The sequence below is a fragment of the Hoeflea sp. AS16 genome (assembly GCF_038900095.1).
GTDB lineage: Bacteria > Pseudomonadota > Alphaproteobacteria > Rhizobiales > Rhizobiaceae > Hoeflea.
On sequence record NZ_JBBMQQ010000002.1, the window covers coordinates 608,014 to 664,744 of the forward strand.

The window sequence follows — 56,731 nt, forward strand, 5'->3', positions numbered from 1 at the left end:
GATGATCCGGTTGGTGCTCATGCGTCTTCGGTGCCGGCGTTGGCGGCTGCGCGGTCAGCCAGCATCTGCCGGTGACGCATGCGGAAGCGTTCGCGGTCTTCCTCGCTGCGGCTGTGATAGCAGTGCGGACAGGAAGCGCCTTCCTCATAAAGCGGTGATGCCTGTTCTTCGGGCGTTACCGGATTGCGGCAGGCGCGGCAGAGAATTTCATCGCTTTCGCGAAGGCCGTGGGTGACCGCGACGCGTTCGTCAAACACGAAACAGGAGCCTTGCCACAGGCTTTCTTCCTCCGGCACATTCTCCAGGTACTTCAGAATTCCGCCCTTGAGATGGTAGACGTTTTCATAGCCTCTGGCGCGCATGAAGGCGGTCGCCTTTTCGCAGCGGATGCCTCCGGTGCAAAACATGGCGATGGGCTTGCTCTTGTCTTCGATTCCGGCATTTTCCACCCATTCGGGGAACTCCCGGAAAGTGCTGGTCTCGGGGTTGACCGCACCCTTGAAGGTTCCAATGCCGACCTCATAGTCATTGCGGGTGTCGATCACGATGGTATCGGGGTCCGAAATAAGCTTGTTCCAGTCTTCCGGATCGACATAGGCACCGACGCCTTCCAAGGGATCGATGTCGGGCACGCCCATCGTGACGATCTCCTTCTTCAGGCGGACCTTCATGCGCCTGAACGGCATCCTGTGGGCACTGCTTTCCTTGTGCTCCAGCGCCTCGAGACCTGGAATTGCCCGAAGATGCGCGAGCACCGCATCGATGGCGGAGCGGGAACCGGCAATGGTGCCGTTGACGCCTTCGCGGGCCAGCAGCAAAGTGCCCCTGACGCCCTGTTGCACACACAGATCGGCCAAGGGCGGCTGCAGCGCCTCATGGTCGGCGAGGCGTGCGAAATGGTAGAGCGCGGCGACAACAACCGGCTGGTTCGGAACAGGTGTTTTTGCAGGTGTCTTCATGTCAGCGGGAATAGCGCGTTCGTGCAATTCAGGCAATCGGTCTGTGGCGTCCACATGACCTTGCAGCATGGACAAGCTTTGGCCGAAAGGCTATTCCGGGGCTCCAGTTGATGACGCGAAAGGACAAGCGCCATGGGTGACAAAACCCAAGCCCTCATTTCCATTCTGAAATTGCAGCCTGTCGTGCCCGTGCTCGTCATCAAGGATCTCGCCCATGCGGTGCCGCTGGCGCGTGCCCTGGTCGCGGGTGGCCTGAAAGCCATCGAGATCACCATGAGAACGCCGGTGGCGCTGCAGGCCATTCGTGCCGTGGCTGACGAGGTTGAAGGCGCTGTTCCGGGCGCAGGTACGGTGCTCAATGCGAAGCAGTACCACCAGGCGGTCGAGGCCGGGTCGCAGTTCATCGTTTCGCCCGGCACGACGCTTGAACTGCTGGATGTCGCCCGCAAGTCGCCGGTGCCATTGTTGCCGGGTGCAGCAACCCCCAGCGAGGTGATGGCGCTGAAGGAAGAGGGCTACCAGGTTCTCAAGTTCTTCCCGGCAGAACAGGCCGGCGGGGCGGCCTACCTCAAGTCGCTTTCATCGCCGCTGGCCGGAATGCTGTTCTGCCCGACCGGCGGGATCACGCCGGACAATGCGCGCGATTATCTCTCGCTGCCCAACGTGGTTTGCGTCGGTGGTTCCTGGGTTGCGCCTACGGCGCTGGTTGAAGCCGGTGACTGGGACGGCATCACCCGGCTGGCGATGGAAGCATCGCGGCTTGCGGCCTAGGGCTGGATCTCCCAAACTTGCGATCGAGCTACGGGATCACCGGTCATGACTTATGGCCGGTGTGAAACGGCGTTTGCCGTGAGAACGGTTTGAAACCGGGAACCTGAATTCCTATCTGAATCTGGAAGTGACCGGACGGCACTGCCACACTGAGGAAGACAAGGACCCACTACCATGTTCGATCCCAAAGCCCTGCTTGACCAGTTTCTCGGTTCCACCATTCCCGGAACCCAGGGCACAGTGCGTGACAAGGCCGGCCAGGCGACGAAGCTTGCCAAGGACAATCCGCTTGCGGCAGGCGCAATCGTTGCCGTTCTTCTGGGGACCGGAGCAGGCCGGGCCATCGGCGGATCGGCCCTGAAACTTGGCGGCATGGCGGCCATAGCCAGCCTTGGCTATCAGGCATGGAAAAACTATCAGGCAGGCAAGGCTCCGGGTGCAGGCGAAACAGGCGGGCAGCCCGAAGTGCTGGCGCCGCCATCGGACTCGGATTTTTCGGCCGAGCCGGCGCGCGTTGACAGTGATTTTGCGCTTTCGCTGATCAGGGTGATGATCGCCGCTGCCCGTGCGGATGGTCATGTGGATGATGCCGAGCGTGCCCGCATTCACGACAAGCTGGCGCTGTCGGGACTGGGTGAGGACGCCATCGCCTTCCTTGATGAGGAATTGTCCAAGCCTGTCGATATGGACGGGATCGTCGCGGCTGCCGTTAGCGAAGCGCAGAAAATCGAGATGTTTACCGCTGCGCGGCTCGCCATCGAGCCGGACAATCGCGCGGAACGCGGCTTCCTTGATCTGCTGGCCGGTCGTCTCGGGCTTGCAGATCCTCTGGTTGACCACATCGAGGCAACAGTTGCGGCTGCAAAGGTCTGAACCTAAAGTCCGGCGATGCAATCACGCGTCGCCATCGAGAAACAATTCCGCCTGACCAGAATCGGTCTTTTTGTCGTCTGGGCGATCCTGTCGGCGACGGGTGTGGCGTGGCTGGTCAGCTCGGCCAAGGAACGGGCGCTTTCCGACGTCATGCAGAAGGCTGGCGAAACGCTGTCGGTGCAAACCGAGATTCTCTCAGGCGTGCTCGACAAGTACCGCTTGCTGCCACCGCTGCTGTCACGCCAATCGTCGATCCGCGCACTATTCGTGCGGGACGTCGAGGGCAACGCCCAGTCGGTTGACGCGCGCCGGGTGGCGGAGGCGACAAGCAGCATGTCGGCGGCCATGGATGTGGCGTTTTTCTTCCCCGACGGCGAAATGCTGGCCAATGCACGGGGCACGTTTGCCCAGCGCGCCGAAGGCCTGCCGCAATTGATCGCGGTTGCCTTGCAAGGGCGGCTGGGCCGGGCAGCACTGTCAAACAGCCAGGGCGAGCGGACTTACGCATTTTCTTCCGGCGTGCGCCGCGATGGAAAATTCGTCGGCGTTGTCATCGTCTATGTCGATTTCTACCGGGTCGAAGCGGCCTGGGCGCTGTCGGCGCGCCGGATATTCGTGACCGACAAATCCGGCACGGTGTTTCTTGCCAATGATCCCGGCTGGCGGCTCAAATCCCTGTCGGACCTGCGCCAGACCGGAGAGGTTGACCGCTACCTGATCAATGGCCGGCTTGAAGAGCGGCTCGATCTGGTGCGCCGCTTGCCATTGCTCGAGTGGGATCTGCATGTGCTCGCCGATCCTGCCCCGGTTGCCGCGGCACGGCTCAGTGCGGCAACAATTGCAACATTGCTCAGTCTGCTGGTTGGCATGATCGCCCTTGCCGCACTTCGGCGCAACGAGGGTTTGACCATCAAGGCCCGCAGGGACCGGGCGATTGCGCTCAGGCTCGAACGGGTGGTGCGGGACCGGACGCGGGCGCTGTCGATCACCAACGCCTCGCTCAGCAAGGAAGTCGAGGTTCGCCGCGAGGCAGAAGAGCGTTTGCGCAAGACGCAGGACGAACTGGTTCAAACCGCCAAGCTTGCCGCCCTCGGCCAGATGTCGACCGCGCTGAGCCATGAGTACAATCAGCCGCTTGCCGCCATACGGTCGTATGCCGACAACGCATTGCGGTTTCTCGACAGAGGTGCGCTGTCGGAGGTGTCGGGCAACCTGTCGCGCATCAACGGCCTGGTCGAACGAATGGCAGAACTGTCGAGAACGCTGCTGTCATTCTCGCGCAAACCCGGAGCCACCATCGGGCCGGTGCCGCTCGGCACGGTTGTCGACGAAGCGTTGTTGCTGGCACGGCCTCGTGCCCGTGCGGCGGGGGTTGCCTCCATTCGCGTCGGCGACGGGGTGGCGGGAGTTCATGTGCTGGGTGGCCGGATCAGGCTCGGGCAGGTGTTCGTCAACCTTGTCAACAACGCGGTCGATGCCTTGTCGGGACAGGCTGATGCATGGGTGGAAATCGATGCGCGGCGGGAAGGGGACCGCGTTGTGGTCACGGTCATCGACAATGGTCCGGGCGTCGAGCCGGAGCAGTTGCCGAAAGTGTTCGAACCGTTCTTCACCACCAAGGGGGTCGGAGAAGGGATCGGTATCGGGCTCTCCATCGTGGACAACATCATCCGGGATTTCGGTGGTACGATCATGGTGGTCAACAGGCCCGAGGGCGGGGCGTGCTTCACGATCAACCTGCAGGCGGCCGAGTCCGATGCCGGGATTTCCGGTGTTCAGGCGCCGGCAACCGCCGGTGCCGATGCATGATGAAACTGGACAAGAGGGCGGCTTCATGATTTCAGGCGTTGCAAACATGAAGCCGGGAGGGGCCCGATTTTGGAAGACAGTTCCGCGCTGAGGCCGCAGGACAGGGTCGTGCATCTGGTCGATGACGATGCCGATCTGAGGCATGCGCTCAAGCAATCGCTGGAACTTGAGGGCTTGAGTGTGTGCTGTCACACCGGCGCCGAGGCTGTTGCCGATCTGCCGCTGCGCAGCCTGTATGGCGTTGTCGTGTCCGATATCCGGATGCCGGGCATGGATGGATTGACGCTGATGCGCCGCATATTGGGGGTCGATCCGACCCTGCCGGTGGTGCTGATCACCGGGCATGGCGATGTGCAGATGGCGGTGGAGGCAATGCGCGCTGGCGCCTACGATTTCATAGAAAAGCCGTTTGCCGCCAACCGCCTGTTCTCGGTGGTGGAGCGGGCGCTCGAAAAACGCCGGCTTGTGCTGGAAAACCGGTCGCTGCGCAATGCGCTTGACGGCAGTGACGACCTCTCGTCCAGGCTGGTTGGGCGCAATCCTGCAATCCAGCGTTTGCGGGCGCAGATCTCCGCGGTTGCCGACACCGATGCCGATGTGCTGATCACCGGTGAAACCGGAACCGGCAAGGAAGTTGTCGCACGGGCACTTCATGATTTCGGGCCGCGCAGCAAGGGCAATTTCGTTGCTATCAATTGCGCTGCCCTGCCGGCTGAAATTTTCGAGTCCGAATTGTTTGGCCATGAAGCCGGTGCGTTTACCGGGGCGCAGAAACTCAGGATCGGGAAACTAGAGCACGCCAATGGCGGTACGGTGTTCCTGGACGAGATTGAATCGATGCCTATCGACCTGCAGGCCAAGCTGCTGCGCGCGATCGAGGGGCGGTCGATCGAGCGGCTCGGCTCGAACCGGCAAGTGGCGCTCGATGTGCGCTTTGTCGCGGCGACGAAGGCCGATCTGAACAACAACCCGGCCGTCCGGACGGACCTGTATTACCGGCTCAATGTGATCACCCTGGAAATTCCGCCCCTGAGGACACGCAGGGACGACATTCCACTGCTGTTCTTTCATCTGGCGCGCGAAGCCCGGGCCCGCTACCGTCGCGAAATTCCGGAGATCACGCCGCAGATCGAATCCGGACTGCTTGCGCATGACTGGCCGGGCAATGTGCGTGAATTGCGAAACGTCGCCGACCGGTTCGTGCTGGGCATGTGGGCGGGCTTCGGATCGGAGCCAAATGAAGCCCCGGCAATTGGAACCGGCAGTCTTTCGGAACGGATGGATGCCTTTGAAAGCGCGGTCATCAGGGCGGAGATCAGCCGCAATGGCGGCGCGCTGAAGCCGACCTATGAAAATCTCGGTGTTTCCCGCAAGGGACTGTACGAGAAAATGCGGCGGTTGGGCATTTCCTCGGGCAACGGTTCTGATGGGTCGTAAATTACCCATCTGAGACCCTGTGAGGGTTGTCCGGTGCCCCACGGGATGCGCGATCCGGGCGCGTTTTCTACATTCCACATGATTTGTTGGCGGTTTTCCGTCGTTTCCGCGTCTCCGGCCCTTGCGGGCAAAGTTGGCACGGGGTTTGCTCCGGGATACAGTTGAATGCGATGGACGGGAGGACATCGTAAGGAGCATGCCGGGTCAACGGTCGCTCTTTCTGGTATTCTCCGGTCTCCGCTTCGCCAGACAAGTTCCGGGCATAATGCCCCAGTGGAGGATATCTCATGAAAAAGCTTCTTCTCGGCGCCGTTTCCGCCGCCGCTCTCCTTTTCACCGCCAATGCCGCTTCGGCCAATTGCGATGATGGCGAAATGGTCATCAAGTTCAGCCATGTCGTGGCTGCAACCGGTCACCCCAAGGGCGATGCCGCAACCCTGCTGGCCGAACGGGTCAACAAGGAGATGAACGGCAAGGCCTGCATGGAAGTGTTCGCCAACTCGACCCTGTTCGATGACGACAAGGTTCTCGAAGCCCTGCTTCTCGGCGATGTCCAGCTTGCAGCGCCTTCGCTTTCGAAGTTCGAAGCCTACACGCTCAAGTATCGCCTGTTCGACCTGCCGTTCCTGTTCTCGAGCCTCAAGGCTGTTGACACGTTCACCCAGTCGGATGCCGGCAAGGGCCTGCTGACGGTGATGGAAGACGTCGGTTACACCGGCCTGGGGTACTGGTCGTCGGGCCTCAAGCAGTTCTCGGCCAACAAGCCGCTGCTGACACCGTCGGATGCCAACGGCCTGAAATTCCGCGTTCAGACCTCTGATGTCGCGGTGGCGATGATCGAAGCGATGGGCGGCTCGGCCCAGAAGCTGGCGTTCAAGGAAGTCTATGGCGCGCTTCAGACCGGTGTTGTCGACGGGCAGGAAAACTCCTGGTCGAACATCTACACCCAGAAGTTCTTCGAAGTGCAGGATGGCGTGACCGAAACCAACCACCAGCTTCTGGCCTACCTGCTGGTGACATCGACCGAATGGCTCAACAGCCTTGACGCCGATGTGCGCGACCAGTTCGTCAAGATCGCCAACGAAGTGACAATCGAAGCAAATGCGTCGGTTGCCGCAAAGGAAGCTGCCAACCGCCAGAACATTCTGGATGCCGGCGGTACCATCCGCGAGCTGAGCGCCGAGCAGCGCAAGGCGTGGGTTGATACCATGAAGCCGGTCTGGACCAAGTTCGAAGGCGACATCGGCGCCGATCTGATCGAAGCCGCAGTGGCCTCAAACGACGCCAACTGACCAAGCAGGGAGGATCCGGAGGGGAACCTCCGGATCCGCCCGACTGCCAGGTGACGGCATCCGGCGAACCGGGGGGACGCAATGAACACTTACTTGCCTTATCTCATCATGGGTGCGGTGATCGCGCTGTTCTGGATCGCGGAACGGCGTAATCCGGACTCCGTCACCCGGTTTGAAGAAAATGTACTGGCGGTGCTCCTGGCGCTGATCACGATCGTCTCCTTTACTCAGGTGGTTGCCCGATATGGCTTCAACAGCGGCTGGACCGGCGCGCTTGAGCTGACCCGGATCCTGTTTGCCTGGATGATCCTTTTCGGCATGAGCTACGGCCTGAAGCAGGGGATGCATCTCGGGGTTGATGCGCTGCTGCGGCTGTTTCCAAAGCCGCTGTTCAGGTTCTTTGCGATCTTCGGCGCGGCTTGCGCCTTTCTCTATGCGGCCATCCTGATCAACTCGGCCTGGCTCGGGATCTTCGGCGCGGACACCAATGGCGGCGCAATGGTCTACTGGTCGAAAATGTACCAGATCGGCATTGGCCTCGATGATCTGCGGTATCCGGAATGGATGCAGGATGCATTCGGGGTGAAAGAACGCGTGCAGCGCTGGATTGCCTATCTCATTCTCCCCATCGGTCTTGGCCTGTTCGGCTTCCGGGCGCTGCAGGCGATGGTGGCGATATGGCGTGGTGACCGGGAACTGGTCATTGCCGGTCATGAGGCGGAAGACCTCGTTGCCGAAAACCGCAACGTTTTGAAGGACTGACCCGTCATGGAAACCGCAATCCTGTTTGTGCTCGTTCTCGGGCTCCTGTTCGTCGGTGTTCCCGTGGCGGTGTCGCTGGGGCTTTCGTCGATCATCCTGATCGCTTTCTTCTCCACCGATTCAATGTCCTCGGTGGCCATCCAGCTGTTCACGGCTTCGCAAAACTACACATTGCTTGCCATTCCGTTCTTCGTGCTGGCCTCGGCCTTCATGTCGACGGGCGGTGTGGCCAAGCGCATCATCCGCTTTGCCATTGCGACGGTCGGGCATTTCCGCGGCGGGCTGGCCATGGCCAGCGTGCTTGCCTGCATGTTGTTTGCCGCGCTTTCCGGTTCCTCGCCGGCAACCGTGGTCGCGATCGGCACCATTGCCATCGCCGGCATGCGGCAGGTGGGATATTCCAAGGAATTCGCCGCAGGCATCATCGCCAATGCCGGCACGCTCGGCATCCTCATTCCGCCCTCGATCGTGATGGTGGTTTATGCGGCGGCGACGGACGTGTCGGTCGGGCGGATGTTCCTCGCCGGTGTGATCCCGGGGATTGTTGCCGGTCTCATGCTGATGATCGCGATTTACGTGGTGGCGCGGGTCAAGGGACTGCCGGCAGAACCCTGGCGCGGGTTTGGCGAGATCGTCGCCGGCGGCAAGGAAGCCGGCTGGGGCCTGTTCCTGATCATCATCATCATCGGCGGTATCTATGGCGGGGTGTTCACGCCGACAGAAGCTGCTGCCGTGGCCGCGGTCTATTCGTTCTTTATCGCCATCTTCATCTATCGCGACATGGGACCGATGGCTGGAATTACATGGGTCAACGACACGGATTCGCGCCGGGCGCGCGCCGGGTTTTCCGGCGTGGTCTACGCGGTTGCGTTCTATTTCGTCTGGATGATCCTGTCGTTCTTTGCGACCAATGATTCCGACAGCATCACCTTTGTCGGCCGCTCCAATCTCGGGCTTGCCATCTCGTTTGTCATTCTCGTGGCCTACACGGCCTGGCGTGGCGAAAAGGGGATCGCGGGCGTGCCTTCGGCGATCATTGCGGGTTTGCCTGTCTGGGGCCGCAACCTGTCGCTGATGGGGCGCAATTTCGGCAAGGCCTTCTTCAACGAAGACACCCGCAAAGTGATGGTGGACGCATCGAAGACCACCATCATGCTGATGTTCATCATCGTCAACGCGCTGCTGTTTGCGCATGTGCTGACATCGGAACGGATCCCCGATGCGATTACCGAACTGATGCTGGGTTACGGCTTCACTTGGTTCACCTTCCTGATCGCGGTCAACATCCTGCTTTTGATCGGCGGACAGTTCATGGAGCCCTCGGGCCTGCTGCTGATCGTGGCGCCGGTGGTGTTTCCGATCGCGATGGAACTGGGTGTTGATCCTGTGCACCTGGGCATCATCATGGTGGTCAACATGGAAATCGGCATGATCACACCGCCGATCGGGCTGAACCTGTTCGTGACTTCCGGCATCACCGGAATGAGCCTGGTGCAGGTGGTGCGCGCGGCGATGCCGTTCGTGGCGGTGCTGTTCCTGTTCCTGATCCTGGTTACCTATGTTCCGGCACTTTCGACCTGGTTGCCCTACAGCCTGATGGGACCGGAGATCGTCACCAGATAGGCAGTTGGGTGCCTCAACGAGACAAAACCCAAATCCAGACTAACCGGGGCGCGCAAGCGCCCCGCTTTTTTGCCCGGTTTGCAAATTTGGGCGTACTGCGACATCAGTTGGTTCAATCATTGCCTCTGATGACTGGTTTCAGAAAAAGTCATTGATCGTCGCGTTGTCCTTGGCATCGTCCGATGCCATGCTGGCCGCACGATGAGCGATATCAATTTTCCCCTGATCATGACCGCGGCGCTTCTGGCGACTGCCAGTCCCGGACCTTCTAACCTGGCGATTGCCGGCACAGCGATGGGACAGGGGCGAGCGCAGGCGCTTGCGCTGGTGGCGGGTATTATCACCGGTTCCTGGAGCTGGTCGGTGGCTGCCGCACTCGGGCTTGGCGCGGTCATGCAAGCCAATGCGTGGGTGTTTGATTTGTTGCGCTATTGCGGCGCCGGGTACCTGTTGTTTCTGGGTTACAAAAGCGCCCGCAGCGCGATGAATTCCGGGCAGACGAAATTGCGCCCGGTTTCAGCGGGAAGTTTCAGGTCTGCCTATGGCAAGGGACTGGCCATGCATCTGACCAATCCCAAGGCGATCCTGTTTTTCGGAGCACTGTTTTCGGTCGGTGTCCCGGTTTCGGCTTCGCCGCTGGAGATTGCTTCGGTGGTTGTTGCCGTCGGATTGCAGAGCCTGACGGTCTTTGTCGCCTACGCACTGCTGTTTTCGAGCGGGCGGACCGTGGCGGTCTATATGCGCCTCAGGCGCTGGTTCGAGGGCGTGTTCGCAGTTGCCTTCGGCCTCGCCGGAATAACGCTTCTGATCAGAAGGCTGTGATTGCCCCAGCCCGTGGAATGTCTCGTCATCTGGCTCAGGCATCTGGTTGAAGCGTGGAAATTGTGTAACGGCGGGTCAAATCAAGCTATATCGCGTTTACATGTCGTTAACTTATAAAGCGCACCTTGATTATCAGACATGCCACTTCACTCCTCCCAAGAACGGCATGACGGATGAGGGCGGCGAAAGCCGCCCTTTATCTGTTCAGGGCCTGGTTGTTCTCAGGAATTCTCCGACTCGCAAGATTGCACTCTCGATGTTCTTGTCGGAATTGGCACAAGACACGCGGATATAGCCCTCGCCAAGAATACCAAAGTCCGGTCCGCCGATCAGTGCTACTCCCGCTTCTTCAAGAAGTGCGCTTGCAAGCTTCTTTGCTTTCCAGCCGGTCGCGGAGATGTTCGGGAAGGCATAGAACGCTCCCTTGGGCAGGATGCAGGAAACACCGGGCAACTCATTGAGCAGATCGGTGACCAGCTTGCGGCGGCGGTCGAAAGCGGTGAGCATGTCGGCTACCGCATCCTGCGGGCCGTCGATGGCGGCAATGCCGGCAAATTGCGACGGTGCGTTGACGCAGGACCAGCAGTTCACTGCAAGCTTGCGGACATAGCCGATCAGGCTTTCGGGCCAGATCGACCAGCCCATGCGCCAGCCGGTCATGGCCCAGGTCTTGGACCAGCCGTTGAGAACGATCAGCCGGTCGCGGATCTCGGGATAGGTCAGCAGCGAGGTATGTTGTTCGCCGTCATAGGTCATCACATCGTAGATTTCATCGGACAGGATGACGACCTGGGGGTGTGCAGCGAGACCAGCCACAAGCTTGTCGATCTCCGCCTTTGGCGTGACGCCGCCGGTCGGGTTGGCGGGGGAGTTGAGAATCAGCAACCGTGTCTGGGGCGTGATCAGGGCCAGGGTTTCCTCGGCGGAAAAGGCAAATCCGTTTTCCTCGCGCATCGGCACCGGGACCGGGGTCGCTCCGACATGCTCGATCATCGAGCGATAGATCGGGAAACCGGGATCGGGATAGAGGATATCGACACCGGGTTCTCCCAGCATGCGGATGGCTGCGTACATGGTGGGTTTGCCGCCGGGCATGATCATCACGGCGTCCGGAGAGATTACCACGCCGGTCATTGCAAGGGTCCGGCGGCACACAGCCTCGCGGGTCTGCAGCAGGCCGTTGGCAGGTGTGTAACCGTGGTGCCCGTCGCGCAGAGCCTTGATCGCCGCCTCGACGATATGACCTGGCGTTTTGAAATCCGGCTGACCGATGCCGAGATTGAGGATGTCACGACCCTGATTGGCGAGTTCGGTGGCGCGGGCGAGCACGGCGAAGGCGTTTTCCTCGCCAATGCGGTCGAAAGCGGCAACTGGCTTTATCATGGTCATTTTTTCCTGTCCGGGTGGTTGTCTTGTGCTGATAACTCATGTCCTATCCCGGCGCGAAATTCAATTCAGGCGAATTCAATGCACGACTTGAGCAACTGGAAACCCCGTCCCGCACCCGAAGGATTTTCGGTCACCGGAAGGCATGTGATGATCGAACCGTTCCGGCGTGATGTTCACGAGGCGGCGCTGTGGCAGGCGCTCGGAGGAGCGGGCATCAATGATCTCATCCGCTATTTTCCCAACGGACCTTACGAAACGGCCCCCGAACTGGGCGATTCACTGTCGGCCAATGTCAAGGCAGGGGTGGTTGTCTGCGTTTTCCGCAGCCGGAAAACCGGTGACATCGTTGGCATGGCATCGCTGATGCGTGCCGATCCGGCCAACGGGGCCGTCGAGGTCGGTGCGGTTGCACATGGGGCAGCCATGGCGCGTACGCCGATGTCGACGGAGGCGCATTACCTGATGGCGCGGCATGTGTTCGAGGATCTCGACTACCGCCGCTACGAATGGAAATGCCACAATGAAAACGAGCCATCGAAAATCACCGCGAAGCGGCTCGGGTTTCAGTTCGAAGGCGTGTTTCGCCAGCACCTCGTGTCCAAGGGCGGAAACCGCGATACGGCCTGGTTCTCGATAATCGACGGCGAATGGCCGGGCCTCAGACAGGCTTTCGAGGCGTGGCTCGATCCGTCAAATTTCGAACCGGATGGCCGGCAGAAACGACGGCTGGAGGACATACGGGCAGCGCAGGCATGAGGGGCCTGCACCGCGCGTCAGCCAATGACCGGTCACGGATCGAGGATTTCCAGCGTGCGGCCTATGCGCGGACCGAAAGCATCGTCGGTGCGCGTGCCATCCCGCTTGAATGGGACTATGGCCGGATTCTGCAGGAATGCGAAGTCTGGCTCGATGAGCGCGATGGTCTGCTTATGGGCGTGCTCATCCTTCGTATGCTCGAGGGGGCGCTGTTTCTGGAATCGATCGCAACCGCGCCGGAAGTCGCCGGGTCCGGGCTCGGGCGCGCGCTTCTTGAAGCAACGTTCGAACGGGCGCGTGAACTGGGGGTGCACAGGGTTGAACTGATCACCAACAGCCTCAATCCCGCCCTTTCGTGGTACAAGCGAAAGGGCTTCACGGTCGACCTTGAAGAGGTGCAGCCAGGGCGCACGGTCATTCATATGTCGATGCCGGTCCAGGATGGCTTGAACCGGCTGCGGCAGAAAAACGCTGGAAGCCAGTTGTCATAGCTTGACCGCGGGTGTTGCAGTGGTGGTGAAAAGGTCTATCTGGTGCATGATGACCGATTGCAAAGGAACAGCCTCATGAGCGAACCGAAGACATCAAACCGCTCTTCCGCGATTGCCGCAGCGGTGATTCTGCTCGGCACGGGGCTGGTGTTCTATTTCATGCCGGCGATGATGATGTCGCTGTCGGAGATATCGCCCTGGCTGTCCTATGCCCTGGCCGTGGGTTTTGTGCTGGCGTTTTTCGCCGTTTTCTGGTTGCGCGGCAAGCGCCAGCAGAAAAACGAGGATACGCGCAAGCAGGACTAATCAGGCCTGCAAAGACGCGGCAAGCAACAGCAATCCAAGCGCGAACACGGTTGCCGCGCCGAGAATTTCGATTGCTGTCCCGACCATGCCTCCCATGGAAGCACCCGCCAGACGCACTGCTGCGCCCTTGGCCATGACCGCTATGGTCGCAAGGGCCGAGACCGTGATCGCAGTGCCGAGTGCCATGGCGAAGGCGGAGGCAATTCCTGCCAGCCAAAGCCCGTTCAACATGGAGAAGGTGAGCACGATGAGCGCCCCCGAGCAGGGTCGCAGCCCGACCGCCACGACGGCACTCCAGGCTTCACGCACACTGAAATCACGACCCGAAATCAGCTTGGGATCGGGCAAATGTGCATGGCCGCAGGTCGCACAGACCTCTCCCTCGGCGTGGTCATGGTGCTCATGGCCGTGCCCGTGATGATGGTCATGATGATGATCGTGACCGGTACCGTGGTGCAGATGCGTGTGCTGTCCGGCAGCGGCGGCCGGTACCTGGCTGGCACGCAAGGCAAGCAGTTTCCGCGTTAGCAGCCAGAGACCGAAAGCGGTAATCAGGGCGTAGCTGGCTATCTCCATGAAATGTGTGGCCTGGGTCATGGAGACTGAAAGGCCACGCAGCGCATAGTAGGCGACGCCAACCACGGTTACCGCGGTAATCGCCTGCAGCATCGAAGAGAGCAGGGCCAGAACCACGCCGCGCCTCAGCGCGACTTCGTTGGCGATCATGTAGGAAGAAATCACGGCCTTGCCGTGGCCGGGGCCGGCGGCATGAAACACGCCGTAGAGGAACGACAGGCTGACCAGCCCCCACATCTGCCAGGGATCTGACCGCATGGCCTTCAAGGCGCCGGTGAGGGACCGGTAAAACGCCTGCTGCTGCTGATTGACCCAGTTCAGCATGGAGCCGCCAAAACCTGTCGGTGTGATCGCCGGCTCGGCCGAACCGATGCCCAGCGAGGATTGGGCGTGGGCGGCTCCTGCCAACAGGGCAAGCGCAATGGATGCCGCCAGAAAAATACGCGCGGAACTCGATTTCATGAACAGTCAAGCTCCAACCGGGTGGCAAGCAGTTTTGACAGATCGCTGCTTTGAGTGGTCTCGAAAAAGGCTTCCGTCAGCGATGCCTGGTTCTGGGCGATAATCTCGTCGGGATCCGGCCGCACCACCGTGCGTGTGCAGTGTTCAGCGGCACCGCCGGTCACCATCATGTCTTCATCGTTGATGAAATCGAGCGCCGCATACATTGTCGGGTCAAACACGCCGACGGCGATTTTGCCGTTCAGCAGAATCTGCTTTTCCGGAATGACCGCGAAGAACATCAGCAACTGTCCGTCCTGGAAATCGACCTTGATGGCTTCGGGGAGAGAAATGCCCGCATCCTTACCGTCGACGGAGACGTTGATGTAGTAATCAAACTCGGCCAGCGACTGGGTGACCATGTCGCTTATCTTGGCGAGTTCGCCGGCGTCGAGCTGGAGATCGGAGTTTTCGTCAAAATCGAGCACGACGCTCGAGGAAAAGACCTCGTCGAACCGCCAGACGTTGCGCAGTTCGGTCACGCGCCCGTCAGCCGAAGTCTCGATCTCGAGCCGAGCTTCGGCAAATACGTGGGGATGGGCCGATGCCGCGGTTGGCAGCATGAGGCTCGCGAACATCGCCATGGCCGATAATCGCCACATCATAGGATTGCTCATTGTTTTCCGACTGGTCCGAGGAGTTCGTTCAAGTCCCGTCGCATCAAATATGGACGAAATTTCGACGCAGGCCAGATTGCACGACAATTTGCATCATTGCGCGGTCTTGAACCACTGGGTGAGGTAATCGACGAAGGCGCGAACCTTGGCCGGCAGATAGCGGCGATGCGGATAGATCGCGTAAATTCCGCGGTCGTTTGACGAAAAATCCTCAAGGATGGGCACGAGCGTGCCGCTTGGCTGGCGTTCCCTGAAAATGAAGTCGGGCAGGACCGCGACGCCGAGGCCGGCTTCGGCTGCGCGCATTGCGGTGAGCGGGCTGTTGACCTCCAGCCGGCCGTGGACGGTAACGCCGATGGCTGCGCCATCCTTGCTCTCGAAGCGCCAGTTGTTGAGAAACCGGCCATTGGTGTCGACGATGCAGGGGATATCGGAGAGCTGTGAAGGGTGGGTGATCGGACCGTATTTCTCGATAAATTCCGGCGAGGCGCACGGGATCAATGAAAACGCGGAAAGCTTGCGGGCAATGAGGCCCGAATCCTCGAGCTTGGTGATGCGGATCGCCACATCATAGCCTTCCTCGACCAGATCGACGAAGCGGTCGTCTGAAATGACCTCAAGGATGATGTCGGGGTGGGCGGCGGCAAAGTCGATCAGCGACTGGCCAACCGCCGCATCGGCGAATGTGCGCGGGGCAGAGACGCGGATCCGGCCCTTGAGATCGGTCGAGCCTTCGCGCACCAGGTCTGCAAGATTGTCGATTTCCTTGAGGATGTCGGAGGCGGTTCGATAGTAGGTATGCCCGGCCTCGGTAAGCGAGAACTGCCGTGTGGTGCGATTGAGCAGCAAGGCACCGAGATCATCTTCCAGTTCGCGGACATATTTCGACAGCAGCGCCTTGGATCGGCCGACCTTTCGTGCGGCGGCGGAAAACCCTTCGGCCTCGACGACGTCTATGAAAGCGCGAATCCGGGTCAATGTGTCCATATGCTGCTGGTCCTTGCGGTTCGCCGGTCCGGTCAAAGGAACCGTCATCATTGTTTGAACGATTACGGCATATTCGTTCAGGAAACATGTTTTTCAAGTGCGGCGTAAGAAAACACTTGATTGCGACAGATGGAAATCATAAATGCGTCTTGCCCAAAGTCGCACGTGCCTGTGGGTGTCCGCCGACCCTCGATATGGTGAGGAATCGGTAAGGTACCTGGAACTAACCCCTCCAGTCGTTTCTCCGGCCATCCGGAAGAGCGAGGACATCTTGAAGCAACGACGGTGCGGGCCTTTCTGGTGTCTGCCGGCTTTCCAACAGCCGGGGTTACTGAAGAGGCACACCTTCATTGCCGGAAGTGCGGTCGGGTTCTCCCTCCAATCCAAGGCAGACAAGAGCGGATCAACGTCTGGCAAGGCGTGGTCCATCGACGCATCAAGCGTTCACTCTGTTCTCCGGTTCCTCCAAAGGCCGGGTCGGGAAGTGGCCGTACGATGCTCTGTCTAGATATGGCCCTGACAACGGGCCGGGAACGGAGCACCCGATGACGACTGCACGTATTCTTGATTTCATTCGCACCCGACGTCCCGATGGCCCCTGCCTGGTGGTCGACCTCGATGTGGTGCGCGACAATTTCCATTCGTTCCGCAAGGCCCTGCCCGACAGCGCCATCTACTATGCCGTGAAAGCCAATCCGGCGCCGGAAATCCTGCGTTTGCTTGCCAATCTGGGATCAAATTTCGATTGCGCCTCGGTGGCTGAAATCGAAATGGCGCTAAAGGCCGGTGCAACCGCCAACCGCGTGTCCTATGGCAACACCATCAAGAAAGAGCGCGACATTGCCCGCGCCCATGCACTCGGTGTTTCGCTGTTTGCCGTCGACAGCCACGAAGAAGTCGAAAAGATCGCTCGTGCCGCACCCGGCGCGCGCGTGTTTTGCCGCGTCCTGACAGACGGCGAGGGTGCCGAATGGCCACTGTCGCGCAAGTTCGGCTGTGTTCCGCAGATGGCTGTCGATGTGCTGGTCTATGCTCACCAGCTCGGTCTCGTCTCGCATGGCGTGTCTTTCCATGTCGGCTCGCAGATGACCAAGCTTGATGCCTGGGATTCAGCACTTGGCGACGCCAAGCGCGTGTTCGACAAGCTGGCACAGCAGGGCATCTTTCTCAAGATGGTCAATATGGGTGGCGGTTTTCCGACCCGTTATCTCAAGGACATCCCGACCGCGCAGGCCTACGGGCAGTCGATCTTTGCATCGCTGCGCAAGCATTTCGGCAACCAGCTTCCCGAAACCATCATCGAGCCGGGCCGCGGCATGGTCGGCAATGCGGGTGCGATCAAGGCGGAAGTCGTGCTGGTGTCGCGCAAGTCCGACGAGGATGATGTGCGCTGGGTGTTTCTCGATATCGGCAAGTTCGGCGGATTGGCGGAAACCATGGATGAAGCCATCCGCTATTCGATCGTCACCGCGCGTGACGGCGATGCGATGGAGCCATGCGTGCTCGCCGGCCCGACCTGCGATTCCGCCGATGTTCTGTATGAGAAGACGCCCTATCCGATGCCGGTTTCGCTGACCATCGGTGACGAGGTGCTGATTGAAGGCACCGGGGCATACACGACCACCTATTCGGCGGTTGCCTTCAACGGTATCGAGCCTCTCCGATCCTACGTGATCTGAACGGACTGGCCCGTTCAGATCGGCCCTTCCGCGTGCGTTGAGTGCTTGCGGAGGGGCAGTTGTGTTCCGCTTTCATGGTGCCGTGGCCGAGGATCCGCCGATGACATCCGATCTCATGATCTTCACTGAAACCAACTTTGTCATAGATGATGAAGCCGAATGTGACGTGCGTGCGCGGGAAGCCTTGCTGGACCGGGCTATGGGTGCGGGGCGGCGACGCAAGAGTTCCGAGAAGCTGCGCCGCGGCAGGATGCCCTCGCCGGGTCTCGCATTCGTGGCACGCGCCGAAACCGGGCAGGTCATCGGCAGCGTGCGGCTGTGGGATATCGCTGTGGCGGGTCGGCCCTTGCTTCTGCTCGGTCCGTTGGCCGTCGAGGCGGCCACCGGGGGCAGGGGTATCGGATCCGCGCTGATGCGGCACGCGATCAGCCGGGCGCGCGAACACGGCCATGGCGCCATCGTCCTGGTGGGAGATGCGCCATATTATCAGCGGTTCGGATTTTCAGCGGCAAAAACCGGCGGGCTGATGATGCCCGGGCCGGTCGAGCGCCACCGGCTGCTCGGGCTGGAACTGGCCGAAGGACATCTCGACGCGACATTGGGCCTGCTGGTCGCCAAGGGGCGCCAAGCCATGCGGCCCGGACCGGCCCGCATGGCCGAGGTTGCCTGATCCATCCCGGCTACTTGACCGAGGCTGCAATCGCATCGACTGCACGCAGCGACAGGGCCGCGATGGTCAGTGTCGGGTTTGCGGTTGCCGAAGTGGGGAACGTGCCTGATCCCAGCAGGAACAGATTGCGATGGTCGAAGCTGCGCAAATCCGCATCGACGACTGCGCTTGAAGCGTCGGCCCCCATCCTTGTCGTGCCGATGATGTGACCCGCACCCTGGATGTCAGGCGAGTGCTTGATGTTTTTCGCGCCCAGAGCCTTGAAGACTTCCTCGTGTGCGGCCTCGGCGGCATCGAGGCCATTGCGGGTGTAGTCATCGAAATCATAGTGGATGCGCGGCAGCGGAACGCCATTGGCGTCGCGTTTTTCAGGGTCGAGTGTCACCCGGTTTTCAGCATCGGGTGATTGCTCGACCAGCGAGGCAAGCCGGATCTGGCGGGATGTCGCGTCCTTGATGGCCGCATCCAGCTCGTCACCGCTCAAACCCTGGGCTGCGAGCCCGGCGGCAGTGCTGGTGGGCGCCCCCGTCGGCCAGCTGTGGCCGTCGTTGCCGATCTCGATGCGGAAGGCGCCACGCTGCTTGCGGAAATCGCCGTCGCGGAGGTTTTCGATGCCGGAGGTCGAAAGCGGGCCGCGATAGGGCCAGACCGGCTCCGCCGCTTCGGCCCAGCTGAGCCGCGATGGGTGATCCATCAAATTGCGACCGACCTGGTCGGAACTGTTTGCCACGCCGTTGGGCGCCTTTTCCTGGGCGGAATTGAGCAGCAGCCGGGGTGTTTCAAGCGCATGGGCGGCAACAATGACGACCTTGGCCGAGGCTGTCCCGGTGGTGCCGTCGGCGCGGCGGAAATCGACCGAAGTGATCTCGCCGTCTTCACCGACATTGAGTTTGGTGGCCGTGGTCTGGTCAAGCACCTGTGCACCCGCCTTCTCGGCCAGGGCGACATGCACCGTAGCGTCGTACTTGGCCTGGATCGGGCAAACCGGAATGCAGGAATTGTTACCGCAGCATTCGGGCCGGTCCTCGCGGAACACGGAGTTGCGGCCCTGCGGGGTGGAGCGAACCTGGTACCTGGTTCCATCCAGCGCCGAGGCGAAATGCTTGTCGAGATAGGTCATCGGGATCTGCGGCATTGGAAATTCGCCCGAGCGCGGGGAGCCGAGATCTTCGGATGAGTTGCCGGCCACGCCGATCTCGTTTTCTGCCGCGAGATAGAACGGCTCAAGATCGTCATAGGTGATCGGCCAGTCGACGCCGTGCCCGTAGAGAGACTTCAACTTGAAATCCGAAGGCAGGTTACGCAATGTGGTTCCGAGCCAGTGCCACGTGGTTCCGCCGACCACCTTGATGTAGGTGGACTTGAACAGCTCGGGGCCTTGCTGCTGGTAGAAATCCTCGATCCTGTGCGTCAACGGGTGGGAGGCTTCCGGATCGTTGGGGTAAGCGGATTCCGGCACCTTGATCTTTGCGTTCCAGAACTTCTCGACAGCGTCGTACCTGTCGATCCGCTTGCCGGCTTCCAGGAACGTCACGCTTAACCCTTTGGCAGCCAGCTTGGCGCCCGCGATTGCGCCAGCGACGCCGGTTCCGATGATGAGAATGTCTGCTGTGATGTCATTGGCCATAATGCTGGCTCCCGGAATTCAAAAGGTCTGGGGTGGAGAAATGGGGACTTAGCCGGCTGGAGGTTCGGCCCAATATCCCATCTCTCCACCGCAATAGCCCATCGGCTTGCTGAAACTCATCGCTTCCCACATCAGCGCGTCGGTATAGGTAATCACCTCGTCGCTGTCGGGATCGGGCGAGACGCCGCTGTACCAGGCGGCGACAATCTCGTTTGCCAGTTCCTCATTGTCTGCACCTTCGGCAAGGGCATCGATTTCACTGCCTTTTCCCGCGGAACGGAACGCCTGGAGAAACTTGGCGGCGGTTTCCGGGTAGAGATCCTGCTTGCCGGTCAGCTTTTCGGAAAGTTTGACAAACGCGTCGGTGTTGATCGTTGCGGCAGCGGCGTCTTTCGGCCAGCTGACAAATGATGCGAAGGCGAGGGCAGAGCCTCCGAGCAGAACACCTCGCCGTGTGGCGTTGGGCGATTGGCCTTGCGATGGCAGGGGCATGGTTTTCTCCTCGCTTGTTCATTGCTTCAACGCAGTCAAACCGAAAAGGTTTCAATTTTCCTTCAGCGCCAATTCGTTTTGCCTCAGACCTGCAATTCTGCGGCTGGAGCAAAGAGATTGACAATCACCCTGAGCATACCTATTTGAGCGTCTTCGGGTCTGGAGCCCCGGCCGTCCGCAGGCGTTGAGCCATGGTGAAGTCTCCGGCTTTCAAGCAGTCACCTTGTTGATGACATGCCAGACGGTGGAATGCGGGCACCCCTTGAACACGGTATGTCATGTCAGGAGAACTGCCATGCGTGACCCCACGCCATTGCCAAATCTGAATACACTGAAAGATCAGGCCAAACGCCTGAGAACCCGACTGGAAGCCGGTGGTGACACCGTGGGCCATTCCAAGGCGCTGGAGCTGGTCGCCGCACAATACGGGTTCAACGACTGGAACACGCTGCATGCGGCGCTGGGCAACCGGCCCGGACCGGAAAGTCTGGTGCCCGGTGCGCGGGTGACCGGCGCCTATCTCGGTCAGCCATTCTCGGCCCGAGTGGTCGGCATTCAGGCTCTGACATCATCGCCGGGGACCTATCGGGTATCGCTGGATCTCGATGAAGCGGTGGATGTTGTCACATTCGACAGCTTCTCGTCGTTCCGCAAGCGGGTCAACGGCGTCATCGGCAAGGATGGCGTCAGCCATGCCCGGACGTCCAATGGCCGCCCGCAACTGGAGCTGTCCTGGTCGTAACCGGGGCGGCTGTTACCCGGCAATGTCGATAACGCCACAGTCGCCTGCTTGCGATCCGAACGCGAGCAGGCGGCCTGGCTTGTTCCAGGCCATGGCAGTAATCGGGCCCTTGCCGGGGCGACGCAGCAGGGCTTCCTTGCTGTCGGCAATACGCACTGCGAGAACCATGCCGTCGCCGAAACCAATGGCGACAAGATCCTCGGACGGATGACAGGCGACACAGGTGACCATGGTGTCGGCGCGCTGGCCGAGCTCGAGGGGCGCTTTGCCCATCGGACCGTCCTTGCCGGAGAATGGCCAGACGATGGCCGAAGGCGCACCGGATGAAGCGAGCCATTTGCCCTTGTTCGACCATGACAATGACTTGACCTTGGCCGGATAGCCGGTCATGCGCATGTGACGCTGTTCGCTGCCCGGTTTGCCGTCGAGTTTCCAGCCGTGCAGCGCATTTTCCTGCATGGCGGTGACCAGAAACCGTCCGTCCGGGCTGAACATCACCTGATTGTGGGCCCCCTTCCACTCGAAATCGAGCGCGGGGGCGCTGCCCTGGACAAAGGCGAGAGAGACGCCGTTGTAACGGGCCATCGCCAGACGCAGACCCTTGGGTGCGAAGGCAAGTCCTTCGATTGTGCGGGCTTCCTCGAATGTGCGTTCGGTTCCGTCAGCGAGAAGTACCGTCGCGGTGCGTCCATCTGCCAGTGCAACAGCGCCTTGCGGCCCCGCGGCCACGGCGCTGACCCATTTGCGTGCGGGGGCGCGCAGCGTGGTTTCTGTGCCATCGGCATCCAGCCGCATCACCTTGCCGTCTTCGCCACCGGTTACAAGGCTCTTGCCGTCCCAGCTGACAGCAGTGGCGAGCAAGCCATCGTGCAGCTCATGGCGGTGGGTTCCATGGTCGAGGCGGACCACATGTCCGGAGGCCAGAGCAAAGACCGGAACCTCGTCCAGAAATGCAGCTGCAAGGCAATGGTCGTCGAGATCAATCGGCGCGACAGTCGGCATGATAGGCGTCCCTCAGGCTTGGCAGGCGAGGAAAGTCCGCTCGAGCTTCTCGCGGTCCAGGTTCCTGCCGATAAAGACGATGCGGCTTTCGCGCTTTTCATCCTCTTTCCATGGCCGTTGATGATCACCCTCGACAATCATGTGCACGCCCTGGATCACGTAACGGTCGGCATCGTCCTCGAAAGCAATGATACCCTTGAGCCTGAGGATATTCGGTCCTTCAAGCTGGGTGATCTTCTCGATCCACGGGAAAAACCGCTTCGGGTTGAGTGGCCCGGCGCGCAGCGAGATGGATTCGATGGTCAGGTCGTGGATAACGGACGGCGAGGCGTGATCATGGTGGCTGTGGTCATGATGATCATGGTCATGCCCGTGGTGATGATGGTCGTGATCATGATCGCAATCAGGGCCGCAGGCATGATCCGGATGATCGTGATCGAGGAAATGCGGATCATTCTCAAGCGCGCGGCTGAGATCGAATGCACCCCGGTCAAGCACGGCATCAAGCGGTACCGCAGCCCGTTCGGTGCGGTGAATCCGGGCTGACGGATTGATTGCCCGCACGGTGCGTTCGACGGATTCGAGCTCTTCGGGTGACACCAGGTCGGTCTTGTTCAGGATCACCACGTCGGCAAAGGCGATCTGGTCCTCGGCTTCGCGGCTGTCCTTGAGGCGCGCCGGCAGATGCCTTGCATCCACCAGGGCCACGACGGCGTCGAGCCGGGTCTTGGCGCGGACGTCCTCGTCCATGAAAAAGGTCTGGGCGACCGGCACAGGATCGGCCAGACCGGTGGTTTCGACGATGATGGCGTCGAACCGGCCGGGGCGGCGCATGAGGCCTTCGACGACGCGGATAAGATCGCCGCGCACGGTGCAGCAGACGCAGCCGTTGTTCATCTCGTAGATTTCCTCGTCGGATTCCACGATCAGATCATTGTCGATGCCGATTTCACCGAATTCATTGACGATCACCGCATAGCGCTTGCCATGCGGCTCGGAGAGAATGCGGTTGAGCAATGTGGTCTTTCCGGAGCCCAGATAACCGGTCAGTACGGTCACGGGAATGGGGGCCACGGGGGTGGAAACTGGCGCTTCGCTCATAGGATCTCTCAGTCAGGAAGGTGTGTTTGACCCCATATAGGCGTTTCGCCTGGCTTATGCCACTCACAAGGACATGATGTGATGCGCCAGGGCCTGCCCCGATTGGTGCGCGGCTTCGGCACGGGCGCCGATGCACCAGTCGCCACAGGCAAACAGGGTGTTCTGCTGGTTGCCGAGAAAGGGCTGGTCCAGTGGTGTTTCCACCAGGGCGTAGAGCCAGCGGTGAACCTCGAAGCAGACCGGATCGGGCAGGTTTCCGCCAAGTCCGGTCTGTTCGCGCAAGGCGCTCAACATGGCGGATTTCACAGCCTCGCGATCACGTTCGATGTGAGTGCGGCTCCACTGCGGTGTTGCATGCAGCACAAAGGTTTCACCGGTTCGTCCAGGCTTTGAGCCGTTGCGGGCAATCAGCGAAAGCAGCTCGGCATCCTGACCACGCAACAGGTCCGGTACCCCTTCCAAATGGGTGTCAAACGCCAGCATGGCAGACCAGCACGGAGCCATGGTGACATGCTGCAGTTTCACGAATGCCGGATCAAGCGGCGTGAGCAGATCGAGGGCCTGGGGAGCGGGAATTGCCGCAATGACCATGGAGGCCGTGTAAACCGCTTCTGCTCCGACGAGATTTTGCGTGTAGACGAGGAACTTGTCATTCTTCCTTGCAATCCTGGTCACCCGTGTTTCCAGCCTGATATCGAGTCCCTGAGCCATGGCTTTGCCGGTCGCCGACATGTCGGGCTGGCCAACCCACCACGGACGGGCGCTGTCCTTTCCGCTGGGGTTCCATGGCGCCAGTTCGTCGCTTTGCGCGAGTTGATTGAGCACTGCGGTAAAGCCGGCTGTGCGGCTGGTCAGGTATTGCGCGCCATGATCGAAATTTCCGTTGTCGCTGCGACGGCACGACAGCCGCCCGCCGGGGGATTTCGATTTTTCCAGGATCACAACCTTCTCCGGGCGGCCGGACAATTCGCGCGCCAGTGTCAGGCCTGCCAGACCTGCGCCAATCACAAGGATATCAACATTTTTCATTGCTAATCCTCAGTTTCGCCACCAGGGAGCCCAAAAACCCACCTGAATTCGGCACGAATACCTCTGGTGTACCCGGCACATGGCTGCCGGATAGGTATGCAACACTGATTTGGGAAACTCAGCCGGTCAAGTCTACTTCAGTTCATCTACATCGAACCCGGCCATGTCAGTGAGCAACTGGCTCAATCCCTTCACCGCGTGAGCCAGGATTGCTTCGCCTTTTTCGGCGGAAGCCTGGCTTGCGTTGCCGGCTGCGCCCTGCGGGTTGAGATCCGACATCTTCCAGCCGAAAGCATGCGGACCGTAGGCGCGCAAATGGGTAAACCGCCGGGCGTAGTCCGCCTGGCGTGACGGGAAATCCTGAAGCGCGTCGAGCCGGACCAGATCCGGGCGGATGGCCAGCATCACCGAGGTTTCGATATCGCCTGCATGGATGTCGAAGGCCTTGTCTTCGGGTGGAATGATTTCGGCAGGGACGCCAAACCGGGTCCAGCTTGTGGCAACCACCAGCATGTTGAAGCGGACCCGCGCCTCGGTTGCTACAATCGTCAGCAGCGGCGAGTTGCCGCCATGCGCATTGAGCAGCATGAGGCACCGAACCCCGCGGGCGGCACAACTCCCGGCGATTTCGATCCAGCGGTTGATTGCTTCGTCGAAGCGAAGTGTTCGCGTGCCTGACACATCCATGTGCTCGATAGAATAGCCGACGGGTTCGACCGGCAATAGCTCGGGCTTGATGCTGGCGGAGGCCGTATCACGTAGCCGCCCGGCCACCTCCTGTGCGATCAGTGCATCGGTCTCGAACGGAAGGTGCGGACCATGCTGCTCATGGGCCCCCAGAGGGAGTATGGCAATCGGTACGGGTTGTTGGGGCATAGGGTGGTTATTCCGATCAGGCATCTTTAGTGTCTGAACCGTAGGGTGATGGAACGAAGGCCGCAAGAAGGAGCTGTCCATGTCCGCCAAAAAGAAGGCCAAGAGCAAGAAGGCGAAGAAGCGCGATCATGCAGACGCGCTCCTGATGATTACCCAGGTGGCGCGCAATGCGCGGACGGCGCTGTCGCGGCATCTGCTCGATCTGGGGCTCTATGCCGGTCAGGACGGGGTTATGCTGGCGCTTGATGCCAAGGATGGCCAGACGCCGGGCGCCATCGCGACTTCGCTCGGGGTCAAGGCACCGACCGTGACCAAGACCATAGGCCGCCTTGCCGCCCAGGGATTCCTGCGGCGCGAAGGTTCGCCCGACGACGGGCGGATGATGCTGGTATTCCTGACCGAGGCGGGGCGTGACCAGATCAAGTCCATCCGGAAATCCCAGCGCAAGACCGAAAAGGCGGCCTTTGCCGGGTTGAAGAAAAAGCAGGTCGCGGAGCTTCTCAAGCTTCTTTCAACCGTGGATGCGAATATCTCGGAGTCTTTGCGATCAGATATGGTCTCGGCATCCGGCACGGCCGCCTCCACCGGTGCAGGGCAACCGCTGGTCGAAGGGCTTGCGGTGGCCGACGACAACGCAGAAGGCGCTGCCTGATTGCCAGTCTGGTTTAAACCTTTTAGATTTGTTTAATTGTTTGAATCGGAGCGCTATGCTCCGCCAGAGGGAACCGCAACTTGGCGCAGAAGATTAAGCTTTCGACGATTGCAGAGGCCCTGGGCCTCTCGACAGCAACCGTTTCTCTCGCATTGCGCGACAGTCCGCTGGTCGCGGATGTGACGCGGGACCGGATCAAGGAAAAAGCCATCGAGCTTGGCTATATCTACAACCGGCGCGCGGCTTCGCTCCGGACCTCCCGGTCGGGCATCATCGGGGTGGTGGTGCACGACATCATGAACCCGTTTTATGCCGAAATCCTCAAGGCGATCGAGACCGAACTCGACCGGAGCCGGCAGACCTTCATCCTCTCCAATCACTATGATTCGGTCGACAAGCAACGCAATTTCATCGAGACGCTGCTGCAGCTTGGCGGTGACGGCGTAATCATGTCGCCGGCGATCGGAACGCCAGCCTCCGATATCCGGCTGGCCGAGGATAACGGCATGCCGGCGATCCTGATCGCCCGTTCGGTGCCGGAGATCGACGTGCCGACCTTCCGCGGCGACGATGCCTACGGAACGGCGCTTGCGACCAATCACCTGATCAGCCTCGGTCACACCCGCATCGCCATGATCGGCGGCACGGACCACACTTCGACGGGCCGCGACCGCTATGCGGGATATGCCAATGCACTGAAAAAGGCCGGGCTTGAGGTGGATCCGCAACTGAGGATACCCGGGCCGCGAACCAAGCAGAGCGGCTTCGAAGCGGCGGTGAATTTTCTCGCCAATCCCCTGAAGCCCACTGCTGCGGTCTGCTGGAACGATCTTGTGGCCATTGGCCTGATGAACGGCATAGCGCGTGCGGGGCTGGTGCCCGGAAAGGATATATCGGTGACCGGATATGATGACCTCGAGGAGGCGGCAATCGCCACTCCGGCCCTGACCACTGTCTGGAACGGACAATCGGAAGTCGGCCGTTTTGCCGCGCGGGCCCTGCTCGACAAGCTCAACGGCTCAAGCGAGGCCGACGGGCTTCATCTGATCAAGCCGGAGATGCGGATCCGGCAATCAACCTCGCCACTCAATCCGGGAGCAGGCCGATGAGCGCTTCACGTCCGACCGTCCTTCTTGCCGGCAAGGTTCATCCGCGGGTCCGGGAACGGGTTGAAGCCGATTTCGACGCCATTTCGATAGAGACCGCGGACCGTGCGCTTCTGGATGAGGATGCCCGCTCTCGCATTCGTGGCATGGCTGCCGCGACCGCGATTTCGGCAGACTTCATCGACCTGTTGCCGAACCTGGAAGTGATCGCCAATTTTGGCGTGGGATACGATTCAGTCGATGCCGCCCATGCCGCAACACGTCAGGTCATGGTGACAAACACGCCGGATGTGCTGTCGGATGAAGTTGCGGACACCACCGTCGGGTTGCTGCTCAACACGGTGCGCGAGCTTCCGAAAGCCGAGGCTTACCTTAGAGCGGGCAGATGGGAGCGCGAGGGCGCTTACCCGCTGACATCGCTCAGCCTGAGAGGCCGGACCGTCGGCATCTTCGGGCTCGGGCGCATCGGCCTGGCCATCGCACGGAGGCTGGAAGCCTTTGGCCTGCCGATCCATTACCACACAAGGAACAAGCGGACGGACGTGGCCTATCCGTGGCACGCGCGGCTGATCGACATGGCCGCCGCGGTCGACACCCTGATCGTGGTCGTTCCGGGGGGTGCGGCGACCGAAAAGGCTGTGAATGCCGAGGTTCTGGATGCGCTTGGCCCGCAGGGTGTGCTGATCAGCGTCGGGCGGGGCACGACGATTGACGAGCCGGCATTGATCGAGGCGCTCTCGGACCGCAGGATTGCCGCGGCAGGGCTTGATGTGTTCGCACGCGAGCCGCATGTGCCGCAGGCGCTCATCGACCTGCCCAACACGTGCCTGCTACCGCATGTGGCGTCGGCATCGCTGTCCACGCGCAATGCGATGGCGGATCTGGTAGTCAACAATCTGGCGGCTTGGCTTGCCGGAAAGCCGGCGCTGACGCCGGTTCCCGAATGCGCCAGTTTTGACCGCAAACCCGCCTGACGGGGATTATCACAGAGGCCATTGGATGGCGTGGTGCAGTCTGGCCTTATTCGGCGGCTGCGGCAGGAAGGGCGTGGCGGGCACGGACGGCCTCGCCAAAGGCCGCAAAGATCTTGTCGGAGATCTCGTCGTTGCCGACCCAGTATTCCGGATGCCATTGTACGCCGATGGCAAAGCCCGTTGCGCCAATAACGCTGACGGCCTCTACTGTGCCGTCTTCGGCAACGGCTTCCACTGCCAGCCGGGGGGCAAGTTCTGAAATCGCCTGACGGTGCAGCGAATTGACGTTCACCTCACCCTCGCCGACGATGGAGGCGAGACAGCTTCCTTCCCGGACCTGGATGGAATGGCGGATGGCAAACGCCTTGTCCCTGTCTTCAGTTTCGGGCTTGCGGTGATCAATCCGTCCCGGAAGCTCCTGGATCTCGGTGGCAAGAGAGCCGCCGAGCGCGACATTGAGTTCCTGAATGCCGCGGCAGATGGCCAACAACGGAATGCCGCGTTCAATAGTCCGGCGGATGAGGGACATACTTAGCAGATCGCGGGCGGGATCAAACGGACCGTGATGCTCGGTTTCTTCCTCTCCGTAATTGGAGGGGTGAACATTGGTCCGGGATCCGCTGATCAGCACGCCGTCGACGCGATCGAGTACCATGTCGACATCCGTTCCTTCCGCCAGTGCAGGAACAATCAGCGGCAGGACATTCGATCCCTTCACGGCAGCCATGATGTACTGGTCAGGGGCAGCGTGCCAAGTGTATCCGTCGAATTCGCGGATATCTGCCGGTATTGCGACTAGTCCACTGTGCATCGCCCGATTCCCTTGATTTTGCCGTTCGCGGTTGCGCGACACCGAGTGCATGGTTTTTGCGTTTCATGGGATCGTTGTCAATTCTGCGGTGACCCGATTGGGTCATGAAAATTAAGAATATTTTTACTCGACTTCGATCGACCTGCAACTGGCAACAAAAATTGACCATTGTGGCCAAAATTGCCCTCTTTCGCTTGAAAGGCCTGCCGCAACATGGTTAGGTCAACCTCATGTCGCTGGGGTGCAATTGGTAAAGAAAATCCCTTGCCTCGCGGCGTTACTTCAACTGGGAGGTTTTTATGGATCGTCGTTCCTTTATCAAAAAGGCTGGGGTGGCCGGCGCAGGCGCTGCCGCGGCAACAACTCTGGCTGCACCGGCCATTGCGCAGACAATGCCGAAAATCACTTGGCGTTGCTCTTCGGGATTCCCGAAGGCGCTTGACACCATTTACGGCGCTGCGGAAGTTTTCGCACAGGCTGTTTCCGAAGCTACTGATGGCAATTTTGAAATCCAGACCTATGGCGCTGGCGAGATTGTCGGCGCGCTTGAAGGCGCTGACGCGGTTCGCGACGGCACCATCGAAATGGCGCATACCGCTTCGTACTACTTCTTCGGCAAGGACCCGACCTGGGCATTCGGAACCGGCGTTCCCTTCGGCCTCAACCAGCGCATGACCAATGGCTGGCTCTACGAAGGCGGCGGGCTGGACCTGCTCAACAACGAATTCTATGCCGACAACAACATGATTGCTTTCCCTGCTGGTAACACCGGCGCCCAGATGGGCGGTTGGTTCCGCAAGGAAATCAACACCGTTGCCGACATGCAGGGCCTGAAGTTCCGCATCGGCGGTTTCGGCGGACGCATCATCCAGGAAGTCGGCGTTGTGCCGCAGAACATTCCGGGTGGCGACATCTATGCTGCGCTTGAAAAGGGCACCATCGATGCGGCCGAGTTTGTCGGCCCTTACGACGACTCCAAGCTGGGCTTCAACAAGGTTGCTCCTTACTACTACTATCCTGGTTGGTGGGAAGGCGGCGTGACGCTGATGAACCTGATCAACCTCGACAAGTGGAACGAACTTCCGAGCGCCTACAAGGGCGTGGTCAAGTCGGCTTCGGCACTCGCCAACTCCGTGATGATGGCTCGTTACGACACGTTGAACCCGGCAGCCCTGAAGAAGCTGGTATCCGAAGGCACCAAGCTCCGTCCGTACAGCCTCGAGATCCTGGAAGCCTGCTTCAATGCAGCCAACAAGGTCTATGCTGAAATCGGCGCCGAGAACGCCAAGTTCAAGAAGATCCACGACAGCTACATGGGCTACCGTGGTGACGGCTACCTCTGGTTCCAGCTGTCGGAATACAACATGGACACCTTCATGATGATCCAGCAGCGCGGCGGCAAGCTCTAAGAGAGCCAGCCTTAACGCTGAACCTACAAGGCCCCGGAGCTGAAAAGCTCCGGGGCTTTTTCGTGCGGTAAATAAGCGGTGACGGGCTGGCTGACCCTGCGTAGCAACCAAAGTCATGCCGGCTGGCCAGACAGGCAGGGCAAACGAGGCAAGTTCGCATTCCCCGAGCTCGGGAGGGAGAGGCGGTGGGGGGGACGCGGCACACCGTGTCGAACTGTCACCGCATTGAATGCAGCCATTCAGCGTGGAGCGTTCCGGGAACGGAATTGACCGTGTGTTGCCTCTCCCGAGGCCTTTGCTTCAGGGACGTGGGCAGCAGCCTGAGCGCATGAAAAAGCCCGGCGGGTGGAGCCCGCCGGGTTTTCAGAACTCTGTCGGTTCAATCGAAGTTTGGCAGTCCGGATGCGCCGCCCGGAGCGGGCAATCCGCCAGGGGCCGGCAGGGCTCCGCCCGAGGCTGGCTCTCCGAGACCAGGCATTGCCGGCATGCCATCGCTTCCCGGTTCGCCAAGATCCGGCGTTCCCGGCAGGCTGAGGCCGCCACCCAGGCTGAGGCCGGTGCCGGGCAGACCAAATCCACCGCCGCCGATATTGTTGATCTCCTGATCGATGTCGCTCTGGTTCATGATCACCGGATCGGTCTTGTAGTGCGTCACAAGGCCCGGGAAGGCGATCAGGATGCCGAGCATGACAACCTGGATGATGATGAAGGGCAGGGTTCCGGTGTAGATCGATTTCGTCGAAATCGGCTCGATCATCCGGTCCGTGGTTTCATCATGCCAGGCTTTGATCGGCGCGACAGATCGCAGGTAGAAGAGCGCGAAACCAAAGGGTGGCGTCAGGAAGCTTGCCTGCAGGTTGAACCCGAGCAGCACGCCGAACCAGATCAGGTCGATGCCCAGCTTTTCGGCAACCGGGGCCAGCAGCGGCACCATGATGAAGGCGATCTCGAAGAAGTCGAGGAAGCATCCCAGAATGAACACGACGATCGAGACGGTGATCAGGAAGCCGACTTCTCCGCCTGGCAGCGCCAGCAGAAGCTCTTCCACCCAGCGGTCACCTGAGATGCCGTAGAAGGTCAGAGCGAAAACGCGCGCGCCGATCAGGATGAACATCACGAAGGTTGCGAGTTTTGCGGTGGAATCGAGCGCCTGGAGAAGTGTTCTCCTGTCCAATCGGCCTTTCATGATCGACATGATCAGCGCGCCGGTCGCCCCCATGGCGCCACCTTCGGTCGGTGTTGCGATGCCAAGGAAGATCGTTCCGAGAACCAGGAAGATCAGCGCAAGCGGCGGGATCAGGACGATGACGACCTGTTCGGCCATTTTCGACAGGTAGCCCAGGTTCCTGGCGCGGTTGAGCAGTGCAAACCCGTAGGGAACGAGCGTGGCAACCAGGGCAGACCAGACCACTCGTGTTTCATAGCGCAGTTCATCGAAGACAAAGTAATCGCAGATGAAGAACAGGGCGATCGCCAGACCAATGATGATGAAGAGCGAACGGCCACCATTGCCGAGCGGGCGCGCTTCGGGCGGCAGGGCAGGCACCCATTGCGGCTTGATCAGGGTGATGGCGAATATGTAGGCGCAATACATGCCGACAATGATCAGCGCCGGGAAAAAGGCACCGACATACATGTCGCCGACCGAGCGGCCGAGCTGGTCGGCCATGACGATCAGGACGAGAGACGGCGGAATGATCTGTGCGAGCGTTCCGGATGCGGCAATCGTGCCGGCTGCGAGGCCGGGATGGTAGTTGTAGCGCATCATGATCGGCAGCGAGATCAGGCCCATAGCGATCACGGATGCGGCGACGACGCCGGTGGTGGCCGCAAGCAGGGCTCCGACGATGATAACAGCAAAGGCCAAGCCGCCGCGCATGGTTCCGAAGAGCTGGCCAATGGTATCGAGCAGATCTTCTGCCATGCGCGAGCGCTCGAGAATCAGCCCCATGAAGGTGAAGAACGGAATCGCCAGCAAGGTGTCGTTGCGCATGACGTCGAAGACGCGGTTCATGTTGGCCTGAGCGAGGGGCCAGAACAGCCGGATTTCCGGCGAAATATGGCTCAGTTCAACACCGGCTACAAAGAAATACATGCCGCCGGCGGCGAGAGTGAAGGCAACCGGGTAACCGATCAGCAGCATCGCCATGACGGTGATGAACATGATCGGTGCGAGGTTGTGAGCAATAAGATCAAGCATCGGCGCGGCCCTTCATGTCGGAGGCTGCCTCGACTTGGGGTGGCATGGAATGATCATGCCCGATTTCTTCTTCGAGCAGGCCCCGGATGATGGCGATGCGCTTGATGATTTCGGAGAAAGCCTGGGCCGTCAGCAAAATGAAGCCCAGAAGGATGCTTGCCTTGGCCGGCCAGATGATGAGGCCGCCGGCGTTGCTGGACATTTCGCCGGACTGGAACGAGCGCCAGAAGAACGGCCATGCCAGATAGGTCATCATCAGGCAGAAGGGAAGCAGGAACAGGAAGTGGCCAAAAAGGTCGATCCAGTCACGTGTCCGCTTGGAGAGATTGCCCGCGATTACGTCAATGCGAACATGCTCGTTCTTGCGCAATGTATAGCCTGCGGCGAGCATGAAGACCGCGCCGAACAGGTACCACTGAACTTCCAGCCAGGCATTCGACGACATGTCGAACACTTTGCGGATTGTTGCATTTCCGGCGCTGATCAGCACCGCGGCCAAAACCAGCCAGGACACATTGCGTCCAACAAATTCGTTGATCCGGTCGATAAACCGGCTCAACGCCAAAAGACTTCCCATATTGCCCTCCCGGTCATATCACCCCCGGTTTTTCGGAGTGTGATCAACCATGGTTCCCATTAGCACCATCCATATCATTTGCATGATGTTGCGCCAGCCCATATCAGGAAAAAGACATAAAACGCAACGAGTGGTGCATTAACTTTACCAGTTAGCCGGACGCCCGGTAGTGGCGCTGATCGATGACTGCGGCTATACCCATTGGTAGGTGCATTAAAAGAGGTCAATGGTGCAAGCAAGCGAGTTGTTCGATATTTCTGGCGAAATTGTACTTGTGACCGGCGGTGGCACCGGAATCGGATTTGCCATGGCGCGGACGCTGGCGCTCAATGGCGCGAAGCTGGCTCTTGCAGGCAATGACCCCGACAGTTTGCAGGCGGGTGTGGACGCCTTGGCTGAGCTGGGGGCAGAGGCCATTTCCATACCGATGGACGTGCGCCGGGACGATACGATCTGCGACGCCTTTGACCGCATCGAGGCTAAGCTTGGGCCGGTCGGCGTTCTGATCAACAACGCAGGAATTGCTCACCGCGACAAAGCGACCCGGCTGACGCGGGAGACGCTCCGCAACGTCATGTCGGTCAATGTCGAGGGAGCGTTCATGGTTGCGCAGGAGGCTGCCAGGCGCATGATTCGTGATGATAGGGGCGGTTCGATCATCAATATTTCCAGTGTTCTGTCCGAAATGCCGCAGCGCCAGGTGTCGGCCTATGGTGCATCAAAGGCCGCGGTCAGCCAGATGACGCGATGTCTGGCGCTGGAATGGGCCAAGCACGGAATCAGGGTCAACGAAATTCGGCCGGGCTGGTTTGAAACAAGTTTGACGGCGCCGTTTCTCAAGGGACCGGGTGCCAAGGTGATGGCCGGTCAGAATCCCACCGGGCGGCTTGGCAACATGCATGATCTCGATGGTGTCGTGCTGCTGCTTGCATCAAAGGCGAGCGCTTACATGACCGGCAGTTCGATTATCGTTGATGGCGGCCATTCCATAGGGCGCTGAATCGGTCGCGCCGGGCACTTCCGGCGACAGATAATTTCGTTTCGTGCCGGTTGCCAACCATCTGATTGCGCAGTCCGGAATGAGCCATGAAATCGATTGACCGGCGCCCCGACTGGCACAAATATCATGGCCGGGATCACGGGTTGGGAGAGTGCCTGTGATCGGTCCGGGACCCGTCCTGATCCGGGACTGAATGGCTTGAGGAGGCTGTAAATGACAGTGCATGATGTTTCGCTCGACGACAAATTTGACCTGACCAAGGACCGGATTTTTGTCACCGGATCACAAGCTGTCGTTCGCCTTTTGATGATGCAGCAGGAGCGGGACCGTCTCGCCGGGCTGAACACAGCGGGCTTTGTCTCCGGTTATCGTGGTTCGCCGCTGGGTGGCCTCGACCAGCAGATCATGCGTGCACAGAGCTCCCTGAGCGAGCACAACATCGTGTTTCAGCCCGGATTGAACGAAGAGCTGGCTGCGACAGCCTGTTGGGGAACGCAGCAGTCGGGCCTGGACGGAACAGGCAAGTATGACGGGGTGTTTGCCCTCTGGTACGGCAAGGGGCCGGGCGTTGACCGTTCGGGCGACGTGTTCCGCCACGCCAACCTGGCCGGGTCGTCCAAACATGGCGGTGTCCTGGCGCTGATGGGCGACGACCATACGGCGGAAAGCTCGACCAACGCGCACCAGACCGAATTCAATTTCATCGACACCATGATCCCGATCCTCAATCCGGCCGGCGTGCAGGAGATGATCGACTACGGGCTCCACGGATTTGCAATGTCCCGGTTCGCGGGCACATGGGCAGCGCTCAAATGCGTCAAGGACAATGTCGAGTCCACGGCGTCGGTTGATGCCGGGCTTGATCGTCTCAAGATCATCCTGCCGGAATTTGCGGTGCCGCCAGGTGGGCTCAACATCCGCGCCAACGACCTCGATTTCCTCGGCCAGGAAATGCGGCTTCATGAATACAAGCGCGATGCCGCGAGCGCCTATATCCGGGCAAACGGGCTTAACCGCATCATCTATTCAGGCGGTGCAAACGCCAAGATCGGCATCCTGACCGTTGGCAAGAACTATCTCGATGTGCGGCAGGCGCTGGATGACCTCGGCATCGACGAGAAACGAGCCAGCCAGATCGGCGTCCGCCTGTTCAAGGTTGCTTGCCCGTGGCCGTTCGACCTGGCTGACATGGCCGAATTTGTCGATGGCCTCGATATGGTGATTGTTGTCGAGGAGAAGCGGTCGCTGCTGGAGAGCCAGCTGCGGGAGGCGCTTTACGGAACCGCGCGTCAGCCCGTTGTGGTTGGCAAGCGCGACGAGCGCGGCGACTGGCTTTTCCCGGTCAAGGGCGCGCTTGATCCCAATGACATTGCCGTCGCGGTGGGTGAGCGGGTGCTCAAGGTCATTGGCTATGCGGAAGACATCGACGCCAAGGTCAAGCGCATCCGCCAGTTCCAGAGCATGCTGGCAAGCGTTTCCGATGTGGCGTCTCGCACGCCCTATTTCTGCTCGGGGTGCCCGCACAACACGTCGACCAAGGTTCCCGAAGGATCTGTTGCTGCAGCTGGCATTGGGTGCCATTTCATGTCGCTGTGGATGGACCGTGATACCACCGGCTTCACCCAGATGGGCGGCGAGGGGGCGCAATGGGTCGGGCAGGCGCCGTTTACGACGCGCGAGCATATTTTCCAGAATCTCGGCGACGGTACCTACAATCATTCGGGTGTGCTGGCCCTGCGCTTTGCCATCGCTTCAGGCGCCAACATTACCTACAAGATCCTCTACAATGACGCGGTTGCTATGACCGGTGGGCAGACGCATGAAGGTGGTCTCACCGCTGACGCGATTGCACGCCAGGTGCGTGCGGAGGGTGTCGAGCGGATTGCTCTGGTCAGCGATGATCCGGACCGGTATCCCGCAGGCACCGCCTGGCCGCCGAACATGAGCGTTCATCACCGTACAGAGCTCGATAACGTGCAGCGCGAGCTGCGGGAGGTGCCGGGTGTGACGGTGCTGATCTACGATCAGACCTGTGCGGCGGAAAAGCGCCGCCGGAGAAAGCGCGGCACCTATCCCGATCCGGACAAGCGCGTCTTCATCAACGAACTGGTATGCGAAGGCTGCGGCGATTGCGGCATCAAATCGAACTGCGTGTCGATCCAGCCGGTCGAAACCGAGTTCGGGCGCAAGCGCAAGATCGATCAATCCGGATGCAACAAGGATTTCTCCTGCATCGAAGGGTTCTGTCCTTCGTTCGTGACCGTGCATGGCGGACGCATCCGCAAGGCGGACTCCACGGTGCTCAAGTCGGCGCCGGATCCGCTGGCCGGCCTGCCGGAGCCCGAGATTGCTTCGCTGGATCAGGGATGGGCATCGATTATTGACGGTGTCGGGGGAACCGGCGTCGTTACGATCGGCGCCATTCTGGGCATGGCGGCGCATCTCGAGGGCAAGGGCTGCGGCATGATCGACATGGCAGGCCTGGCGCAAAAGGGCGGCGCGGTGTTTTCACACGTTCGCATCGCCAGGAAGCCTGAGGACATCCATGCAATCCGGATTTCCGCCGGCAAGGCCGACCTGATCCTGGGATGTGACCTGGTGGTTTCCGGATCGCGAAAGGTGCTGACCTCGGTGCGTGAAGGCGAAACGGCGTTTCTGGTCAACACCAGCGAAGTCATGCCGGGCGATTTCACCCGCAATGCGGATTTCTCGTTGCCGACCGAACGGTTGAAGCGGGCCATCGTCAAGGCGGCCGGGGCAGAAAAGACCAGCTTCTTCAATGCCACGCTTGCCGCGACTCGGCTGTTCGGCAATGCGATCGCGGCCAACATGTTCATGCTGGGAATGGCATCGCAAAAAGGTGCATTGCCGCTGACGCCGGATTCGGTTGAAGAAGCCATCCGGCTCAATGGCCAGTCGGTGGCCATGAACATCGCCGCCTTCCGGTGGGGGAGAAAGGCAGCGCACGATCCCCAGTCGGTGCAGGCGCTTGTTTCCGATCAGCTTGTCGAAACTGACGCGGCGGCCGAGGAAACGGTTGCACAGATCATCGACCGCCGTGCGGAGTTCCTGCAGGGCTACCAGAACAAGGCCTGGGCAACCAAGTACCGCGAAACACTGCAGCCGCTTGTCAAAGCCGAGGAGCGGGTGTTCGGCGCGGCTGGTCCGGTGTCCGCGGCCGCGGCCCGTTCGCTGTTCAAGCTGATGGCGATCAAGGACGAATACGAGGTGGCGCGGCTCTACAGCGACGGCAGCTTCAAGCGGCAGCTGGGCAAGCAGTTCGAGAGCTATGACAAGCTGGAGTACCACCTGGCTCCGCCCGCTCTGGGCCGGAAAGACAGCAAGGGAAACCCTGTGAAGTCCTCGTTCGGCCGCGGAATGGCGATGCTCTTTCCTGTGCTCTCCGCGCTCAAGGTGGTGCGCGGAACTCCCCTCGACCTGTTCGGATATAGCGCGGAACGGCGTATGGAGCGTGAACTCTTGTCGGGCTTCATTGAGGAATTGAAGCTGATGAGTAGCGTTCTGGGGAAAGGTAATGGTGATGCAGTCGCTGCATTTCTATCGTACCCCATGAAAATCAAGGGTTACGGGCATGTAAAAAAGCGAAATTATGAAGTTGTTTTCGCTGATAAAGAAAACGTTAAGCATTCTCTACATAATGGAGGTGTAGATGATGTTCCTGTCGCCGCGGAATGATATTGGGTTGTAGGTTAGCTTTATCTAATTTTCGGCTTGTTAATCCAAAATTCAAAAACGATAATTCGTTGAGATTGTTGCCCAAAAGCAGGGCGGGATAAATATGTTCTTAATCTCCCCCTGATACGTTGCTGTCTCAGATTCACGGATTAGTGTTCATGCAGCCCGCAGACAGCACAACATTTGCAGACGAGGTCCGTCTGTCCTTTGTCGCCTCGCTTTATCAGAAGCGGGGAACGCTGGCTGCTGGCATGGTGGCGCATCTTGTCACGACCTTGGCGGTCTATCTGCGCATTGAAGATCCGTTCTATCTCTACGCCGCGCTGGCGCTTTTTATTACCTGGGCCGCGCGAACCCTCGACATGATGAGCTTCGACCGGAAGGACAAGTCCACTTTCAAGCTGGCTGACACGCTTCGCTGGGAAAAGCGCTATGTCGCCGGTTCACTGGTTGCGGCTTTCATTCTGGGAACCGTCTGCGGCCATGCGCTTGTGATGGCGCAGGATCCGTTTGCCGAACTTGCGACGATCTCGGTCACCATCGCCACAATGATCTCGGTGGTCGGGCGCAATTTCGGATCGAAACTCAACGTCGACATGATCATTCTTGCTGCCTGCCTGCCGATGATGGCCGGCTTTTTCATGGCGCGTGATCCGTTCATGATCGTTCTTGCTGTGCTGCTGTTGCCGTTGTTCCTGACGACGCGTTCGATGGCGAACGGTGTGCGCGACTTCCTGTTCAATTCGGTCACCGCAGAGCGCAAGACCGCGGAAATTGCCGAAAGGTTCGATACCGCGCTCAACAACATGTCGCATGGCTTGTTCATGCTGGACGGTGATGGACGGATAGAGGTTGCCAACCGCAAGGCGCGGGAATTCTTCAGCATCGACAAGAACACCGACCTGACCGGTCGCGCCCTTAAAGCGGCTTTGAGGCTGGGAACGCGGAATGGTGTGATCGCCAAGGAAAATTTCGGACAGATCAACCAGCATCTCGAAAGCCTTGTCAGCGGGCGTGATGACCGCGCGCTTGTGCGTTTCGACAAGAACACATGGCTCGAGTTCAGCGCGCGTTATCGTGGCGAAAAGGGTGTGGTTCTGATCTTCGAAGACGTGTCGGAACGCATCCAGTCCGAAAAGCGCATTCTGCACATGGCGCGCTTTGACAACCTGACGAACCTGCCCAACCGGTCGTGGTTCAAGGAAGTTGTCGGCATCAAGGTTGCCAATGCCAAGCCTGGCCAGCAGCTGGCTCTTGCCGTGCTCGATATCGATGACTTCAAGCACGTCAATGACTCCATGGGCCACGTAAACGGCGACAAGCTGCTGAATGCCATCGCCAACAGGCTGCGTTCGCTGTCGCGGCAGAAATTCGTTGTTTCCCGCTTTGGCGGCGATGAATTCGTGCTGTTCTTGCCGGAGGTGAAAGACCTCGATGATCTCAATGCGACCATGGATCATGTGATCGACACGTTGCGCGGCACCTACATCATAGACGGCCACAAGCTGTTCATCAGCCTGTCGGGCGGTGTGGTCATGGCACCGGTTGCCGGTTTTCAGCTTGAAGAAATGCACATCCAGGCGGATCTCGCCCTGTACGAGGCCAAGCGCCGCGACAAGAACCGGTGGACCCTGTTCGAAGAATCCATGGATCAGCGTTATTCCGCACGCCAGGGCATGAAGGCCGCGCTTCGTGAAGCTATTCGAACCGGAGCCATGGACCTGTTCTACCAGCCGATGTTCAATCCGCAGGGCACCCGGATTGTCGGAGCTGAAGCCCTGTCGCGCTGGATTCATCCGGAACTGGGGCCGGTATCGCCCGCTGTTTACATTCCTCTTGCCGAGGAAATGGGCATCATCAGTGAATTGACGCGGTGTGTCATTGATCGTGCGGTGCAGGATTCAGCCAACTGGCCCGGCAATCTGCAGGTCTCGGTCAATCTCTCCGCCCATGATCTCAATGACCGCGGAATCATCTCGGTGATCGCTGATGCGCTTGATCGCGCCAATCTGGCGCCCGGCCGGCTGCAGCTGGAGATTACCGAAAGCGGTCTGATGAATGATCTGAAGACGGCCCGGGAGATCCTGACGGAGCTCCGCTCTATGGGCATGTCGATCGCCATTGACGACTTTGGTACTGGATACTCCAGCCTGAGCTACCTCGATATGCTGCCGCTCAACAAGGTCAAGATCGACCGGTCCTTTGTCCGGGACCTGACCAAGGACCCGAAGAAGCTGAAGCTGCTGCGCGGGGTGGTGCACCTGGCGCGCGAACTCGGGCTCGAAGTGGTTGTCGAAGGCGTCGAGACCGAAGACCAGCTGGTGATGATCAGCGAGAACAATTGCGCCGACATCATCCAGGGCTATATCTTCGGCACACCGATGCCGCATGGCTCCTTCATCGAGCTGGCGAACAAGCTGTCCGCCAATCCGCGGAAGCTGACCGTGGTCGGTCAATCCAGCCATACACGCCAGTCGGGCAACTGATCAGCAGCAATTTTCCCGCCTGTCTGCCCGCAAAAAGCTTAAAAACCCGATCGTCAATTCTTCCCGGCACTTTCTTGTAGCGCCGTTGATTTTCTATCCGAATTTCGGAGTTTGTTAACCCTAATAGGTAGTTAACCGGTCGTTGATGCCGTGCCGAGATTGATTAACACAAATTTAACGATAAGCTTTCCTCGTACAAACCGACGGAGACTTGTCATCAATGGCCAACGCGGCTCAAGGCAAAATCACAGGCTTCAGTGCAAGCGTCATGCGCTTCCTTGAGAGCATCGAGTATCGCCGTGTCGACAACGCGGATGATCTCGAGGACGTTGCGCGTATCCGCTACAAGGCCTTCACGATGGTCGGGTTGGCGCCGCAGAATGGCGAGCTGCTGATTGACGAGCTGGATTTCAAACCCAACGCGCATGTGATGGGCATCTTCTTCGATGAGCAACTGGTGTCGACCATCCGTGTTCATCACGTAACCTCTGCAGAGCGCGACAGCGTTGCAGTCTCGCATTTCCCCGATGTCATGAATCCGATGCTTGATGCGGGCCAGACCTTCATCGATCCGGTCAGGTTTGCAGCCGATCCCGACATCATGCGCGAGTATCCTGCCCTGCCGTACCTGACGCTCAGGGTGGCGACGATGGCGACGGACTATTTCCAAACCGATTATTGCCTCTCGGTGATCAAGCCAAATCACCGGGCCTTCTACAAGCGGATTTTCAATTCACACCCGCTTGTCGAGCCGCGTTTCTTCGAGAAATACGACAGCAATATCGAGCTGCATGCGTCGAATGCGCATGTCGAGCTGCAGAAAATCTATGACCGCTTTCCGTTCTTCAATTCACAGCTGTGCGAACGCCGGTTGATGTTCGCGCCGCGGCAGGAATTGTACATGCCGCCGCTTACGATCCGTCCGACGGCCCGGTACGCTCTCCAGCAGGCCAGTTGAGGCATCTGGGTGGATAGCTGGGGAGGTTGAGGCCACCTGGCCATGCCGGCGCCGGTCGCTTTGCCGTGGTGCTGTGACCTGATGTCCATTGCACAATGGCCATGGTTTGTGTAATCCGTCCATGAATTGCCAAATTGGGGAGCTACAGTATGGCTGAACAGATGAACGGTCCTGTCGAAACCGGTGCTGACATGGATTATTCCGAGCACGAAAAAACCTACTCGATGTTTCTCGCCGGGGCGAAATACGGAACGATCGTGATCGTCTCCCTGATGATTGCCATGGCCGTGTACTTCTTTACCGGCGCAGGTGCGATTGCCAGCCTTCTGGCATTCATCGTTCTCAGCATCGGCGGCAGCATCCTCGCCCGTTGAACCGTTCGCAGCGTGTTGGTCCCGGATCAATTCCTGATCCGTATCGACCCGTCTCATCCTGTTTACCAGAGGAGGGGCTCTCGTGGGCGCCGTCGTTTTTGTAGCCAAAGAATCCGATTCGCTTGAATCGCGCGTAGCCGCATCGCCGGAGACCGTGAAGAAGATGACTGCGCTCGGTCTGAGTGTCATCGTCCAGAAAGGTGCCGGCGAGAAATCCCGGATCGCCGATGCGGATTTCGTTGCAGCGGGGGCGAAAGCCGGAACCGCCGCAGATGCGAAGAAGGCTGATGTCGTTCTGCGTGTGAGGCGGCCATCGGAAGCGGAAATCAAATCCCTCAAATCAGGCGCCGTGGTGCTTGCGCAGATGGATCCGTACGGCAATGAAAAGGCGCTTGCAGCGCTCGCCAAGGCCGGGGTTACAAGCTTTGCCATGGAACTGATGCCGCGGATCACGCGTGCCCAGTCAATGGACGTGTTGTCTTCGCAGGCGAACCTTGCCGGTTACCAGGCCGTGATCGAGGCAGCACACAGTTTCGACCGTGCAATGCCTATGATGATGACTGCTGCGGGCACCGTGCCGGCTGCCAAGGTGTTCGTGATGGGAGCCGGTGTTGCCGGCTTGCAGGCGATTGCGACGGCCCGTCGCCTCGGCGCTGCGGTTTCGGCCACGGACGTGCGTCCGGCCGCCAAGGAGCAGGTTGCTTCTCTCGGTGCCAAGTTCATCGCGGTGGAAGACGACGAATTCAAGGCTGCCGAGACTTCCGGTGGCTATGCCAAGGAAATGTCGAAGGAATACCAGGCCAAGCAGGCAGCGCTGGTGGCCGATCACATCTCCAAGCAGGATATCGTGATTACAACCGCGCTCATTCCCGGGCGCCCGGCACCGAAACTGATTTCCCGCGACATGCTCAAGAGCATGCGCCTGGGCTCGGTGGCGGTTGATCTGGCGGTGGAGCGCGGCGGCAATATCGAAGGCTCAAAGCCTGGCGAAACGGTGACCGTCGATGGCGTCACCGTGATCGGTATTCTCAACATGCCGGGTCAGATTGCGGCGAGTGCCTCACTGCTTTACGCCAAAAACCTTCTGACCTTCCTCGACACCATGATCGACAAGGAAACCAAGACGGTTTCCGTCAACTTCGAGGATGAGCTGGTCAAGGCGACCGCGCTCACCCATGGTGGTGCAGTCGTTCATCCCGCCTTTGGCGGCGAAACAAGCAAGGGAGCAGCGTGATGGAAGGGTCAGTCCTTGATACCGCTCTTGAAAATCTCGAGCAGGCAGTAAGCGCTGTCCGTGCAGCTGCGGAAAACGCCGGCCCGGCGGGTGACGGTGTTGCCGCCGCGGTTCATGCCGCCAGTGGCGGGGCAATCGACCCGTTTGTCTTCCGGCTCGCGATCTTCGTGCTGGCAATCTTTGTCGGCTATTATGTGGTCTGGTCGGTGACGCCGGCATTGCACACACCGCTGATGGCTGTGACCAACGCAATTTCCTCGGTTATCGTGGTGGGCGCACTGCTCGCGGTCGGTGCATCGCTGTCGGGCTGGGCAACCGGGTTCGGATTCGTTGCGCTGGTGCTTGCATCGGTCAATATCTTTGGCGGGTTCCTCGTCACCCAGCGGATGCTGGCCATGTACAAGAAAAAAGAGAAGTGAGGGCCGGCTGATGTCAGAGAATTTTGCCGCATTCGCCTACCTCGTTTCGGGCGTCATGTTCATCATGGCACTTCGGGGTCTGTCTCACCCGACCACGAGCCGGCAAGGTAATACCTACGGTATGGTCGGCATGGCTATTGCTATTGTCACCACGCTTCTGCTGGCCAAGCCTTCGGCCAGCGGATTTGCGATGATTGTTGCCGGTCTTGCCATTGGCGGTGGCGCGGGCGCCTACATTGCCCGCAAGATCGCCATGACCTCGATGCCGCAGCTGGTTGCCGGCTTCCACAGCCTTGTCGGCCTTGCAGCCGTTCTTGTGGCCGCCGCCGCGCTTTACGCGCCGCATGCCTTTGGCATCGGCGAAGTCGGCGAGATCCATGCGCAGGCGCTGATCGAGATGTCGCTGGGCGTCGCCATTGGTGCCATTACCTTCACTGGTTCGATCATCGCGTTTCTCAAGCTTGACGGCCGGATGTCGGGCAAGCCGATCATGCTGCCGATGCGCCATGTCATCAACGCCGCCTTGCTGATCGGCATCGTCGTGCTGATCGGTGTGCTCGTGGCTTCGGAAAGCTACACGGTTTTCTGGCTGATCGTCGCCCTGTCGCTGGCGCTCGGGGTTTTGCTGATCGTTCCGATCGGCGGCGCCGACATGCCTGTGGTGGTGTCGATGCTCAACTCCTATTCGGGTTGGGCTGCGGCCGGCATCGGCTTCACGCTTGGCAACCTCGCGCTGATCATCACCGGTGCGCTGGTCGGTTCGTCCGGTGCGATCCTGTCCTACATCATGTGCAAGGGCATGAACCGGTCGTTCATCTCGGTCATTCTGGGCGGCTTTGGCGGAGAAACCGCGGCTGCCGGCAGCGATGATATCGATCGCAGCGTCAAGCTGGGTTCTGCGGATGATGCGGCCTTCCTGATGTCCAATGCATCCAAGGTCATCATCGTGCCCGGATACGGCATGGCGGTGGCCCAGGCGCAGCACGCCGTGCGCGAACTCGCCGACAAGCTCAAGGAGCAGGGTGTCGAGGTCAAATACGCCATCCATCCGGTGGCCGGCCGTATGCCTGGTCACATGAACGTTCTGCTGGCTGAAGCCAATGTGCCCTATGACGAGGTCTTCGAACTCGAAGACATCAACTCGGAATTCGCACAGGCCGATGTGGCTTACGTGATTGGCGCCAATGACGTGACCAACCCGTCGGCGCGCGATGACAAGTCCTCGCCGATTTACGGCATGCCGATCCTGGATGTCGACAAGGCCCGCACCTGCCTGTTCGTGAAGCGCTCGCTCGGATCGGGTTATGCCGGTATCGACAACACGCTTTTCTACAAGGACAGCACGATGATGCTGCTTGGCGACGCCAAGAAGATGACCGACGACATCGTCAAGGCCATGGAGAACTGAGCGGTTCGCCAGAGAATTACGAAAAAAGGCCCGGACAGTATCCGGGCCTTTTCTTTGTCCTGTATGTCCTGATCAGTCGGCGGTCGAACGCAGCTGAAGTTCTGCAATGCCAACAGCGACGTTGACGCCTTCCTGGGCCTGGACGCTGACCGGCTGCAGCGAGAAGGTTTCGTCGGAGCCGCCAACCAGGATGTTGACGCCCGCACCGGCTGCGGCCGTCGCTTCGGCGGAGACGCCGCGATAGTCGCCGGAAAGCGAACCAGCCTGATATTCATAATCCGTGGTGGGGGCGAGCACGACCCATTCGATCAGCGTTGCGCCGGTCACGCCGATGTCGATGCCGAACTTGTTGATGACACCAAAATAGGATTCCTTGGCGGCACTGTCGTTGGCCGGGGTGTATTCGCACGACAGGTCCTTGGACGAGCCGAAGATGAAGCCGCTGCCGCCTTCGACGACGCACTCAAGCAGGCCCAGCTCCACGCTGTCGGCCTTGGAAGGCAGGGTCGCTGCGCCGAAGGCGGCGGTTGCGACAAGTGCTGCCGCGGCAGTTGAAATTTTTGCGTTCCCGATCATGATGAACTCGCTTTCCTGTTTGTTGGTTCGCGATGACAACGTGCTGAAACAGCTATTGTTCCGCACTCGGCGGAGTCCTCGGATTGATGATTGGATGATCTTCGCTGTCAAAGACAACGCACATCGCCGTCGCCCGGAATGGACCGGAGGTGGTCACGAACGGGAGCCGGTTCTAAAGAAGCTGCAAGACAGGAAGCGATGAGGGCTGGGCGGCGGACCGATCAGCGGACGCGGGCCAACCCGTCGATTGCGGGGCGGTACTTCGGATCAAGCTGCGCTGCCCGTGCATAGGACTTGGCGGCACGTTTCTTGTCGCCACGGCGTTCATAGATCAGCGCCTGGTTGGCCCAGGATTCCGCAACCCGCTGATCGAGCTCGATCGCGCGGTTGAAATCGGCGAAGGCGTTGTCGTCATCATTGAGCGCGACATAGGAGATGCCCCGGCCATTGTAGGGCTCGGGGGAATTCGGAGCCAACGAGATGGCGGTCGAGAAATCCTCGATCGCCTGCGGATGCTGATTGCGAAGTTGCTTGATCAGGCCGCGATTGTGATAGGCGCGCGGATCGGTAGTCTGAAGACTTATGGCGCGGTTGAAATCGTTCATCGCCTCATTCGTCCTGCCGGCCTGACGATAAAGATTGCCGCGGCCGATATAAGCCACGTCGTAGCGGGGATTGATCTTCAGTGCGCGGTTGTAGTCATTTGCCGCTTCGAGCAGGTTGCCCATCGAGCGGTGGATCAGGGCCCGGTTGGCATAGGCCTGATAGAAGGACGGGTTGAGCTGAACGGCGCGGTTGAAGTCATCCAGGGCATCACGGTACTTGCCGGACCTGCCATAGGCGGAACCGCGCACGTTGTAGCCTTCAGGGTCGCTGGGATTTCGCCGGATCACATCGGTGAGCGAGGCAATGTTTTCCTGCGTGCCCTGGGTCCGGTCGATGGAAATCGTATCAACAGGTGTCGTGGTGTTGCAGCCAGCCAGCGAAATGCTCAATGCCGATACCGCAGCCAGCAACAAAAAACGCGCACCGCTGGAGTGCCGTTCGTTTGTCAGAATTGCCGCATTCACCCGCATCATTTAAGCCCCACCTGCTTTTCCGGAAAACAACCCGGACCACCACACTGAAAAAGGCGGAGACGAATATTCGTCTCCGCCTCTCATTCATGCAACCCTAAAAGGGCGAAAAAACGGCTGGATCAGCGAGCAGGTGCCGCCGGGCGGCCGCCACCGATAAGGCCTTCGCGCTGAGCCCGCTTGCGGGCCAGCTTGCGGACGCGACGAACGGCTTCGGCCTTTTCGCGAGCACGCTTCTGCGACGGCTTCTCGTAAAAATCACGCATCTTCATTTCACGGAAAATGCCTTCACGCTGCATTTTCTTCTTGAGAGCGCGGAGCGCCTGATCGACATTGTTATCGCGGACAAGTACCTGCACGTTGATCCCGTTCCTTCGAGTTTTTCGGTTGGCTGAAGCAGCCCTGGCAAACGAAAATTCCATTCGTTCGGCCGAGGGCGTTACGATTGAGGTGGCAAATAACAGTTTCGAAGACCCGAGTCCAGTCCCCGGCAACTTGACAATGCAGGTACTGCCGTATTTTTCGTTGTCTTGCAAACCACACTGATTTTCCCGGCAGACCTGCATGTCCATGTGCGACAAAGCGCACTGCGACATTGATGGCCGTCCGGAGGTCGCAAAAGAGCCGATGCGGAGCAGATGAATTTGCTCTTGCTGGGATGAAGCATATCTAACCCGTTTGGAGCCAGACAGCTATGCGCAAATACTCCGCTTTTGCCGTTGCCCGCGAGGCGATGCGTGGCCACAAGGGCTGGCCTGCGCAATGGACATCGCCAGAACCGCGAAAAAGCTATGATGTGATCATCGTGGGCGCCGGCGGCCATGGTCTGGGAACCGCCTATTATCTGGCCAAGGAACACGGCATCACCAATATTGCGGTGATCGAGAAGGGCTGGCTCGGCGGCGGCAATACCGGCCGCAACACCACCATCATCCGTTCCAACTATCTCTACGACGAAAGCGCCGGTCTTTATGACCATGCGCTCAAGCTCTGGGACGGGCTGTCGCAGGACCTCAATTACAATGTGATGTATTCGGCGCGCGGCGTGATGATGCTGGCGCACAATGTGCACGACACACAGGTGTTCAAGCGACATATCCACGCCAACCGTCTCAACGGCATCGACAATGAATGGCTGACGCCGGAGCAGGCCAAGGAATTCTGCCCACCGCTCAATATCAACCAGTCGGCGCGGTATCCCGTGGTCGGCGCGGCATTGCAACGCCGTGGCGGCACGGCGCGCCATGATGCAGTGGCATGGGGCTATGCACGGGCTGCGGCCGACATGGGCGTTCACATCATCCAGAATTGCGAAGTCACCGGTGTCCGCCGGGCGGCGGACGGATCGGTCTCCGGCGTCGATACTAGCCGCGGTTTCATCGGCGCCAAGAAAGTCGGTGTCGTCGCGGCCGGGCACACCTCCGTGATCATGGAAATGGCAGGGGTGCGGATGCCGCTCGAGAGCTACCCGCTGCAGGCGCTGGTGTCCGAGCCGGTCAAGCCGATCTTCCCTTGCGTGGTCATGTCCAACACGGTGCATGCCTACATCTCGCAGTCGGACAAGGGCGAATTGGTGATCGGGGCAGGCACCGACCAGTACACCTCCTATTCCCAGACCGGCGGTCTGCACATCCTCAGCCATACGCTGGATGCGATCTGCGAAATGTTCCCGATCTTTACCCGGATGAAGATGCTGCGCTCCTGGGGCGGCATCGTTGACGTGACGCCGGACCGGTCGCCGATCCTGTCGAAAACGCCGGTGAAGGGGCTCTATGTCAATTGCGGCTGGGGCACTGGCGGCTTCAAGGCCACTCCCGGATCGGCCAATGTGTTCGCGCACACGATCGCGCACGACGAACCGCACAAGATCAACGCGCCGTTCAATCTGGAGCGGTTCCAGACCGGACGCCTGATCGACGAAGCGGCCGCTGCCGCCGTGGCCCATTGAGGCGAAGGGCATGAGCGAACAAGCAATCAATCTGGCGCAGAAACTCGAGGGCTTCAGCGATCTCTGGTCGCCGAAGATCGTTGCGGGGTTCAACGGCCATGACGTGATGGTGGTCAAGGTCAATGGCGAGTTCAACTGGCACTCGCATCCCGATACGGATGACTTCTTTCTTGTGCTGTCGGGCCGGCTGACCATCCAGATGCGGGATGGCGACGTCGTGCTTGGCCCGGGCGAGATGTATGTGGTGCCCAAGGGTGTCGAGCATTGCCCGCGCGCCGACGAGGAAACCCATCTTGTCATCATCGAGCCTGCCGGTACGCCCAATACCGGCGATCCTGAAACTGCCGTGATCAAAACCAAGATCTGACCAAGGACCAAGCGATGCTTCTGATCCATTGTCCCTACTGCCAGGAAGAGCGGCCCGAGCTTGAGTTCCGCAATGCGGGCGAAGCGCATATCGAACGGCCGAAGGATATCGCTGCGATAAGCGACGAGGAGTTCGAGAAATTCTTCTTCATTCGGACCAATCCGAAAGGCGTCACCTATGAGCGCTGGAGGCATATCCACGGCTGCGCACGCTTCTTCAACGCGGTGCGCGACACGGTGAGCGACCGGTTCGTCATCACCTACAAGGCGGGCGAGCCCCGGGTCCAGGTCGAGCGTGGCGAGGACGGTATGCTGAAGATCAAGGGAGCGGCACAATGAGCGGCGCCAACCGTATCAAGGGCAAGGGCCGGCTGACGCCCGCCAAGACCCTGCGCTTCAATTTCGACGGCAAGGTGCTGACGGCCATCGAGGGCGATACGCTGGCGTCGGCGCTGATTGCCAATGGCATTCATCTGACCGGGCGCTCGTTCAAGTATCACCGGCCGCGCGGCATGCTTTCGGCCGGGTCGGAAGAGCCCAATGCGCTGATGGATGTCGGCCGCGACGCGGCACGTAGGACACCCAACATCCGGGCGACCGTGCAGGAGGTCTTCGACGGGCTTCAGGCCAAGTCGCAGAACCGCTGGCCTTCTCTGGCCTTCGATGTGGGCGGGCTCAACAACCTGGCCTCGCCGTTCTTCGCCGCGGGTTTCTACTACAAGACCTTCATGTGGCCGAAGGCGGCCTGGAAGAAAATCTATGAACCGGTCATCCGGGCCGCCGCTGGTCTGGGTGTCGCGCCGAGCGAGCGGGATCCCGATCACTACGCCAACCACTATGTCCATTGCGATGTGCTGGTGATCGGCGGCGGTGCTGCGGGTCTTTCTGCCGCGCTTGCTGCTGCGCATGCCGGCGCCGAGGTGATCCTGTGCGACGAGCAGGCTGAAACCGGCGGGGCGTTTCATCACGACACCGATGCGACCGTCGGTGGGGTCCCGGGCTGGGACTGGGCGCAGGCCGCGACGGCGGAATTGCGGGCCATGGACAATGTCCGGGTGCTGACGCGCACGACGGCGTTCGGCTATCAGGCGCAAAACCATGTCGGGCTGGTCGAGCGGGTCACCGAACATCTCGCCAATCCCGATCCATCGCTGCCACGCGAGCGGCTCTGGCAGGTCAGGGCGAAGCAGGTGGTGATTGCCACCGGCGCGATCGAGCGGCACATGGTGTTTGCCAACAATGACCGACCCGGCATCATGCTGGCATCGGCGGCGCGGACCTATCTCAATCATTACGGCGTCGCGGTCGGCGCCAAGGTCGGGGTTTACACGGCCTGCGATTCCGCCTGGGCGGCGGCTTTCGACCTCAAGCAGGCAGGTGTCTCGATCCCCGCCATTGTCGATGTCCGTACCGATCCCGACCCGGCTCTGGTGGCGCGGGCGAGGGAGCTCGGTATCGAAGTGCTGGCCGGGCAGGCAGTGCTCGACACTTCCGGCAAACTCCGCATCAAGTCGATGAAGGTCGGCAAGGGATCGGGCGGCGCGACGCGCGACATTCCGGTTGACGCGCTGATCATGTCATCGGGCTGGACGCCATCGGTGCACATGTACTCGCAATCGCGCGGCAAGGTGGTCTGGGACGAGGAAAGCCAGCGCTTCCTGCCCGGACGCCATGTGCAGGATTGTGCCAGCGTCGGCGCCTGCAATGGCGTTGATGATCTTGGCGAAGCAATCGAGGGGGCCGCAAGGGCCGGCCACGAGGCTGCGAAAGCTGCAGGCCTGAAGATGCGTTCTGGCTGGACTGCGCCAGAGGCAGAAGCTGGCGCATCATGGGCCGGCAGCATGATGGGGTCGGCGGCGGGCGCCGGTGCGGACACGACCGTCAAGGCCTTTGTCGACTTCCAGAACGATGTCACCGCCAAGGACATCCGGTTGGCGGTGCGCGAAGGCATGCACTCGATCGAGCATGTCAAACGCTTCACCACCACCGGCATGGCCACCGACCAGGGCAAGACGTCCAATATCCACGGCCTGGCCATCGCCGCCGAGATGCTTGGCAAGCCGCTGCCGCAGGTCGGGCTGACCACCTTCCGCTCGCCTTACACGCCGGTGACTTTCGGGGCGATCGTCAACCATTCGCGTGGTGATCTGTTCGATCCGACACGGCGGACGCCGATGCATGGCTGGGAAGAGGCCCATGGCGCAGTGTTCGAGGATGTCGGGCAATGGAAACGGGCCTGGTACTATCCTCGTGCGGGTGAAGACATGCACGAGGCGGTCAATCGCGAGTGCCGCACGGTGCGCGAGGCTGCGGGCATGTTTGACGCGACGACGCTTGGCAAGATCGAGGTCGTGGGGCCGGATGCGGCGCAATTCCTCAATCTGATGTACACCAATGGCTGGGACAAGTTGCAGCCGGGCCGTTGCAAGTACGGCATCATGCTGCGCGAAGACGGTTTCATCTATGACGATGGCGTGGTCGGGCGCCTGGCCGAGGACCGCTTTCATGTGACCACGACCACCGGCGGGGCGCCGCGGGTGATGCACCACATGGAAGATTACCTGCAGACAGAGTTTCCGGATCTGAAAGTCTGGCTGACATCGACCACCGAACAATGGGCGGTGATCGCGGTGCAGGGACCCAAGGCGCGCGAGATCATTGCACCATTGGTGGAGGGCATCGACCTTTCCAACGAGGCAATGCCGCATATGAGCGTCCGCGAGGGCAAGATCTGCGGTGTGCCGACCCGGCTGTTCCGGATGTCGTTCACAGGCGAGGCCGGTTACGAGGTCAATGTGCCGGCCGATTACGGCGAGGCTGTCTGGAAGGCGCTGTGGGCGCGTGCCGAGCCGCTTGGTGCCTGTGCCTACGGCACCGAGACCATGCACGTGCTTCGCGCCGAGAAGGGCTACATCATCGTTGGCCAGGACACCGACGGCACGGTAACGCCCGATGATGCCGGCCTGAACTGGGCGGTGGCGAAGAAGAAACCGGATTTCGTCGGCATTCGCGGTATGAAACGGCCTGATCTGGTGGGCGGCGGGCGCAAGCAGCTCGTTGGCCTGACAACCAAGGATCCGAACATCGTTCTGGAAGAGGGCGCGCAGATCGTTGCCGATCCCAACCAGACGGTGCCGATGACGATGATCGGGCACGTGACATCCTCCTACTGGTCGGAGAATTGCGGCCGGTCGATCGCCATGGGTGTGGTTGCCGACGGGCGGGCACTCAAGGGCAAGACGCTGTACGTGCCAATGCCTGACAGGACGATCGAAGTGGAAGTCACGGATACTGTTTTCATCGACAAGGAAGGAGTACGGCTGAATGGCTGATATTGCTCACGCCACCCGTATCGAACCGCTTGCCGGACGCACAGGCGGAGCCGCCGGCGTTGCGTTGACGCCCGCGGCTCCTGCCAACCGGGTATCGCTGCGCGTCGATCCGGCGAACGCCAAGGCGTTGTCGAAAGCACTCGGGCTTGAATTGCCGATGGTGCCGAAGACGTCCGTCCGCAACGAGAAGGGAAGGCTGGCGGCCTGGCTTGGGCCGGACGAATGGTTGATCATTGACGAGACCGGTAATCCCCTGGCCGATTTGTCCAAGGTCAAGCTATTGCATTCGGCGGTGGATATCTCCCACCGCAACACCGCGATCCTGGTCACGGGCAAGGGGGCCCGGGCCACGGTGCAAAGCGGCTGTCCGCAGAACCTGGGCGACAAGGTGTTTCCGGTCGGTTCCGCCACCCGCACCGTCATGGGGAAGATCGAGGTGGTGATCCTGCGCACCGGAGAGGATGAGTTCCGGGTCGAGTGCTGGCGGTCGTTCTCCGACTATGCCTTCGGCATGCTGTCGGAAGCCGCGAAGGATTGCCTGGCTTGACGCTGCGGGCCCTGTCAGGGCCTAGGCTTCCATCCAGTCCTTCGGGTCGAACTGGATGATGGTCAGCCATGTGGCCGTCATCGCCGGTTTCTTGCCGCCTTCAATTTCAATGGTGACCTCGTATGTGGTCATCATTCGGCCAGGGCCGCGAAGCCTTGCGTCCTTGAGGGAAAACCGGCCGCGGATGCGCGCATTCACCGGTACCGGCGCCATGAAGCGGATCTTGTTGAAGCCGTAGTTGATGCCGAAATGGTCTTCCTTCACGCGTGGCACGGCATCGGTATGCATGGCCGACAGCATGGAGAGCGACAGGAAGCCGTGGGCGATGGTTCCTCCGAAGGGGGTTTCTGCGGCGCGTACGGGATCAACGTGAATGAACTGGTGGTCGTCGGTCGCATCGGCGAACATGTCGATGCGTGATTGCGGCACATCCATCCATTTGGACACACCGAGTTCGGTTCCGACGAGATCGTTGATCGCCGTAATTGAAATCACTCGCTGCACGTAAATCTCCCAGGCTCAAACGTGTATCGGTCTTGTATCCAATAGATTGATACGCCATTCAATGCATCAGCTTTATGAAATCATTCTGGACTGGAAGCCGGACACATGGTTGTCAGCCTGGCATCTCTCGCCAGCAAACCACCGAGCGTGGAGGGATCGCCTTTTCGACCGAGGCGTATGGACTCGCGGGACACCACAGGCCCTGTGAACCGGGAAGGACACAGCGTATTTCCGCGTGACCGGAGTTGAATACCATCGTCAAACGTTGCCCTATTGGTCCGAGTACCATCATGAAACCTTGCCGGGCCTGGTCTTCCCAGTCTGCCGGTTGCATCGGGTGACCATCGGTGGTCAGCCATGAAACCTGGTCAAGGATATTCGAGCCGTCGCTGTCATTCATGAAATGCAGGCGCTTCAGCAGTGGTGATTCCGCCCTCAGCCCGGCCCAGGCGCGGGTGAATTCCAGCCGGGCCTGATTGAGTTCATCCCAGTTGCGCCAGGTGATCTCATTGTCCTGTGCGTAGGCATTGTTGTTGCCGCCCTGGCTGTGGCCGAATTCGTCGCCGGCGGTCAGCAGGATCGTGCCACGGCTGGCAAACAGGGTGGCGATCAGGGCCCTGGCGTCTGCTTCGCGCGATGCCAGGATGGCTGGCTCGTCACTGTCGCCTTCCACCCCGTTGTTCCAGGAACAGTTGGCATCATGGCCATCGCGGTTGTCCTCACCGTTTGCCTCATTGTGCTTATGGGCAAAGGCCACCAGGTCGGCAAGCGGAAATCCGTCATGCGCGGCAATGAAGTTGATGCTGCGGGTTCGGTCGGCGTGGCGCCTGGCAAAGATATCGGATGAGCCGGCAAGCCGTGTTGCCAAGGCGCCGGTCATGGCCCTGTCACCGCGCCAGTAGCGGCGGATGTCGTCGCGCGCGTGGTCGTTCCACTCGAGCCATGGCGGGCCGAAATTGCCCAGCTGGTAGCCGCCGGGGCCGATGTCCCAGGGTTCGGCAATCAGCACGCGGTCATGCAGAACGGGATCATCGACGATGCGTTGCAGCAGTCTGGCCTGGGGTGAAAAGCCGTTCGCGTCGCGGCCGAGGATCGGGGCGAGATCGAAGCGGAAACCGTCAATTCCGGCTTGGGTCACGAAGTGGCGCATTGTTGTCAGCACCAGTTCCTGCACCTCCGGCCGGTTACAGGCCAGCGTGTTGCCGCAGCCGGTATCGTTGACAAGCGTACCCGGAGTATCCTGGTCGTGGCGGTAGTAGGTCGCGTTGCCAAGTCCGCGCAGCGACAGTGTCGGGCCATGATTGTCGCTTTCCCCGGTGTGGTTGAAAACGACATCAAGAATGACGCCGATGCCGGCTGAATGCAGCGCATCGACCGCGTGGCGGAGATCGGCGATGCCGCCCGGCGCGAGGCGTGGGTCAAGCGCCATCATGGTGACCGGATTGTAGCCCCAGGCATTGGTCAGCCCCAGTGGCGGCAAATGCCGCTCGTCGATCCAGGCCGCAATGGGCATCAACTCGACAGCGCTGACATGAAGCTTGCGCAGGTGATCGATGATGGAAGGATGCGCCAGTGCCCGCACGGTCCCGCGGTCCGCTTCCGGTACATCGGGATGCAGCTTCGTGAAGGCGCGAACCGGCACTTCATAGATCAGCCCGCCGGGTTCAAACCGCGGACGGCCCGGATTGAGCGGTGGCAACGGTGTTTCCAGAATGGCCCTGGGGACAATACCCTGGGTATCTTCGCCGAATTCCCCGAGGCGGGGATCGTAGGAGAAGGGCCTGTCTAGCCGGATTGCGAAGGGATCAACGAGCAGTTTCGAGCGATCGAAGCGGTGGCCCTGATCAGGTCGCCAGGGCCCATCGGCGCGAAACCCGTAGCGCGCGCCAGCCTGAAGGCCCTCGACGAAGGCGGTGAATGATCCTTCGCCATCATGAGCCAGATCGTGAAGGGCGATCTCGCGATCAGACTGGTCGAACAGGCAAAGCACGACTGACGATGCGGAGGGCGCCCGCACGGTGAAATGCGCACCTTTAGCCGTCAGTTCAGCGCCGGGCTTCCCCGGCAGTCCGGCTTCGTCGGGTTTGCGCATCAGGTGATGACGGTGGGAGCATCGCGCCCGGTTCGCTTGGATATCTCGGCCAATGCCTCGGCCGCCTTGATCAGCGGAGCGAGTGCAGCCTGGGTTTCCTGATCGTGACGGGCCGGATCAGGTTCATAACGCTCCATGTAAATCCGCAATGTTGCACCGGAAGTGCCGGTGCCCGACAGCCTGTAGACCAGGCGAGCGCCGCCCTCGAAGAAGATCCGAAGACCCTGGTTGCGGCTGACCGAGCCGTCGACAGGGTCGTGATAGGTGAAGCTGTCGGCTTTTTCGATCGTCAGTGACCCCGTTTGAAGGCCGGGCAGGCGATCAAGTTTTTCCTCAAGCGCCGCCATCAGTCTATTGGCCTTGTCGGTCTCGATTGCCTCGTAGTCATGGCGCGAATAGTAGGTCCGGCCGTATTCGGCCCAGTGATCCTTGACGATTTCAAGCATGCTCTGGCGCCGTACCGCGAGTATGTTGAGCCACAGCAGCACCGCCCAGAGGCCATCCTTCTCGCGGACGTGGTCGGAGCCGGTACCGGCGCTTTCCTCGCCACAGATGGTGCAGCGTCCGGCATCGAGAAGATTGCCGAAGAACTTCCAGCCGGTTGGCGTTTCATGCATTTCGACGCCGAGTTTCGCCGCAACCCGGTCGGCGGCACCACTGGTCGGCATCGAGCGGGCAATGCCCTTGAGGCCGGCCTTGTAGCCGGGCGCGAGATGGGCGTTGGCTGCCAGCAGGGCAAGTGAATCCGACGGGGTTACGAATATGCCTTTGCCGATAATGAGATTCCGGTCGCCATCGCCATCGGAGGCTGCACCGAAATCGGGAGCATCGGGCCCCATCATCAGATCGTAAAGCGCCTTGGCATGGACCAGGTTCGGATCGGGATGATGACCGCCAAAATCCTCAAGCGGCGTGGCATTGAAAACCAGTGCCGGATCGACACCGAGACGCCGCACCAGGATCTCGCGCGCGTAGGGACCGGTGACGGCATGCATCGCGTCGAAAGCCACCTTGAAGCCACCCGCAACGAGCGCACGGATTGCGTCGAAATCGAACAATGTTTCCATCAGTTCGGCATAATCGGCCACGGGATCAAGCACCTCGATTGTCATTCCGCCGGCTTCGAAAACCCCGATCTTGTCCAGATCCACATCGTCAAAATCAGCAATCAGATAACGGTCAATGTTTTTTGTCCGTTGATAGATTGCCTCGGTGATCTTCTCCGGGGCAGGGCCGCCATTGGAGATATTGTACTTGATGCCGAAATCCTCGGTGGGACCACCGGGATTGTGGCTCGCCGACAATATCAGCCCGCCAAACGCCTTTGTCTTGCGGATCAGGTGCGAGGCCGCCGGGGTCGACAGGATCCCGCCCTGACCAACCAGAACGCGGCCGAAGCCGTTGGCTGCCGCCATGCGGATGGCTGTCTGGATGACCTCGCGATTGTAGAACCGTCCGTCCCCGCCGATGACCAGCGACTTGCCTTCAAAGCCGTCGAGGCTGTCAAAAATCGACTGGATGAAGGCTTCGGAGTATCCGGCCTGCTGGAAGACCGGAACCTTCTTGCGGAGCCCGGAGGTGCCGGGCTTCTGGTCTTGAAACGGGGTGACGGGGATTGTCCGGATCATTTCTTGCTCTTTGCAGTAAGTAGCTCGGTGTAAAGACTGGCGTAGCGCAGGGCGCTGCGATCCCAGGAGACATCCGCTTTCATGCCCTGGTTCTGCAGCTGGGCCCATGCCTTGGGTTGGGAAAAGGTGCGGATGGCGCGGCGAAGGGCCTCGCGCAGGGCATCGGGTG

Annotated in this window: 53 protein-coding genes (2 of these 53 running past the window's edge); 31 read left to right on the forward strand and 22 right to left on the reverse strand. The window is 60.1% G+C overall.

Annotated elements, in window-relative coordinates; translation table 11 throughout:
• A protein-coding gene (locus tag WNY80_RS08245) for an FAD-dependent oxidoreductase (protein ID WP_342886862.1) crosses the window boundary here: on the reverse strand, positions 1-21 show its beginning. 1,224 nt of this gene lie to the left of the window's left edge; 21 of the gene's 1,245 nt are visible here — the first part of the coding sequence; it begins with the start codon at positions 19-21; its stop codon lies off the left edge, out of view.
• A complete protein-coding gene (locus WNY80_RS08250) occupies positions 18-959 on the reverse strand; it encodes a rhodanese-related sulfurtransferase (RefSeq protein ID WP_342886863.1) in 942 nt (313 codons plus the stop codon). Before WNY80_RS08250 ends, WNY80_RS08245 begins: the two co-directional genes overlap by 4 nt.
• 132 nt (positions 960-1,091) lie before the next feature.
• On the opposite strand from WNY80_RS08250, the gene WNY80_RS08255 reads away from it, so the two are divergent.
• The 8 genes from WNY80_RS08255 (at position 1,092) to WNY80_RS08290 (ending at position 10,348) form a co-directional block, all read left to right on the forward strand.
• Positions 1,092-1,730, forward strand: coding sequence for a 2-dehydro-3-deoxy-phosphogluconate aldolase (locus WNY80_RS08255; RefSeq protein ID WP_342886864.1), 639 nt, complete (start codon positions 1,092-1,094; stop codon positions 1,728-1,730).
• Between the two features lie 174 nt (positions 1,731-1,904).
• A complete protein-coding gene (locus tag WNY80_RS08260) occupies positions 1,905-2,603 on the forward strand; it encodes a tellurite resistance TerB family protein (protein WP_342886865.1) in 699 nt (232 codons plus the stop codon).
• A 15-nt stretch (positions 2,604-2,618) separates the two neighbouring features.
• Positions 2,619-4,412, forward strand: a complete 1,794-nt coding sequence (locus WNY80_RS08265) for an ATP-binding protein (protein ID WP_342886866.1) — start codon at positions 2,619-2,621, stop codon at positions 4,410-4,412.
• A 69-nt stretch (positions 4,413-4,481) separates the two neighbouring features.
• Positions 4,482-5,849, forward strand: coding sequence for a sigma-54 dependent transcriptional regulator (locus WNY80_RS08270; protein ID WP_342886867.1), 1,368 nt, complete (start codon positions 4,482-4,484; stop codon positions 5,847-5,849).
• Between the two features lie 287 nt (positions 5,850-6,136).
• Positions 6,137-7,141 (forward strand): DctP family TRAP transporter solute-binding subunit, encoded by a 1,005-nt coding sequence (locus WNY80_RS08275; RefSeq protein ID WP_342886868.1) that lies wholly within the window; start codon positions 6,137-6,139, stop codon positions 7,139-7,141.
• 81 nt (positions 7,142-7,222) lie between these two features.
• Positions 7,223-7,903, forward strand: a complete 681-nt coding sequence (locus tag WNY80_RS08280; RefSeq protein ID WP_342886869.1) for a TRAP transporter small permease — start codon at positions 7,223-7,225, stop codon at positions 7,901-7,903.
• Positions 7,904-7,909: 6 nt separating this feature from the next.
• Positions 7,910-9,526, forward strand: a complete 1,617-nt coding sequence (locus WNY80_RS08285) for a TRAP transporter large permease (RefSeq protein ID WP_342886870.1) — start codon at positions 7,910-7,912, stop codon at positions 9,524-9,526.
• Positions 9,527-9,727: 201 nt separating this feature from the next.
• Positions 9,728-10,348 carry a LysE family translocator gene (locus WNY80_RS08290; protein ID WP_342886871.1) on the forward strand — a complete coding sequence of 207 codons (621 nt, stop codon included), beginning with the start codon at positions 9,728-9,730 and terminating at the stop codon, positions 10,346-10,348.
• A gap of 204 nt (positions 10,349-10,552) precedes the next feature.
• Here the strand turns inward: WNY80_RS08290 and WNY80_RS08295 are convergent, their stop codons facing one another.
• Positions 10,553-11,731, reverse strand: a complete 1,179-nt coding sequence (locus WNY80_RS08295; protein ID WP_342886872.1) for a pyridoxal phosphate-dependent aminotransferase — start codon at positions 11,729-11,731, stop codon at positions 10,553-10,555.
• A gap of 84 nt (positions 11,732-11,815) precedes the next feature.
• Here WNY80_RS08295 and WNY80_RS08300 point away from each other — a divergent pair, with 84 nt between their 5' ends.
• From WNY80_RS08300 to WNY80_RS08310, 3 genes are all read left to right on the forward strand, one after another.
• On the forward strand, positions 11,816-12,493 hold the full coding sequence (locus tag WNY80_RS08300; protein ID WP_342886873.1) for a GNAT family protein: 678 nt from the start codon (positions 11,816-11,818) through the stop codon (positions 12,491-12,493).
• The gene (locus WNY80_RS08305) at positions 12,490-12,984 is read left to right on the forward strand and encodes a GNAT family N-acetyltransferase (RefSeq protein WP_342886874.1); all 495 of its coding nucleotides are present in this window, start codon (positions 12,490-12,492) and stop codon (positions 12,982-12,984) included. Before WNY80_RS08300 ends, WNY80_RS08305 begins: the two co-directional genes overlap by 4 nt.
• 75 nt (positions 12,985-13,059) lie before the next feature.
• Positions 13,060-13,290, forward strand: coding sequence for a hypothetical protein (locus tag WNY80_RS08310; protein WP_342886875.1), 231 nt, complete (start codon positions 13,060-13,062; stop codon positions 13,288-13,290).
• Here WNY80_RS08310 and WNY80_RS08315 read toward each other — a convergent pair whose 3' ends face one another.
• The 3 genes from WNY80_RS08315 to WNY80_RS08325 form a co-directional block, all read right to left on the reverse strand.
• A complete protein-coding gene (locus tag WNY80_RS08315) occupies positions 13,291-14,328 on the reverse strand; it encodes a nickel/cobalt transporter (protein WP_342886876.1) in 1,038 nt (345 codons plus the stop codon).
• Entirely contained in the window at positions 14,325-14,984 is a 660-nt protein-coding gene (locus WNY80_RS08320) for a DUF1007 family protein (RefSeq protein WP_342886877.1), read from the reverse strand. The genes WNY80_RS08315 and WNY80_RS08320 overlap by 4 nt, the downstream gene beginning before the upstream one ends.
• Positions 14,985-15,077: 93 nt before the next feature.
• Positions 15,078-15,971, reverse strand: a complete 894-nt coding sequence (locus WNY80_RS08325) for a LysR family transcriptional regulator (RefSeq protein WP_342886878.1) — start codon at positions 15,969-15,971, stop codon at positions 15,078-15,080.
• Positions 15,972-16,516: 545 nt separating this feature from the next.
• Between WNY80_RS08325 and odc2 the strand changes: the two genes are divergently transcribed.
• Positions 16,517-17,650, forward strand: a complete 1,134-nt coding sequence (gene odc2, locus WNY80_RS08330; protein WP_342886879.1) for an ornithine/lysine decarboxylase — start codon at positions 16,517-16,519, stop codon at positions 17,648-17,650.
• Between the two features lie 115 nt (positions 17,651-17,765).
• Positions 17,766-18,320 carry an N-acetyltransferase gene (locus tag WNY80_RS08335; RefSeq protein ID WP_342886949.1) on the forward strand — a complete coding sequence of 185 codons (555 nt, stop codon included), beginning with the start codon at positions 17,766-17,768 and terminating at the stop codon, positions 18,318-18,320.
• A gap of 10 nt (positions 18,321-18,330) precedes the next feature.
• On the opposite strand, the gene WNY80_RS08340 is transcribed toward WNY80_RS08335, so the two are convergent.
• Both WNY80_RS08340 and WNY80_RS08345 read right to left on the reverse strand, forming a co-directional pair.
• Positions 18,331-19,947, reverse strand: a complete 1,617-nt coding sequence (locus tag WNY80_RS08340) for a GMC family oxidoreductase (protein WP_342886880.1) — start codon at positions 19,945-19,947, stop codon at positions 18,331-18,333.
• 48 nt (positions 19,948-19,995) lie between these two features.
• Positions 19,996-20,439 carry a sugar dehydrogenase complex small subunit gene (locus tag WNY80_RS08345; RefSeq protein WP_342886881.1) on the reverse strand — a complete coding sequence of 148 codons (444 nt, stop codon included), beginning with the start codon at positions 20,437-20,439 and terminating at the stop codon, positions 19,996-19,998.
• A gap of 295 nt (positions 20,440-20,734) precedes the next feature.
• Between WNY80_RS08345 and WNY80_RS08350 the strand changes: the two genes are divergently transcribed.
• Complete coding sequence (locus WNY80_RS08350; RefSeq protein ID WP_342886882.1) at positions 20,735-21,181, forward strand: glyoxalase superfamily protein; 447 nt, start codon at positions 20,735-20,737, stop codon at positions 21,179-21,181.
• Between the two features lie 12 nt (positions 21,182-21,193).
• On the opposite strand, the gene WNY80_RS08355 is transcribed toward WNY80_RS08350, so the two are convergent.
• The 4 genes from WNY80_RS08355 to WNY80_RS08370 form a co-directional block, all read right to left on the reverse strand.
• Positions 21,194-22,183: a WD40 repeat domain-containing protein gene (locus WNY80_RS08355; RefSeq protein WP_342886883.1), complete on the reverse strand. Its 990-nt coding sequence runs from the start codon at positions 22,181-22,183 to the stop codon at positions 21,194-21,196.
• A 12-nt stretch (positions 22,184-22,195) separates the two neighbouring features.
• On the reverse strand, positions 22,196-23,284 hold the full coding sequence (locus WNY80_RS08360; RefSeq protein WP_342886884.1) for a GTP-binding protein: 1,089 nt from the start codon (positions 23,282-23,284) through the stop codon (positions 22,196-22,198).
• Between the two features lie 63 nt (positions 23,285-23,347).
• Positions 23,348-24,313: an FAD-dependent oxidoreductase gene (locus WNY80_RS08365; protein WP_342886885.1), complete on the reverse strand. Its 966-nt coding sequence runs from the start codon at positions 24,311-24,313 to the stop codon at positions 23,348-23,350.
• A gap of 132 nt (positions 24,314-24,445) precedes the next feature.
• Positions 24,446-25,189: a creatininase family protein gene (locus WNY80_RS08370; protein WP_342886886.1), complete on the reverse strand. Its 744-nt coding sequence runs from the start codon at positions 25,187-25,189 to the stop codon at positions 24,446-24,448.
• Between the two features lie 73 nt (positions 25,190-25,262).
• On the opposite strand from WNY80_RS08370, the gene WNY80_RS08375 reads away from it, so the two are divergent.
• The 3 genes from WNY80_RS08375 to WNY80_RS08385 all read left to right on the forward strand — a co-directional run bounded on the left by WNY80_RS08375 (position 25,263) and on the right by WNY80_RS08385 (position 27,921).
• Positions 25,263-25,841, forward strand: a complete 579-nt coding sequence (locus tag WNY80_RS08375) for a MarR family transcriptional regulator (RefSeq protein WP_342886950.1) — start codon at positions 25,263-25,265, stop codon at positions 25,839-25,841.
• Between the two features lie 80 nt (positions 25,842-25,921).
• Positions 25,922-26,950, forward strand: a complete 1,029-nt coding sequence (locus WNY80_RS08380) for a LacI family DNA-binding transcriptional regulator (protein ID WP_342886887.1) — start codon at positions 25,922-25,924, stop codon at positions 26,948-26,950.
• Positions 26,947-27,921 carry a 2-hydroxyacid dehydrogenase gene (locus WNY80_RS08385; protein WP_342886888.1) on the forward strand — a complete coding sequence of 325 codons (975 nt, stop codon included), beginning with the start codon at positions 26,947-26,949 and terminating at the stop codon, positions 27,919-27,921. The genes WNY80_RS08380 and WNY80_RS08385 overlap by 4 nt, the downstream gene beginning before the upstream one ends.
• Before the next feature lie 46 nt (positions 27,922-27,967).
• Here the strand turns inward: WNY80_RS08385 and WNY80_RS08390 are convergent, their stop codons facing one another.
• Positions 27,968-28,732, reverse strand: coding sequence for a gamma-glutamyl-gamma-aminobutyrate hydrolase family protein (locus WNY80_RS08390; protein ID WP_342886889.1), 765 nt, complete (start codon positions 28,730-28,732; stop codon positions 27,968-27,970).
• 299 nt (positions 28,733-29,031) lie between these two features.
• Between WNY80_RS08390 and WNY80_RS08395 the strand changes: the two genes are divergently transcribed.
• Entirely contained in the window at positions 29,032-30,141 is a 1,110-nt protein-coding gene (locus tag WNY80_RS08395; RefSeq protein ID WP_342886890.1) for a TRAP transporter substrate-binding protein, read from the forward strand.
• A gap of 379 nt (positions 30,142-30,520) precedes the next feature.
• Here WNY80_RS08395 and WNY80_RS08400 read toward each other — a convergent pair whose 3' ends face one another.
• Positions 30,521-32,341: a TRAP transporter large permease subunit gene (locus WNY80_RS08400; RefSeq protein ID WP_342886891.1), complete on the reverse strand. Its 1,821-nt coding sequence runs from the start codon at positions 32,339-32,341 to the stop codon at positions 30,521-30,523.
• Positions 32,334-32,918 (reverse strand): TRAP transporter small permease subunit, encoded by a 585-nt coding sequence (locus WNY80_RS08405; protein ID WP_342886892.1) that lies wholly within the window; start codon positions 32,916-32,918, stop codon positions 32,334-32,336. The genes WNY80_RS08400 and WNY80_RS08405 overlap by 8 nt, the downstream gene beginning before the upstream one ends.
• A 229-nt stretch (positions 32,919-33,147) precedes the next feature.
• Between WNY80_RS08405 and WNY80_RS08410 the strand changes: the two genes are divergently transcribed.
• The 8 genes from WNY80_RS08410 to WNY80_RS08445 all read left to right on the forward strand — a co-directional run bounded on the left by WNY80_RS08410 (position 33,148) and on the right by WNY80_RS08445 (position 44,493).
• Positions 33,148-33,918, forward strand: a complete 771-nt coding sequence (locus WNY80_RS08410; protein WP_342886951.1) for an SDR family oxidoreductase — start codon at positions 33,148-33,150, stop codon at positions 33,916-33,918.
• A gap of 213 nt (positions 33,919-34,131) precedes the next feature.
• Complete coding sequence (locus tag WNY80_RS08415; RefSeq protein WP_342886893.1) at positions 34,132-37,614, forward strand: indolepyruvate ferredoxin oxidoreductase family protein; 3,483 nt, start codon at positions 34,132-34,134, stop codon at positions 37,612-37,614.
• A gap of 158 nt (positions 37,615-37,772) precedes the next feature.
• Positions 37,773-40,100 carry an EAL domain-containing protein gene (locus WNY80_RS08420; protein ID WP_342886894.1) on the forward strand — a complete coding sequence of 776 codons (2,328 nt, stop codon included), beginning with the start codon at positions 37,773-37,775 and terminating at the stop codon, positions 40,098-40,100.
• Positions 40,101-40,320: 220 nt separating this feature from the next.
• Positions 40,321-41,058: a hypothetical protein gene (locus WNY80_RS08425; RefSeq protein WP_342886895.1), complete on the forward strand. Its 738-nt coding sequence runs from the start codon at positions 40,321-40,323 to the stop codon at positions 41,056-41,058.
• Positions 41,059-41,207: 149 nt separating this feature from the next.
• On the forward strand, positions 41,208-41,432 hold the full coding sequence (locus WNY80_RS08430; RefSeq protein ID WP_342886896.1) for an aa3-type cytochrome c oxidase subunit IV: 225 nt from the start codon (positions 41,208-41,210) through the stop codon (positions 41,430-41,432).
• Between the two features lie 82 nt (positions 41,433-41,514).
• Positions 41,515-42,666 (forward strand): Re/Si-specific NAD(P)(+) transhydrogenase subunit alpha, encoded by a 1,152-nt coding sequence (locus WNY80_RS08435; protein ID WP_342886897.1) that lies wholly within the window; start codon positions 41,515-41,517, stop codon positions 42,664-42,666.
• A complete protein-coding gene (locus WNY80_RS08440) occupies positions 42,666-43,085 on the forward strand; it encodes an NAD(P) transhydrogenase subunit alpha (protein ID WP_342886898.1) in 420 nt (139 codons plus the stop codon). Before WNY80_RS08435 ends, WNY80_RS08440 begins: the two co-directional genes overlap by 1 nt.
• A gap of 10 nt (positions 43,086-43,095) precedes the next feature.
• Positions 43,096-44,493, forward strand: coding sequence for an NAD(P)(+) transhydrogenase (Re/Si-specific) subunit beta (locus WNY80_RS08445; RefSeq protein WP_342886899.1), 1,398 nt, complete (start codon positions 43,096-43,098; stop codon positions 44,491-44,493).
• A gap of 72 nt (positions 44,494-44,565) precedes the next feature.
• Here the strand turns inward: WNY80_RS08445 and WNY80_RS08450 are convergent, their stop codons facing one another.
• From WNY80_RS08450 to rpsU, 3 genes are all read right to left on the reverse strand, one after another.
• Positions 44,566-45,069 carry a DUF992 domain-containing protein gene (locus WNY80_RS08450; RefSeq protein WP_342886900.1) on the reverse strand — a complete coding sequence of 168 codons (504 nt, stop codon included), beginning with the start codon at positions 45,067-45,069 and terminating at the stop codon, positions 44,566-44,568.
• A gap of 221 nt (positions 45,070-45,290) precedes the next feature.
• Entirely contained in the window at positions 45,291-46,148 is an 858-nt protein-coding gene (locus WNY80_RS08455; RefSeq protein WP_342886901.1) for a tetratricopeptide repeat protein, read from the reverse strand.
• Positions 46,149-46,267: 119 nt separating this feature from the next.
• Positions 46,268-46,567 (reverse strand): 30S ribosomal protein S21, encoded by a 300-nt coding sequence (gene rpsU / locus WNY80_RS08460; RefSeq protein ID WP_342886952.1) that lies wholly within the window; start codon positions 46,565-46,567, stop codon positions 46,268-46,270.
• Positions 46,568-46,839: 272 nt separating this feature from the next.
• On the opposite strand from rpsU, the gene WNY80_RS08465 reads away from it, so the two are divergent.
• From WNY80_RS08465 to WNY80_RS08485, 5 genes are read left to right on the forward strand one after another with little or no spacing between them, the layout of a single operon-like run.
• Entirely contained in the window at positions 46,840-48,093 is a 1,254-nt protein-coding gene (locus WNY80_RS08465) for a sarcosine oxidase subunit beta (protein WP_342886902.1), read from the forward strand.
• Between the two features lie 10 nt (positions 48,094-48,103).
• Positions 48,104-48,460 (forward strand): cupin domain-containing protein, encoded by a 357-nt coding sequence (locus tag WNY80_RS08470; RefSeq protein ID WP_342886903.1) that lies wholly within the window; start codon positions 48,104-48,106, stop codon positions 48,458-48,460.
• A gap of 14 nt (positions 48,461-48,474) precedes the next feature.
• A complete protein-coding gene (locus WNY80_RS08475; RefSeq protein WP_342886904.1) occupies positions 48,475-48,798 on the forward strand; it encodes a sarcosine oxidase subunit delta in 324 nt (107 codons plus the stop codon).
• Positions 48,795-51,791: a sarcosine oxidase subunit alpha gene (locus WNY80_RS08480; protein WP_342886905.1), complete on the forward strand. Its 2,997-nt coding sequence runs from the start codon at positions 48,795-48,797 to the stop codon at positions 51,789-51,791. The genes WNY80_RS08475 and WNY80_RS08480 overlap by 4 nt, the downstream gene beginning before the upstream one ends.
• Positions 51,784-52,338, forward strand: coding sequence for a sarcosine oxidase subunit gamma (locus WNY80_RS08485; RefSeq protein WP_342886906.1), 555 nt, complete (start codon positions 51,784-51,786; stop codon positions 52,336-52,338). The genes WNY80_RS08480 and WNY80_RS08485 overlap by 8 nt, the downstream gene beginning before the upstream one ends.
• Positions 52,339-52,359: 21 nt before the next feature.
• On the opposite strand, the gene WNY80_RS08490 is transcribed toward WNY80_RS08485, so the two are convergent.
• The 4 genes from WNY80_RS08490 to glgA form a co-directional block, all read right to left on the reverse strand.
• Positions 52,360-52,842, reverse strand: a complete 483-nt coding sequence (locus WNY80_RS08490) for a MaoC family dehydratase (RefSeq protein ID WP_342886907.1) — start codon at positions 52,840-52,842, stop codon at positions 52,360-52,362.
• A 112-nt stretch (positions 52,843-52,954) separates the two neighbouring features.
• Positions 52,955-54,934: a glycogen debranching protein GlgX gene (glgX, locus tag WNY80_RS08495; RefSeq protein WP_342886908.1), complete on the reverse strand. Its 1,980-nt coding sequence runs from the start codon at positions 54,932-54,934 to the stop codon at positions 52,955-52,957.
• Complete coding sequence (locus tag WNY80_RS08500) at positions 54,934-56,562, reverse strand: alpha-D-glucose phosphate-specific phosphoglucomutase (protein WP_342886909.1); 1,629 nt, start codon at positions 56,560-56,562, stop codon at positions 54,934-54,936. The genes glgX and WNY80_RS08500 overlap by 1 nt, the downstream gene beginning before the upstream one ends.
• A protein-coding gene (gene glgA, locus WNY80_RS08505) for a glycogen synthase GlgA (protein ID WP_342886910.1) crosses the window boundary here: on the reverse strand, positions 56,559-56,731 show its final stretch. It continues 1,276 nt past the right edge of the window; 173 of the gene's 1,449 nt are visible here — the last part of the coding sequence; the start codon falls outside the window, past its right edge; it ends in the stop codon at positions 56,559-56,561. Before glgA ends, WNY80_RS08500 begins: the two co-directional genes overlap by 4 nt.

What these genes read in the sequence shown, in the direction of transcription:
- WNY80_RS08430 (WP_342886896.1), top strand. Translation starts at nt 41,208, where the DNA reads ATGGCTGAACAGATGAACGGTCCTGTCGAAACCGGTGCTGACATGGAT.
- WNY80_RS08320 (WP_342886877.1), bottom strand. Translation starts at nt 14,984, where the DNA reads ATGAGCAATCCTATGATGTGGCGATTATCGGCCATGGCGATGTTCGCG.
- WNY80_RS08260 (WP_342886865.1), top strand. Translation starts at nt 1,905, where the DNA reads ATGTTCGATCCCAAAGCCCTGCTTGACCAGTTTCTCGGTTCCACCATT.
- WNY80_RS08345 (WP_342886881.1), bottom strand. Translation starts at nt 20,439, where the DNA reads ATGCCCCTGCCATCGCAAGGCCAATCGCCCAACGCCACACGGCGAGGT.
- WNY80_RS08480 (WP_342886905.1), top strand. Translation starts at nt 48,795, where the DNA reads ATGAGCGGCGCCAACCGTATCAAGGGCAAGGGCCGGCTGACGCCCGCC.
- WNY80_RS08485 (WP_342886906.1), top strand. Translation starts at nt 51,784, where the DNA reads ATGGCTGATATTGCTCACGCCACCCGTATCGAACCGCTTGCCGGACGC.
- WNY80_RS08420 (WP_342886894.1), top strand. Translation starts at nt 37,773, where the DNA reads ATGCAGCCCGCAGACAGCACAACATTTGCAGACGAGGTCCGTCTGTCC.
- WNY80_RS08275 (WP_342886868.1), top strand. Translation starts at nt 6,137, where the DNA reads ATGAAAAAGCTTCTTCTCGGCGCCGTTTCCGCCGCCGCTCTCCTTTTC.
- WNY80_RS08340 (WP_342886880.1), bottom strand. Translation starts at nt 19,947, where the DNA reads ATGGCCAATGACATCACAGCAGACATTCTCATCATCGGAACCGGCGTC.
- WNY80_RS08295 (WP_342886872.1), bottom strand. Translation starts at nt 11,731, where the DNA reads ATGATAAAGCCAGTTGCCGCTTTCGACCGCATTGGCGAGGAAAACGCC.
- WNY80_RS08425 (WP_342886895.1), top strand. Translation starts at nt 40,321, where the DNA reads ATGGCCAACGCGGCTCAAGGCAAAATCACAGGCTTCAGTGCAAGCGTC.
- WNY80_RS08355 (WP_342886883.1), bottom strand. Translation starts at nt 22,183, where the DNA reads ATGCCGACTGTCGCGCCGATTGATCTCGACGACCATTGCCTTGCAGCT.
- WNY80_RS08280 (WP_342886869.1), top strand. Translation starts at nt 7,223, where the DNA reads ATGAACACTTACTTGCCTTATCTCATCATGGGTGCGGTGATCGCGCTG.
- WNY80_RS08370 (WP_342886886.1), bottom strand. Translation starts at nt 25,189, where the DNA reads ATGCCCCAACAACCCGTACCGATTGCCATACTCCCTCTGGGGGCCCAT.
- WNY80_RS08415 (WP_342886893.1), top strand. Translation starts at nt 34,132, where the DNA reads ATGACAGTGCATGATGTTTCGCTCGACGACAAATTTGACCTGACCAAG.
- WNY80_RS08465 (WP_342886902.1), top strand. Translation starts at nt 46,840, where the DNA reads ATGCGCAAATACTCCGCTTTTGCCGTTGCCCGCGAGGCGATGCGTGGC.
- WNY80_RS08285 (WP_342886870.1), top strand. Translation starts at nt 7,910, where the DNA reads ATGGAAACCGCAATCCTGTTTGTGCTCGTTCTCGGGCTCCTGTTCGTC.
- glgX (WP_342886908.1), bottom strand. Translation starts at nt 54,934, where the DNA reads ATGCGCAAACCCGACGAAGCCGGACTGCCGGGGAAGCCCGGCGCTGAA.
- WNY80_RS08390 (WP_342886889.1), bottom strand. Translation starts at nt 28,732, where the DNA reads ATGCACAGTGGACTAGTCGCAATACCGGCAGATATCCGCGAATTCGAC.
- WNY80_RS08405 (WP_342886892.1), bottom strand. Translation starts at nt 32,918, where the DNA reads ATGGGAAGTCTTTTGGCGTTGAGCCGGTTTATCGACCGGATCAACGAA.
- WNY80_RS08300 (WP_342886873.1), top strand. Translation starts at nt 11,816, where the DNA reads ATGCACGACTTGAGCAACTGGAAACCCCGTCCCGCACCCGAAGGATTT.
- WNY80_RS08400 (WP_342886891.1), bottom strand. Translation starts at nt 32,341, where the DNA reads ATGCTTGATCTTATTGCTCACAACCTCGCACCGATCATGTTCATCACC.
- WNY80_RS08335 (WP_342886949.1), top strand. Translation starts at nt 17,766, where the DNA reads ATGATCTTCACTGAAACCAACTTTGTCATAGATGATGAAGCCGAATGT.
- WNY80_RS08470 (WP_342886903.1), top strand. Translation starts at nt 48,104, where the DNA reads ATGAGCGAACAAGCAATCAATCTGGCGCAGAAACTCGAGGGCTTCAGC.
- WNY80_RS08440 (WP_342886898.1), top strand. Translation starts at nt 42,666, where the DNA reads ATGGAAGGGTCAGTCCTTGATACCGCTCTTGAAAATCTCGAGCAGGCA.
- WNY80_RS08250 (WP_342886863.1), bottom strand. Translation starts at nt 959, where the DNA reads ATGAAGACACCTGCAAAAACACCTGTTCCGAACCAGCCGGTTGTTGTC.
- WNY80_RS08305 (WP_342886874.1), top strand. Translation starts at nt 12,490, where the DNA reads ATGAGGGGCCTGCACCGCGCGTCAGCCAATGACCGGTCACGGATCGAG.
- WNY80_RS08325 (WP_342886878.1), bottom strand. Translation starts at nt 15,971, where the DNA reads ATGGACACATTGACCCGGATTCGCGCTTTCATAGACGTCGTCGAGGCC.
- WNY80_RS08500 (WP_342886909.1), bottom strand. Translation starts at nt 56,562, where the DNA reads ATGATCCGGACAATCCCCGTCACCCCGTTTCAAGACCAGAAGCCCGGC.
- WNY80_RS08360 (WP_342886884.1), bottom strand. Translation starts at nt 23,284, where the DNA reads ATGAGCGAAGCGCCAGTTTCCACCCCCGTGGCCCCCATTCCCGTGACC.
- WNY80_RS08395 (WP_342886890.1), top strand. Translation starts at nt 29,032, where the DNA reads ATGGATCGTCGTTCCTTTATCAAAAAGGCTGGGGTGGCCGGCGCAGGC.
- WNY80_RS08315 (WP_342886876.1), bottom strand. Translation starts at nt 14,328, where the DNA reads ATGAAATCGAGTTCCGCGCGTATTTTTCTGGCGGCATCCATTGCGCTT.
- WNY80_RS08445 (WP_342886899.1), top strand. Translation starts at nt 43,096, where the DNA reads ATGTCAGAGAATTTTGCCGCATTCGCCTACCTCGTTTCGGGCGTCATG.
- WNY80_RS08350 (WP_342886882.1), top strand. Translation starts at nt 20,735, where the DNA reads ATGCGTGACCCCACGCCATTGCCAAATCTGAATACACTGAAAGATCAG.
- WNY80_RS08255 (WP_342886864.1), top strand. Translation starts at nt 1,092, where the DNA reads ATGGGTGACAAAACCCAAGCCCTCATTTCCATTCTGAAATTGCAGCCT.
- WNY80_RS08455 (WP_342886901.1), bottom strand. Translation starts at nt 46,148, where the DNA reads ATGATGCGGGTGAATGCGGCAATTCTGACAAACGAACGGCACTCCAGC.
- WNY80_RS08475 (WP_342886904.1), top strand. Translation starts at nt 48,475, where the DNA reads ATGCTTCTGATCCATTGTCCCTACTGCCAGGAAGAGCGGCCCGAGCTT.
- WNY80_RS08265 (WP_342886866.1), top strand. Translation starts at nt 2,619, where the DNA reads ATGCAATCACGCGTCGCCATCGAGAAACAATTCCGCCTGACCAGAATC.
- WNY80_RS08310 (WP_342886875.1), top strand. Translation starts at nt 13,060, where the DNA reads ATGAGCGAACCGAAGACATCAAACCGCTCTTCCGCGATTGCCGCAGCG.
- odc2 (WP_342886879.1), top strand. Translation starts at nt 16,517, where the DNA reads ATGACGACTGCACGTATTCTTGATTTCATTCGCACCCGACGTCCCGAT.
- WNY80_RS08365 (WP_342886885.1), bottom strand. Translation starts at nt 24,313, where the DNA reads ATGAAAAATGTTGATATCCTTGTGATTGGCGCAGGTCTGGCAGGCCTG.
- WNY80_RS08450 (WP_342886900.1), bottom strand. Translation starts at nt 45,069, where the DNA reads ATGATCGGGAACGCAAAAATTTCAACTGCCGCGGCAGCACTTGTCGCA.
- rpsU (WP_342886952.1), bottom strand. Translation starts at nt 46,567, where the DNA reads ATGGAATTTTCGTTTGCCAGGGCTGCTTCAGCCAACCGAAAAACTCGA.
- WNY80_RS08290 (WP_342886871.1), top strand. Translation starts at nt 9,728, where the DNA reads ATGAGCGATATCAATTTTCCCCTGATCATGACCGCGGCGCTTCTGGCG.
- WNY80_RS08385 (WP_342886888.1), top strand. Translation starts at nt 26,947, where the DNA reads ATGAGCGCTTCACGTCCGACCGTCCTTCTTGCCGGCAAGGTTCATCCG.